The following is a 48,206-nucleotide window of genomic DNA, read 5'->3' on the forward strand; positions in this document are numbered from 1 at the left end:
ACAGGATCAGCAATTGAGATAGAAAAATTATCTAAAAGGTATTTTGATAACGTTGAATCCAATTCTTGGATTATTTCTAAAGTCATATCCTTAATCCTATAAAGGTGACAAACTGTCATCCTTGAATATTTTGAAGTCTAGCTTTCACGCTTGGCAGTTGTCAACTTTTTATTTATCAAGATTGACAGTTATAATTAAATTAGCGAGGAGAAATGCTATGAACTTTAGTTACGAACTAATTGAAAAATATAAAAATTTCATGGGTTACAGTCAGGATAAACAAGTCATTTCTGATTTTGAAGAATTTAACTCTGGTAATATGTCCCAAATTAAAAAGGGAACACGTCATCTAACAGCGAATCAGTGTATTTTTATGGCGAATACCATTGGTATGGATCAAAAAGAAGCATTGTTGAAACTTGCTATCGAAAAATCAAAATCTAAGGAAGAAGGTCAAATCTGGTCTGATATTGTAAAAAAGATTAGTGCAGCATGTGTAGCGCTAACACTAGTTGCAGGACTAGCGAATGCACCAACTGAGGACGCATTTGCGTAATAGCGACAACCCATAAATTACGGTACGTTAAATAAGCTAGTTTATAAGAAAGCGAGCGTGATTATACAAACCAGACCGCTTTTAGGAGAGTAATTAGGTGTTAATTTAGCTCAGAATCTACCCAAAATTTAGTGCCTTTTAATACTGCTTGAAGTGCAAGGCCATTTTCGGTTAAAGAATATACGGTAACTTGGTCGGCAATGGCTTCTGCAACCAGTGCTCCACCTTTATCTTCGTATTTTGCTGCTGCATCTGCGTTTCCGCCAAAGGCCCAACCGTGTTCAATAAATCTATTTACTGCCGCTTGGTTATGAAAAACCATAACAACGTTAAAATCTTTAACGCCTAAACCAAGCCCTAAACCGGCTTCACCCATATTCATGTAGGTTGATTTACCCGTTAAGTTATTTTTTACTACACCGTACCCGCCACCAAAACTAGCTAAAACGACATTTACGTTTGCGTTATCAAATACGGCGTAACCGGCAGAATTGGCAATTTGTTTTTTAACATCGGGTTTTTGTGCGTATAATTTGTCGAGGGTATTGTTTTTCATACTTTGTACTAAAGCGCGTTTTTCGCTAGGTGAAGCACTGCCTGTAGTAGCACAACCTGTTAGTAATACACTTACTGTCAGTAGGGCTAACACTATAAATTTTTTCATAAAACTTTCCTTAATAAGATTCATACCAATACACAACAATGTTTAAATAAATACACTTTCACTATGTCCAATACTAGACAGTATCGGACTTTAACGTTAAGCTGTAAGTCTATTATTTTATTGAATATTTATACATTATGCTTGTTGCTTTAGTTGATACGTTAAAACAATTAAGATACCAAATTGCTCATCTTGACGACGGTACTCTAAACTCAGAATACCCAGAACTTGCATCCTTTATACAGCAAGTTGGCTTGACTGTAACTGAATCAAAGGACGATCTTAAATTTTTATACCAATTTTTATATGTGTACGGCCGAAAATCTGAGGCAACATTTAATCGTTTTCGTAATGAGCTTGAGCGATTTTATTTGTGGTCTTGGCTAATTGCCGAAAAATCTGTATTTAGTTTAAAGCGCGAAGACATTGAAACGTATGTTGATTTTATGGCTGAGCCAGATAAAAAATGGGCATCAACTTCGGTACAATGGCGTTACAAAGATGAACAAGGCATTCGTCGATTAAATCAAAATTGGCGCCCTTTTATATTAAAAGAGTCAATTGCGAGCCAGCAAACATTAGCGGCTATGTTTACTGCGCTAAATGTATTTTATAAGTTTTCTATTTTAGAAGAAAAAACGTTTGCTAACTTTGTGCCTGTAGTGAAAAAAAATAGCCCCTATTTAGTAGTTCAATCTCAAATTCAGATCCCAGACACTTTAAGTGACATACAATGGGAATATGTATTTGGCGTAACACGCGATTTATGTGAAAAAAAACCAGAGCTTGAACGTAACCTATTTACGCTCGCGTGTTTAAAAGGGCTATATTTACGTATATCAGAATTATCAGAGCGCCCGCAGTGGTCGCCAGTTATGTCGCACTTTTGGCAAGATAATGACGGTTTTTGGTTTTTACGTATTATGGGTAAAGGTAATAAGTTGCGAGATGTTACGTTAAGTGATGATTTTGTTGAGTATTTAAAACGTTACCGATTATACAGAGGGTTACCCGCCCTACCTCGCGTTGATGAATCTGAGCCATTGGTGCATAAAATTAGGGGCCAAGGTGGGATGACCGTTAGGCAAATTAGGCGTTTAGTGCAGCAAAGTTTTGATTTAGCTCAGCAATCGTTACTTGATGACGGGTTTAAAGATGATGCAGAACAACTTGAAGCAGCCACTGCCCATTGGCTTCGTCACACGGGTGCAACACATGATGCGCAAACTCGACCGCTAAAACATTTATCGGAAGATTTAGGCCATTCTAAAATTGCGACAACTGATCAAATTTACATTCAAACAAATATTAAAGAGCGAGCAAAATCAGGCGTTAAAAGGAAAATTTAATGGAATACTTAGTAATAGCATTTATTGGTTTTTTATTTTTAGTTTATTCAATTTCAATAAGGCAGTTAGAGCGCACAGAAATAACAGGCCCTATGTTTTTTGTTATTGGCGGCATGTTTTTGGCGTTTTTACTTCCTGATGAAGGCGAAAAACTTAAAACAGGAATAGATTATTTATTACCACTGATAGAGCTAACACTAAGTATATTTTTATTTTCTGATGCGGCTAAATCTAAGTTAGGTGTATTGAGGCATAGTTTTCAATACCCTAGCCTATTACTATTCGTTGCCCTACCCTTAACTTTATTGTGCGGTATTGGTGTTAGCTTATTTTTATTTGCAGAGTTGTCGTTAATTCAATCGGCACTGCTGGCAATTATACTTACACCAACCGATGCCGCTTTGAGTAAAGGGTTATTGCAAAGTACACAAGTGCCCGAAAAAATTAGGGAAGGTATAAATACCGAGAGCGGATTAAACGATGGCTTATGTGTACCCGTATTTTTAATTTTTATTTTATTAGCTAAAAACCCTGACTCTGCTATTACTGCTTCACATACATTAGGTGTGTTTTCAAGAGAGCTTGGCTTAGCATTATTGATTGCTGGTTTTTCTATAGCGATATTTATTCCGGCATTAAATTTTGCAATGCAGCGCCATTACTTTGCAAAAAGCACCAGCCCATTTTTACTTTTAGGTTTTGCGATGGCGGTGTTTTCTATCACTCAATATTTTCATGGCAGCGGTTTTATAGCGGTGTTTATTGCGGGTTTGTTATTTGATAAATTTTCTAAAACTGATATTCGCGCTGAGCTAATAGAGGATTCAGAGCACATTGCTGATTTTACTTCGTTAATGATTTGGTGTTTATTTGGATTTGTTTGTGCGTATTTAGTAATACCCAAATTAAATACAAATATAATTGTGTATGCCTTATTAAGCACTACATTAATTAGAATAATTCCGGTTATGTTATCGTTACAATTTACAGCACTTAATTGGAAGGAACGTTTTACTTTTGCATGGTTTGGGCCACGCGGTTTGGCGTCTATTGTTTTTACTTTAATGGTAATAGACACGCAAATAGAAAATAAATACGATATTGCCACTATTGCAATGACCACTATTTTATTTAGTGTGTTTATACATGGTATAAGTACAAAGCCAATTGCAGATAGCTTCGTTAAAAAATCTAAATAGCGTTTATAAAAATTAGCGAATCTATTGCTTTGGTATAAACACGTTTTTTAGCTTTAAAATAAATCACTTGATGAAGCGAATTGGTATTAATAAAAAAGGCGTAACTTATTTTTAAGTTACGCCTTTTTTATTTTTAACTTTTACTAGCTAAGTACCTGAGCGAGCAACTCTATTGGGTGCTTTGGTTTAAATTGCTCAAAACGTTTTACTTGGCTGCGACACGAAAAACCGGTAGATAAAAGTTGCTCTGGATTATTTTTATCTACTATTGGTTTCCAACTCATTTCGTACAGTGCACGGGAATTTTCTTGGTTTTGTGCTTCATGGCCATAAGTACCGGCCATGCCACAACACCCGGTATTGGTTGTATTTAGGGTTAAACCAATATCAGTAAAAATTGTTTTCCATACACTTGCCGCTTTTGGTAAAGCGGTTGTTTCTGTACAGTGGCTCAGTAATGTAAATTCAGTATCAGTTTTTTGTTTAGCCGATAGAGATTTAAACGATTGAGTTTGTAACCATTCATGGGCAAGTTGTACATGAAATTCGCCGCGATTATTTTCTAAAATGGTTTTGTATTCATCGCGATAACACATAACTAACGATGCATCTAAACCAACCAAAGGCGAATTAATATCAGCGAGTTTATTTAAAAATTCTGCGCCATTTTTTGCGGTTACTTTAAACTCATGCAAAAACCCTTTTACGTGTTGGGCTTTACCATTAGGTTTAAACGGTAATAGCATCGGCTTTTTGCCCAGCGCGGTGATAAGTGTTATAAAACTTTGCACTAACTCGGCTTCGTAAAAGCTGGTAAACGGATCTTGCACTATTAGCACATAGTCATTTTGTTCATCACTTGAAAGTGAATTTAATAATTCAAAATTAAATTTATGTGCTTTTGCTACGCGTTTTTCGAGTGAAGGCACACTTAATTGGGGTGTATCTACATACCCTACTGTTTTTTTAATTAAACTACTTACTAAGTTTGTTTTAACAATTGGGTTGATCACGCGTGCAAATTTAGACATTACAGGCGCCGAACTTTCAATGTTAGCGACTAAATAATCTTTAAGTGGGCGTGCGTAATAACTGTGATAATAATTTAAAAAGCGTGCTCTAAAAGTAGGTACATCGACTTTAATTGGGCAAGATGTTGTACACGCTTTACACGCTAAACATTCATCCATAGACTCTTTTACTTCATGAGAAAAATCGTAAACACCTTTGTTTTTTTCACGGCTATGAACAAAACGCTCCCACCAGGTAATAACTTCGCCTTTGTTAAGCTCTTTTTCTACTTCGAGCAAATCTACATTTTTAGACTCTTGAAGTCGTAACCATTCTCGCATTAATGTTGCGCGGCCTTTTGGAGAATGCCTGCGATCGCCGGTTACTTTATATGAAGGACACATGGGAGAATTTTCGTCGTAGTTAAAACAAATGCCGTTACCATTACAGGTCATTGCATTGTTAAAACTTGTTTTTACATCGATAGAAATTTGCTTATCGAAGTACGAACGTTTTTGCCCATCTACACTAACTAGTGAGTCCTCACTTTCTATAGGAGTACATATTTTTCCGGGGTTTATTCTGTTATTAGGGTCGAACGCTGTTTTTATTTTACGTAGTTGTTTAAATAAATGCTCGCCAAAAAACTCAGGGCCGTATTCACTTCGGTAACCTTTACCATGTTCGCCCCACATTAAGCCGCCGTATTTAGCGGTGAGTTTTACAACTTCGTCTGAAATTTTACGAAGCAGTTTTTCTTGTTCTGGGTCGCACATATCTAGCGCCGGGCGTACATGTAAAACACCCGCATCAACATGGCCGAACATACCGTATTGTAAATTATGGCTATCGAGTAATGCTCTAAATTCTACAATGTAGTCGGCTAAGTTTTCTGGAGGTACGGCGGTATCTTCAGCAAAGGCCAATGGCTTTTGGCTGCCTTTAACATTACCGAGTAATCCGACAGATTTTTTACGCATTGCATAAATTTTTAAAATGTCACTTTTACTGCTGGTTAATTGATAGCCAATAACACCATTGGTTTGATTTGCTACGCACTCATCTAATAATGTGCAAAGTGTGTTTACTTTGTCTTTTATATCTTCAGGTGATACTGCATTAAACTCAACCATGTTGAGTCCTTGCATATCTTTATTTGGTACATCGGTTATTAAGTCCGATACTGAATGCCAAATAATATCTTCGCGAGCCAGATTTAATACTTTGCTATCGACTGTTTCTACCGATGTTGCACGCGCATCAACTAAAAAGGGAGAGTGGCGAAGTGCCGAATCAAAACTGTCGTATTTAATATTTATCAGTGTTTTAAATTCGGCTATGGGAGTTAAGTTTAATTTAGCTTCAGTAACTATACCAAGCGAGCCTTCTGATCCGGTAATTAGCCTACTCATATCAAAAGTTTGTAAGTCATCACTTAGCACATGCTCTAGGTCGTAGCCTGTTAAAAAGCGATTTAAGCGTGGAAATTTTTCTAAAATAGCTTGGCGCTCATTTAAAGAAATTTCCAATACTGTTTTGTAAAGGCTACCGATTAATGATTCTTGCTCGGCTATTACTTTAGCTTTTTCTATGTCTATTGGTGATGTCACCATTGGGCTGCCATCGACTAAATAGGTAGTAAGTCCTAAAACATGGTCGCTAGTTTTACCGTACACTAATGAACCTTGACCTGATGCATCAGTACTGATCATTCCGCCAATAGTTGCTCGGTTACTGGTTGATAAGTCGGGTGAGAAGAAAAAGCCGTACGGTTTTAAAAAGTCGTTTAATTGATCTTTAATTACACCTGTTTGTACTCTAACCCAACCTTCTTCAACGTTAATTTCGAGTATTTCCCGCATGTAGCGAGACAAATCAACCACTATTCCTGGTGTGAGTGATTGCCCATTAGTACCTGTACCACCACCACGTGGGCCAAAAGTAAGCGACAAAAATGGGTCGCGAGATGCTGTTTGCAATGCCAGTTGAATGTCTTTTTCGGTTTTAGGAAAAATAACACCTTGTGGGATTTGCTGATAAATACTGTTATCAGTAGAGGCGGTTAAACGCGTTGCATAGCTTGCATCGGTGTCTCCACTAAATCCCTGATTTTTAAGTGTACTTAAGTAGTTTGCGACAAGCTCTGTCGCTGCATCTTGCTGTGTAATTGTTGCTATCATGACGGCGATAATTTAAGGCATTTGTGTAATTATATCATGGTGATGGCTAATAGAAATTGAAGATTTTACAGTTTGTAACACTCTTTTTATCGTATTTTGAGGTTCTGTATTTATAATCAAGTTAAACCAATGTGCAGAGTTTTATATGAAAAAATTACTATTACAGATCATAGGTGTGTTCTTTATTTTGCTGGGGCTATTTTTTGCTGTAGTAGCTAGGGCGTGTTGACTTTTGGTTGTTGAATTTGCAGCAGTATGTTTGGTTTTTAGGCAAGGCAGAGCCTATGTAGTGTTACTCCCCATAAATAGGCGATAACGCAGCATAAATACCAAACATGCGCTGCCCTATGGGTTCTTTCTAGGGACGATTAACTCTTTGTTACTCGATTTTTACTTAGCCCACTAGGTTACAAACCTCGCGCCGCGATTTAATCGCCCCTAGATTGAACAAATTTCAATCCACAAAGATAAACACGCCCTTAGCCCCTCCCTGATATTTTTTATGGCGGGGTTACTGTGCTTTTCTTTTTACTACCCAAAAGCGAGGCATTATTTAAAGCTTTGCCAAAAAGCCTTAACTAAATCGTGTAATTATTTAGATAAAAAATTAGCACGGTAATTTAGCCCACATACAAAAATGCCAGCATAATTGCTGGCATTTTTATTTTTTACGGGTACTGATGTTTATTTAGCAAGTTTGTCTGCTAGGTATAACCATGTTTCTAGTACTGTATCTGGATTTAGTGAAACAGAATCAATGCCCTGCTCTACTAACCATGCTGCAAAGTCTTCATGATCTGAAGGACCTTGACCACAAATACCTACATATTTGCCCTTTTCTTTAGCTGTTTTAATTGCCATAGAAAGTAGCTTTTTAATCGCAGGATTACGCTCATCAAATAAATGTGCGATTAGGCCTGAGTCACGGTCAAGACCAAGTGTTAGCTGAGTTAAATCGTTAGAGCCGATAGAAAAACCATCGAACATCTCTAAAAATTCATCGGCAAGTAATGCATTTGAAGGAAGCTCACACATCATGATTACTTTTAGACCATTTTCACCACGTTTAAGGCCATGCTCTTCTAGTAATTCGATAACACGTTTACCTTCTTCAAGGGTACGTACGAATGGGATCATGATTTCAATGTTGGTCATACCCATGGTGTTTCTTACGCGTTTAATTGCTTCACACTCAAGGGCAAAACAATCACGGAAGTCTTCAGAGATATAACGTGCAGCACCACGAAAACCAATCATTGGGTTTTCTTCTTCAGGTTCGTACTGCTCACCACCTACTAAGTTTGCATATTCGTTTGATTTAAAATCAGACATACGCACAATTACACGCTCTGGTGCAAAGGCACAGCCTAGCGTTGAAATACCTTCTACTAATTTAGAGATATAAAACTCTACCGGTGATTCGTATCCGGCAATAATGTCGGTAATTTCAGCTTGTAACGCAGGTGATTGTGCATCAAAATTTAATAGCGCTTTAGGGTGAACACCAATCATGCGGTTTATTACAAATTCAACACGTGCAAGGCCAACACCTGCATGTGGTAAACGTGCAAAGTCAAACGCGCGGTCTGGATTACCTACGTTCATCATCACTTTCATTGGTAGTTCTGGCATTTTATCAACGCGCGACGATAGTATTTCAAAATCTAAAATACCTTCGTAGATGTAACCTGTATCGCCTTCAGCACATGATACCGTTACTTCTTGGCCTGCTTTAATTAAATCGGTTGCGTTACCACAGCCAACTACCGCAGGAATACCAAGTTCACGGGCAATAATTGCTGCGTGACACGTACGCCCACCACGGTTTGTAACAATAGCCGCGGCGCGCTTCATGATAGGTTCCCAATCTGGGTCGGTCATGTCGGTAACTAAAATGTCGCCTTCTTGTACTTGGTCCATTTCTTTAATTGAATCAAGTACACGAACAACACCACTACCAATTTTATGACCAATTGCGCGGCCTTCAGCAATTACATTGCTTGTGCCATTTAATTGAAAACGCTCCATAATATTGGCATCTTCGTTTGAGCGAACGGTTTCTGGGCGCGCTTGTACTATGTACAATTTGCCATCGTTTCCGTCTTTTGCCCATTCGATGTCCATAGGACGACCGTAGTGTTTTTCGATTATTACAGCTTGTTTTGCAAGTTCTTGCACTTCTTCATCTGTAATTGAAAATTTGTTTGAAAGGCTTGGCTCTACGTCAACAATTTCTACTTGTTTGCCGTGTGCCTCATCTGTTGAGTAAATCATCTGAATGGCTTTTGAGCCAATATTACGACGTACTACTGATGGCAACCCTTTTTGTAATGTTGGTTTATGAACATAAAATTCATCAGGGTTTACTGCGCCCTGTACAACCATTTCACCTAAACCGTAGCTTGAAGTAACAAATACAACGTCTTCAAAACCAGACTCTGTATCAATACTAAACATAACGCCTGATGCTGATTTATCTGAACGTACCATACGCTGAATACCAGCAGATAATGCAACACCACGATGATCGTAACCTTGGTGAACACGGTACGATATGGCGCGGTCGTTAAATAAAGAAGCAAATACGTGTTTAATAGCGACCATTACTGAGTCGATACCACGTACGTTAAGGAAGGTTTCTTGTTGGCCTGCGAATGATGCATCTGGCATATCTTCAGCGGTGGCTGATGAGCGTACTGCAAATGATACATCAGCTGATGTATCGCCATGAAGTTGGCTGTATGCGTCGCGAATGGCTTGGTCTAGGTTAGGTTGGAATGGGGTATCGATAATCCATTGGCGGATATCGGCACCGACTTTAGTGAGTGTATTTACATCATCAACATCAAGCGTATCTAAAATGTCGTGAATTTTTGCATTGAGTCCAGATTGCTCTAAAAACTCATTGAAAGCGTCGGCTGTAGTGGCAAAACCACCCGGAACCTGTACACCTGCGTTAGCGAGGTTTGAAATCATTTCACCCAGTGAGGCATTTTTGCCGCCAACACGAGGAACATCTTGCATACCAAGCTCTTGATACCAGAGAACGTATTCTTGCACGGGTCTTTCTCCAAAAAACAAATTGTAGTTGTAACTGTGAGAGTTAAGAAAGAAAACCTTTTATAAAGGTCACCTTCATTCTACACTGGCATTAGACCTCACGTAAACCGTGAGTAAGTCATTTTAGGGATTAAACGTAATAAAAAGGTTAACTATGAGAACTGCTTTTTATATATCAGACGGCACTGCTATTACCTCCGAAGTGTTTGGTCACGCGACTTTGTCGTTGTTTCCGGTTGAATTTAATCATAAAACTATTCCTTTTGTAGAAACAGAAGAAAAAGCAAATGAAATTAAAGCGTTGATAAACGCAACTGCTGCAAAAGAAGGTGAGAAGCCATTTGTATTCTTTACCTTCGTAAATCACAACTTAAGTGAAATTATTAAATCGGCCGATGCAATCGCGTATGATTTTTTGTCTACTTACAGTGAAAAAATAGAAAAAGAGCTTAATGTTGCGCCAGTGCCAAAAATGCATCGTACCCACTCTATTCATGAAAAAAGTTATGACTTTAGAATAGATGCGGTTAACTATGCCCTTATGAATGATGATGGCGGAAATATTAAAAACTTTTCTGAAGCCGATATTATTTTAGTAGGTGTTAGCAGAAGCGGTAAAACACCAACAAGCTTGTACTTAGCCCTACAGTACGGCATTAAGGCTGCAAATTACCCAATAACTGAAGACGACTTAGAGAGTGAGGGACTACCTAAATGTTTACTCCCTTACAAACATAAGTTATTTGGGTTAACTATTGACCCTGAGCGTTTGGCTGCAATTAGGCATCGCCGTATGGCAAATTCTAAATACGCATCAATAAGACAATGCCGAATTGAAGTGCGTGAAGTTGAAATGCTTTATAAGCGACATAAAATTGCATACTTTAATTCTACCCATCATTCTGTAGAGGAAATATCTGCAAAAATCTTAATAGACAGTAACCTTGAGCGACGTAAGTACTAACCAACTGATTTACTGTTTTGCTAAAAAAAGCCGCATAATGCGGCTTTAGTTTATATTTATTACTTACGAGCGTCTTTTAGTAAGTCAGCTACTAAAAAGCCTACTTCTAATACTTGGTCTGCATTTAGACGCGGGTCACATTGTGTTTTGTAACGTTGCGCTAGGTCATCATCAGATAAACCGTATGCACCACCGGTACACTCTGTAACGTGCTGGCCAGTCATTTCTAAGTGGATACCACCTGCGTATGAACCTTCAGCTTTGTGTACAGCAAAAAACTGGCTAATTTCGCGCATGATATTATCAAAGCTACGCGTTTTATAGCCTGATGTCGCTTTTTCAGTGTTACCGTGCATTGGATCCGAGCTCCAAATAACTTTACGGCCTTCTTGCTGAACGCGTCTTACAAGTGCTGGAAGTTTTTCCGGCAGTACGTCGGCACCCATTCGTGTAATTAGCGTTAAACGGCCCGGAATGTTATCTGGGTTTACAGCATCAATTAAACGAATTAGGTCATCTGGGTCCATTCCTGGGCCAACTTTAACACCAATAGGGTTTTTAATACCTTTGAAAAACTCAATGTGTGCATGATCTAATTGACGCGTACGCTCACCAATCCACACAAAGTGCGCAGAACAGTCGTACCAGTCACCTGAAAGGTGATCGCGACGAGTTAGTGCTTCTTCATAGCCTAGCAATAACGCTTCGTGAGACGTGTATAAGTCGGTTTCTTTAAGGCTTGGCGCAATAGTAGAATTAATGCCACATACTTCCATAAATTCAAGTGCGTCTTGAATTTTGTCAGCAAGCTGTTGGAATCGCTCTTTTTGCGGATTAGCGGCTACAAAGCCCATGTTCCAGCGATTCACTTGGTGTAAATCTGCTAAGCCACCTTGTGCAAATGCACGGAGTAAGTTTAATGTAGCTGCACTGTTGTGGTATGCCTTCATTAAACGTTGTGGATCGGGAATACGTGCTTCTTCTGTAAACTCAAAGCTATTTACAATATCACCACGGTAAGATGGTAAAGATACACCGTCAATAGTTTCTAAATCTGCAGAGCGTGGTTTAGCGTATTGGCCTGCCATACGTGCAATTTTAACAACTGGGCATTTACCGCCGTATGTTAAAACAACTGCCATTTGTAAAATGGTTTTAAATGTATCGCGAATATTAGCGGCATTAAAGTCGCTAAATGATTCGGCACAGTCGCCACCTTGAAGTAAAAATGCACGACCTTCACATACATCTTCTAATTGTTTAAAGAGGCTTCTTGTTTCTTCTGCAAAAACAAGTGGCGGAGCACTCTTTAACTGGCTTTCTACTGTTTTCAGTTCTTCTTGATCTGGGTACTGTGGCTGCTGCAGTATTGGCAGTTCTCTCCAGCTATTTGGGTTCCACGATTGCATGTTCTTTCCTCATTCCTACTTTACCTGATATAAAGAAATTAACGTATGCATGGCCCTAAGTTCAAGGACTATATTCACTATTTACCAACTAATTTGTTATGAGTTAAATATATATAAGGTTATTTGTGATTTTAAGGCTGTTCATGCTTAGTTTTAAGCGTGTTTTAATTTTACTATTTTTATTTAAATACAATAAGTTAAATATATGAAGGCGTTTTTTTAACCATCCCAAACCAAATTGAATTCAAAGCCTTAAAGTTAACAGTTTCTTTAGGAACACATCATACTTAAAGTCGGTTAAATGTAATCTTAGCTTTACAGTGCTAATTTAATTAAATCAACCAAGTGGCTAGAATTTATTTTGAGTGTGTGATACGTGATTCAGGGTTATGTAAGGCTATAGTAATAAGTCCACTTTATTGTGTACAGCTGTGATCAGGTTATTAGACGATGCCAGTACTCTAATTAGGGCTACTAAAAACAGTCTGTATGAACCACTACTTTAAATATTAAGTTGTAGTAGAGTTTATTTTCACAGAGCAGCCACCCCCCTTACAGGTGCCTAGCGCTGTATTACAAGTATCACTTATAAGCAATTATATAATGAGTGCCCAACACTATCCAAAGTGGCGAACCAAAAAATTGATTGCTGGCCTTAAACTAAAGGCTCAATAACTATTTTACACAGAGCGATAATATATAAAAGTATACATCGCCCTGGTAATTACCTGTGTTACAACAATTTCCCCCATCTAGATAAATACGCATAAGTGTATTGATCACGCCTGGGTTCACTAATTCTTTCTGTTATATGCAAATATTCACACACCGAATCCCACAAGCATAAGCAAACAGCTCTAAAGAACACATCATACATAACTTAAATTAAGTGTAATCTTAACTTAAGTAAAATAAATAAACTTTAAAAAAACAGAGGAAAAGGTTAAACTTAATAATTAAATAAGTAAGATGTGTTCTCAGGGTGGTTATGGTTTCTAAAGTACAAATAAGAAGTCAGTTTGATTTAATGAATGAATTAACATCGTTATTGATTGATGAATTACGTGTCTGTGAATATTCAAAGGCTGAGTATTATCAGCTACCAGATATAAATAGTGTTGATGAAAATATTATTCCCGAGTCAATTCCTGTAAAAAAATTAACCGGCGAAATTGCTCATAGGGCAATTTTAAACTCATTTACTGATATTTATAAAAAAGAAAGTTTAAGTAGTAGAGTACTAAAGCGTCATCCTGGGCTTTTGGTTTTAAAAAATGCAGATGTCCTAGCATTAACTAGCCGAATACAACAAGTTAATAAAGCTAAGGCTGCTTTTAAGGAGTGTGTTTTGGCTATCGATAATAACGATGCTCGATTTGAAGCTGTTCATAACGCGGTTCCAAATTTAATCACTCTTGCAGCCTATCGAAAAATTTATTTTCAAAGTGAGTCCCCTTTTTCAGTGAGATTTACTTGGATGCATAAGCATGCAACTAAAACTCTAACTAAAAAAATGGCACTTGAAATGCTCGATAAATCCGCTGGTTATAGAAATCCAAGAATGATAGACCAACAAAAATGGCAGTCCCTTGTTGCACAAGAGCAAATGCGAGTAGCTAGTTTAGGTGAAAAAGAAAAGTTAAGAATTCGCCGCCCTACCCGAGTAAGTCCCCAAGTTAATGTTAGGTACACCGCAGAAAATAGGTATCACGTAAGTGCTGCATTGCCGTTTATTTTAATTAACCCACAGCCCGATGTTAAGTTAGGTACTTTGCCAGATTATCAAAAACCAGAGTCTCACCCGAGAAAAAAAGAGTATGACTTTTTAGTGGATAGACTTTATTTAGAACAAGTAGATAAATAATTATGTTAAAAAGGCCACATAGTGTGGCCTTTTTGGTAAGTAGTCTAGTATTTTAACCGTTGTTATTTTTCGACTATTTCTTCTATTTTATCTTCATCAATTAAAACTGCGTTTTCGACAATTCGTTTACCACCTTGAATCTCAATACGCTTATTGTGCTTGTTGAGCGTGAGTATCTCATCACAAAACTGATCAGAAGGATGCATTTCATAGGTGTAATCAATAATATTACCGGTTTTATCATCTTTTACATTAGTAATGCTGTATTCCGAAATAGCCCCTTTTTCAATCAAATCTTTCATTGTTGTGGTCATATCACGGCGTAATGCTTTTAGTTTGTTTTCTGTGATATCGTCGGTTGAATAAATTGAGCCGTATTTTTCCATAATAGATAGCAATCTAAAATGATACGTTTTACCAGGCGCGGCATAACGCCAAAGGTGGTATAAACGCAGCATCATCCAACGCGATAAACCACGTTTTAACTCTTGCGCACTGTTAAAGTAATACCCTTTGTATTCAAGGTTATCAATCATGTTATGAACAAATGCATTTAAACATGCAACACATTTTACGTTGCCACCTTGGCCTTTTTTACCACTAAAATGAAGAGATGATAAAAAGTTCATATTTGACTCATAAAAAGAATCATCAATATCTGTATTTTTAGTATCAGTAGCCGAGTATTTAAATGAAAGTTTAGAACCTTGAAGTGCTTCCAATGATTCTTTAATTTGTGGGTATGGCATTGATTGGCCAACCGCTTTAAGTTCTTGGGCTAATTCGTTCATCGAAAAAACCACGGCATATTGAATACCGGACTTAAAATTGATTTTTACGATTTTACCTTTCGATGCAAGGCGAATTAACGCGCGCTCAACTTTTTCTTCTCTATCCGATGGCCACACTAAATATTCTACGTCTTCGCCATCTTTACGCGTGCTTACAACGGCCGGTGTAATTTTTATTTCGCCGTCATATAAAATACCATCCACTTTTTCGGATATTTTACGCGTAATAATTGTTTTTTTAGGTGCTTCTTCCAATGGCAATTTTTTATGCCCAGAACGTACAAAACGCCCCCATAAATCATAGTGGTTAAACGTGTTTGAATAAGCACGTAACCCATGAGCGGCATTTTCGATAGAAATTCGCACATCTTTGTTATCTGTAAATAGTGCTAAACTTTCGTTATCTATTGCACTTTCCACCCCGTGTATTTGGCCCCTAAGTGTATCGGGCAAGTTATCTACCGAGATGTTGACCTTTCGGCTCATTGTTCTGATTTCCATTTTTTATTGCGACAGCTAATAACAACACATTAAGCAACAAAAGTTAAATGTTTAAGTTAGTATAAAACTGATCCGAGTATAAATAAACGTAACGGATCATTATTATACTAAGTAGTGAGTGATAAGCTTAATTTCAGATCACTATTTTACTAAGATAAGCTTCTCAAGCTAAATTTTTACTAACTCAATTTATTTTTTGTCCATTAAAAGCGCTATTTTTAAACTTTTTACACGACAAACGTTAGTAAAATAAATACCTGCTGTGGATAACAGCACTTCGAGTTAGCATAGATCTGATCTGTACTTACTACAGATCAGATCTATACCAATTAAACGCCCTGTTCTTCGTAGGCTTAAGTGTATAACTTTATAATTTACTTAGTAAAAAACTGATCTCAGACAGTCATTTTGTAAATAACTTATTGAGTAAGTTGTGCATAACTCTAATATTTAAATAAGGCTTAGTAAAAAGCTGATCTGCATGTAGATAAAGATCTGATCTTAACGAAGTATAAAGGTGATCTGCTTTTTTTAACATTATTTATAAATATCATATAGTTATATAGCTATTATACACCCTTAACCTTTATTACCTTATATATTTAACCACCTTTAAACTTCTTTATTTATACTAAGCAACCTTAAAGGTGTAAAAATATTTTTAAATGTCTTGTTATTAAAATGCATGTCGCCTTAAATAGTTGTTTACAGCTATTTGAATGGACATTATACTAACTGCCTAACTTTGAGGAAGAAAGTATGTCTATCAATAATAACGCGCTAAGTACTTACCGGCTTTTAAAAGCAACAGCCGAAGTTGCTGAAAAATCTTTAAAAGGACGCATACAACACTATCGCGCTCATCTTAAATCAGAAGAAAAAGAATTAAGAACTTACACCCAAAAAGCGGCAGCAGATTTATTAGGGTGTAATAATCGTACCTTAAAACGTCGTCATGACAATGGTGACTTTGATGATTTAAATATTAAGCGTGGTGCAAATGGGCACTATGCGTACACGTTAGTTAATATTTTTGCGATGGCCGATATCATGGATATTCAGCCAGATCACCGCACTGCTAACGATAAACTCCAAGTTATTGTTATTAATTCACTTAAAGGTGGTTGTGGTAAAACAACCAGTATGGTTAATATTGCTGCTGCATTGGCGACGACTAATATCAAACGTTATCGTATTGGTATTATTGATTTAGATCCTCAAGGTTCGTCTTCTAGCTTTTTCCCTTCTAACGATCACGACCCTGTTACGGTAGGCGACTTAATGCGTGATTGTATTGATTTAGACGAAGGCGAAACCTGGCCAGAGTTTGTTTCTAGCGCTTTTGTGACTACGCATATTCCTAATATTCGTGTTTTACCCTCAGGTATGGATGACTTTTACTTTGAACACGAGACCGCAACACTTTTAAAAGACACCTCTAATTACGAACAAACACGTCATTATCATAAGCTTTTAGAAAAGGTTATTGAGCCGGTTAAAGACGAATTCGATATTATTTTAATCGATACCGCTCCTACTCTTAACTTTATGTTTTATAATGCTTTAATGGCCTCTACGGCGATGCTTATTCCGGTTCATCCAGAAGCTGTAGATTTTGATGCTAATAATAAATATTTAAAGCGTTTAGGTGAGATTTACCACACAGTAGCGGCACTTGGTCATGAAGGTTGGGACTTTATGCAGTTTTTAGTGACCAATTACGTTAAGGGTAATCATTCACAGCGCGATATTGTTAAAGATGTACGTAGTGCGTTTGGCCGCCAAGTAATGAGCTACCCAATTAATCACAGCTCGGCAATTACGGCTAGTTCATCGTCTTTTAATACCATATTTGATCAAAAAGCATCGGATAGTTTAGCAAGTCGCGAGTCTTTATTACGCGCGCAAGAAAATATTAAAGATGTTGTGGACGAATTAGAAATGCTTATTCGTTCTAATTGGGAGTCAACCCAATCGTCACTTAACAACACTAAGTAAGGATGTTATATAAAAATGGCTACAAAACGTAAAAACGACACCCGCTTAGATCCATTTGCAACTGCCGTAGGCAATAGCAGCCTCGATGCATTACTTGAGCAAGCAAGCGCTGGTGATGTAATAAGAATGCCTGCGCCAAGCGACCCTACACGCGAAATAACCTTAGTGTGTAAAGTTATTGCTCATGCAGATATTGAATCTAGCACCACGGTTTACGGTAAAAACCGCCGTGTACAAGCGCTATTAAACGAAAAATCGGTTTCTGATATTTTACCTGCAATCAGTGAAGATGGACGTAATCAACACCCTGCTTTACTTTGGGATCAGGGAAATACTAACTTAGTACTTGCCGGTTCACGTCGTCGAAAGGCATGTATTTTAGGTAATGCCGATTATTTAGTTTTAAGCTCTCCTGATTTTACCGATCAAGACGCTAAAATTTTAGCTGTATCTTCAGATCAGTACATAGCCCCAAGCCTTTGGGAGCTAGGGCAAGCTTATCAACAAACTAAAAACGATCTTATTGAGCAAGGTAAAAAAGGCTCTTATCGCGAAATTGCCGCTATTGAAGGTGTATCGCACACCGCAATTGCAGATGCCATTAAAGCGTACGAGCAAATACCCGCTGATGTAATTTCACTTTACCCAACGGCTAATCACGTAGGCAGAGAAGTCGCTAAAAAGCTTGTTAGTGCAAAGGAGCGCGACGAGCAGGCGTTTAACGCCCTAGTTAGCGAATTGCATACAGACGATGAGATTAACGCCATTACAAGCGACGACAAGCGCGCTATGGCAATTACTAAACGTTTAACTACCGAGCCTAGCGTGGTTGCTAAACGTGAAGCTGTATTTGAAAACAACTTTATAAACGTACAACGTAATTTAAAAAGTGGTGACGTATCTATTAAAATAGATAATAAAGTGTTGACTGACAAACGCTTAGAACAACTTACTAAGCTGTTAAGCGCGTTTAATTAGCCCCTTATTACTTAGTAAAATAGTGATCTTAAAAGCCTGTTAGGTTAGTTAAATTCTGATCTGATGGGCTTTTTACTTAGTAAAATCTTGATCTTTTTTGCTATTTATAACCTATAAATCCCTCATTTTTGCTCTAAAGATCACATTTTTACCAACTGAATTTAGTTTTTACGACTATTTGATGCTGGATCTTAATTTGTTAGTAAAAAACTGATCTGTAAAGCCCCTGTGTTGTTAATAAATTGTTTGTAACATGTGTGTTTGCTGTTTACCTATTCTCATTTGGGCAGATAAAGTGCCATAAAGTACGTATAAACCGATTTTTTACTAACCTAGCAGCTCCAACCAGTTTATATAACGTTAATATTGCTTTTGCTGTGCGCAGTTAAAGAATATACTGGCAGAATTATTTTAAAAATTTAATACTTAGAGTGACATGTCTGCTAACTTATCAAAAAATGATTTACTGGCTATTTTTGAAGAAATAAAAAATGAGCAGGCAACCTTGTTCCCTCTTTCCGAGCGCTTTATAAAAAAGCTGTTTAGGCCCAACGTGCTCGATAAAGGCAAAGAGTATTATAAAAACGGCCAAATTAGTTGGTTAGAGCACAGCAGTGATTTTGCTGTTATTGATTCAACGGTACAAGGCGACACCGGATCAGCATTTAACCAACGCATTGAGATCAGTAAAGTACCTACTGGTTACTCTGTTGATACGCATTGTACCTGTAATGCTAAAACCAAATGTAGGCACTTAGCCGCTGTATTATTTAAACTTAAAATAGAGCACTCAGGTGAATACGGAGAAGACTACTTTATTAACGATTGGTTTAGTGAGCTGACAGCACTTAAAAGTGTTGATGCTAAACCCCTTTCGCAAGTTCTTTTATTTGTATTAGACATTGAAAACAATAAAGTATTTTTAACGCCAAAAATTGCCAATTACAACAAAAATAATAATTACACGCTTGGGCGCAATTTAACTGAGCAACAATTAAATAGCTTTGTAACGCCAAACGATTTGCTCGAAAGTGACTTTAGACTCTTTAGTTGGATTCGCTCACAAAATGCAGTAGGTAATTTAGAGCTAAAAGGTCAATGGGGCTTTAGCGCTCTACAACAATTAATTGCCACCGATCGTTTATTTTTACAACGCTCTCGTGTTGCTATTAAAGCGCAAACTGGGCAATCGCTTAACTTTAATTGGCAGCAGCAAAACGAGTTATCGCAATTAATTATTGAGCTTGAACACAGTAAAAATTGGGCATTGATAAAAACCACGCCGCCCGCTTATTTAGACCTCGATCACTTTAAAGTAGGCCGGATCAGAACACAGCTTAGCGCCGACGAAATCGCTCATTTACAATCTATTCCCGCACTGCACGATGCTAATTTTGATCGCATTTATAAACAACTTGCCGACAATTTTGGCGCCGGTGTTATTCCGCATCCGAATAACGAACAAGTCAATGTTAAGCAACTTGGTAATGCTGTTTTAAAAGCCACTATGGATGAGCAAGGGCTTAAAGTTTCGCTATTATTTAAATATAAAAATAAAAATTATTTAGCGGGAACAGCACCCGCGAGTTTAATAAATAGTGCATTTGAAAACACAGTAACAAATGAGTTAGTAAATTTAGGTTTTGAGTTTTGTAAAGGGGGTTTACAAAGTGAGTTTATATTTAATAAACAATCACCTATACATTTACATTGGCTTGTTTACGAAGTATTCCCTGGCTTTAAAAAGCGTGACTGGCAGGTAACTCAAACTAAAGTAAATGTAGCCGACCCCCAAGGGCACGTTACACTCGATGTAAACCGTGCTGCAGGTCACCAAATGCATTGTAAAGTACAATTAAGCGATGCCAAAGCCGCTGTACTTTTTAATACCGATGATGCCACGTATCAATCGTTAAATCGTCAAAGTGAGCTGTTTTATTACTACCCTGTAGGGCGTCAATTTGGTGTTATTAGTAAAGCCGCCATTAATTTACTGACCGAATTTAAACAACGCTTTGAATTTGTAAAAACACGCGATGAATTTAATATCCCGCTTTCTTATTTACCTGAGCTGGTAAAGCATACCGCAGTTACTATAGACCTTCATGATGACTCTCTTGAGCGTTATCTTGATGAGTTAAGCAACACCGAGCAGGCAATGCCAGTGGTGCCCTTACACGGTTTAAATGACTCGGTAACACTACGTGAATACCAGCAACAAGGCGTTGATTGGCTTAGCTTTTTAAAGCGCCACCAATTAGGCGGCATACTTGCTGATGACATGGGGCTTGGCAAAACGCTACAAGTTATCGCCTTTTTAGCCAGCAGTTTTAATCGCCCGCAAGCGGGCCCTACTCTTATAGTGTGCCCTACAAGTTTGGTAAGTAATTGGCAAAACGAAATAACCAAATTTGCTAAAAGTCTTAAAGTAACCACTATTTTTGGCTCGCAACGTAATGAGCCTTTACAACATTTAGCGCAAGCGCAGTGTATTTTAACTACTTACCCATTATTAAAGCGTGATATTGCTTATTACTCGCCACTTTATTTTGAAAATATTATTTTAGATGAAGCGCAATATATTAAAAACGATACTGCACAAGTCTCGCGCTTAGTTAAGCGTTTAAATGCCGACTTTAAGTTATGTTTAAGCGGCACGCCAATCGAAAATAATTTGTTTGAGCTTAAATCGTTACTCGACTTTGCAATGCCTTCATTACTTGGCTCGCAAGCGCACTTTAAACAGCACTTTCAAACACCTATTGAGCGCGAAGCCGATTCAGAGCGAGCTGAGCAACTAAAAGCGCTTATTATGCCGTTTATATTACGCCGCACAAAAGCGCAGGTAGCTCAAGAGCTGCCACAAAAAACAGAGCTGTTAAAAGAGTTTGAGTTTGAACCTAAGCAAAAAGATATGTACCAAGGTATTACGCGCGCCCTAGAAGAAAAGCTCATCGACTTATTTGCTGAGCAAGGCGCACAAAAAAGTAAGCTCGCATTTTTAGAAGCGCTACTAAAGCTAAGGCAAATTTGTTGTCATCCAAAATTAATTGAGCCAGAAACACAAGCAGGTTCAGCAAAATTAGAATGGCTAACTACGCATTTACCGTTAATGCTAAGCCTTGGTCGTAAAGTGATTATTTTTAGTCAATTTACCTCTGCGCTCGATTTAATTGCAGAGCGTTTAAACGATATAAATATCAAATTTAGTATGCTAACTGGGCAAACGCGTCATCGCGACAAAGTTATTGACGAATTTACCAGTGGCAAAACCTCGGTGTTTTTAATCAGTTTAAAAGCAGGCGGTACTGGGCTTAACTTAACTCAAGCCGATACCGTTATTCACTTTGATCCATGGTGGAACCCTGCTGTTGAAAAACAAGCCACCGATCGTGCTTATCGTATTGGCCAAACAAATCCAGTGTTTGTTTATAAATTAATTATGAGCAATTCAATTGAGCAAAAGGTATTTAAAATGCAGCAAGATAAGCAAGCGCTAGTTGATGCATTATTTACCGATAAATCAATGAGCTTTACTTCGTTTGATGAGCAGCAAATGTTATCACTTATAAAAAGCTAATTTTTTTACTTAGCATGTGAACTAATTTAACCAAACGGCGTCTATTATATTGCTTGTTGAATAATTGCAGTTATCACAAGCTTCATGTTGATTTCCCTGTTTGGTTACTAAATTTAGTAATGATTGAGCCAGCCTTTTTAGCTGGCTTTTTTTATGACTGTAATTAGCACCTTAAATTGCATTTTTTATAAATTGTTTGAACTAAATTTAAAAACACGCGTCTACTATTATGCTTGTTGAATAATTGCAGTTATCACAAGCTTCATGTTGATTTCCCTGTTTGGTTACTAAATTTAGTAATGATTGAGCCAGCCTTTTTAGCTGGCTTTTTTTATGACTGTAATTAACACCTTAAATTGCATTTTTTATAAATTGTTTGAACTAAATTTAAAAACACGCGTCTACTATTATGCTTGTTGAATAATTACAGTTATCACAAGCTTCATGTTGATTTCCCTGATTGGTTACTAAATTTAGTAATGATTGAGCCAGCCCTTTTAGCTGGCTTTTTTTATGCCTGTAATTAACTCCTTAAATTGCATTTTTTATAAATAGTTTGAACTAAATTTAAAAACACGCGTCTACTATTATGCTTGTTGAATAATTGCAGTTATCACAAGCTTCATGTTGATTTCCCTAATTGGTTACTAAATTTAGTAATGATTGAGCCAGCCCTTTTAGCTGGCTTTTTTTATGCCTGTAATTAACACCTTAAATTACATTTTTTATAAATTGTTTGAACTAAATTTAAAAGGGCGCGTCTACTATTATGCTTGTTGAATAATTGCAGTTATCACAAGCTTCATGTTGATTTCCCTGATTGGTTACTAAATTTAGTAATGATTGAGCCAGCTCCTTTTAAGCTGGCTTTTTTATGCCCACATTTTAGTTTTTAAATTATTTATATTTTTATGTGAACTTAATGTAGTGTGCAGCGTCTACTATTATGCTTGTTGATTAATTGCAGTTAACACAAGCTTCATGTTGATTTACCCCGTTTAATTACTAATTTTAGTAATGATTGAGCCAGCCCTTTTAGCTGGCTTTTTTTATGCCTTTAGTAAATGTTACGCCCTACCCCCCACTACCTTTATTCGTTATGATGGCATGTCTCTAAATTTTATAAGTTTATTTTATGTTTACTCAGTTATTAACGCATATAGATTGGTTAAGTGCCAGTGCAGGGCTTGCAACAGGGCTAGTACTATATGGCCTAGTGTCGCTCCCTTCTCGTAATAAATTAAAACAACACATTAGCGAGCAACAGCAACAGTTATCGTTATTACAAAACCAGTACGACAATAAACAGCTGCAATACACCGCCTTATTTGATGAGCACGAGCTGCTCGAGCAATCACATCAAGAGCAACGCGATGAAGCGCAGCATTTTAAAACTCGCTTTAGCGAGCAAGAAAAACAAAGTGTTCAATATAACCATTTTTGGCGTAAAGCCGAAGGCGAACTTAGTGCCTTGCGAGAGCAATATAACCAGCGCGATATTGAGCTTAATAATATGCGAACTACGCTTGAGCAAAAGCAGCAAAACTTTACCGAGCAGCTTGCACAAATAGAGCAAAGCAAAAATGTGCTTAAAAAAGAGTTTGAAAACCTAGCTAATAAAATTTTAGAAGAAAAATCGCAAAGCTTTAAAACCCTAAACCAAGAAAGCATTGAGCAACTATTAAAGCCAGTCCAAGGGGAGCTAAAAGGCTTTAGAGATAAAATGGAATCGATTCACGTTGAAGACTTAAAACAACGTGCTGCCCTTAAAACTGAGCTACTGCACTTGCAAGCTAAAAGCCAAGCTATTACCGAGCAAGCCGATAAACTTAGTAATGCCTTACAAGGGCAAAAAAAGACCCAAGGTAATTGGGGCGAACTAATGCTCGAAAACGTACTCGACAGCGCAGGCCTGCGCGCGGGTACCGACTACAAACGCGAAGTATCGTTTAATACCGAAGACGGTCGACTGCGCCCCGACGTAGTGGTGTATTTACCTCAGGGCCGCCACTTAGTGATTGACGCTAAAACATCGCTAAATGCTTATACCCGCTACGTTAATGCCGAAAACGAGCTAGAGGCTAGCCAAGCAATTAAAGAGCATGTAAATGCTGTTACCGCGCGTATTAACGAGCTTGCCAGTAAATCGTACGATCGTCTCCCTGGTATAAATTCGCCTGAAGTAGTTATTATGTTTGTGCCTATAGAATCTGCATTTGTAGAGGCGCTTAAATATCAAAGCGATATTTACCAACAAGCTATCGAAAAAAACATTTTAGTTGCTACACCAACGACTCTGCTTACAAGCCTTAATATTGTTAAACAGCTGTGGCGCTTCGAAGAGCAAACCAAATACTCTAAAGAGCTGGCGAATCGTGCAGAGCGCTTTTACAACAAGCTCAATGGCTTTTTAACGAGTATGGAAGGTGTTGGCAAACAACTAGACCGCGCCAAAGAAAGCTACGATAAAGCCTTTTCACAGCTTTACCGTGGTAAAGGTAACTTAATTAAACAAGCTTCAGAATTTAAAGAGCTAGGTGTATCGGTTCAAAAAGAGTTACCAAACGAAAGCGTAGAAAAAGCCCAATTAGAGCTGGATTAAGTTCGATTTTTGATTACGGGGTTTACGTTTCAGGACTAGTATAAGGAACGTATCTCTGCTTATAATGAAACAGGCTTTTTTGTGCTACTTCTGTAGTTTATCGATAGTATTTTTTATTATTCAATTTCTAATTTATATTTATTTGGATTTTTAAGGGACAAAACGAGTGAAATTTTACTCAATTATTGATGGTATAAAGTTATCTGGTTTTCGCTTGTTTAGAGATACTCAAACAGAACTGACACCTTTAACTGTATTTGTAGGGAAAAATGGGTCAGGTAAATCGTCGTTACTTAAAGCTTTATTGACAATTCCCCTTGCCGCCGACGAATCTATGAAAAAAGCGATAGATAGAATTGGTGGTGGTTCAGGAATTTTTCATAAAGAAGCTAGGCGCATTTCTATAAAATTAAATGTAAGCACTTATGATTCTGAAAAAGAGCTTTTTGGCAGTATCGAGCACACGGTGAAGTTAGATAAAAGTAATAAATCTCCACTTGGTTTTAAAGTTTCTAAAGAGCTTTTAGAGGTTTTTGATAGTGAAGATGAGCTTATTGCATTCGCCGAATCCATAAAAGTAGTTGGTACTGAAGTCTTGAAAGTTAAAGGCAAAGTATACCTTGAAGACAACCCTTTCCACGATGTAGATCCCAGTTTTATAAAATCACGAGATGATGATATCCCCTGCTTGAAGTGGCCGTCGGTAAAATATATGACATTCGTGAACCAAATATATGGTAACAATAGTAGGTTGTTTAAAGTTGATCCATCATCACCGAGCTATTTCAGAGAAGATGGCAGGATCAGAGGGTGGCAAGAGGCAGACGCTAGCGACCTGTGGTCCTTTATTTACGACATGTGCAATAGTAGTAAAAAATCATTGGAGGCATCAAAGAAAAACTGGATTCGGAACCTTAAACAATTTATGCCCTGGATAGAAGATGTTAAAGCTGAAAAGGATTTAACCGGTTCGATAAGGCTTGTGGTGCAAGAGGTCGGTGATAGTAAATTTCATCCATGGGATTTAAGTGATGGGACTTTGATGCTTATGGGTAGATTGGCAATATTAGAGACAAAAGGGAAGCTGTTGGTTATTGATGAGCCTGAGGCTCACTTGCACCCTGATGCTATAACTTTACTAATGAAAATATATCGAGAGTACATCGATAACCCAGATAATAGTTTTTCTCAAATCATAATCTCGACACAGAGTCCATTTGTCATTAGGGCATGTAACCCTGAAGAGGTTAAAGTCGTTACCCGTGAAGGGAATCAATCTGAGATATATGAGTTTTCAGCTAACCCTGATGAGTATAAAGAAAGATTATATAATGCAGGGATGAGCTTAGACGAGGCATGGCTAGCAAATATTTAAGGACTGAATAATGACTAGAAAAAAGAAAGATAGATCCATGTTTAAGGCTAAAAATAAAGAGGCTGAGAATCTTAAAAAACCTAGGCTTCTTCTAGTTATAGAAGGAGATATGGAAGAAAAAGGTTTACCTGACTTTATTAAAAAGCTTGTAATTCAAGATGAACTTAAATTTCAAGTTTTAAAGAAAACAAAAAGAATACACAATGGCGACACAGTACCCGCAACTAAAATTGTTAAAGATTTAAATAAGATTTGTGAGGTTTCGATAGGTGTTGAAGCTGAATATATCGCGTTTGTTATTGATCTGGAAGGGAGAAATTGTGACTTCCGACAGTTTGAAAATGATATTAAGCCAAAAATAACCAATAATAATACAGTGTTAGGAATTGCTTGTAGGTCAATGGAGAATTGGATTCTTGGTGACATAGCGAACATGGAAAAGGCTATCAAACCATGTAAAAAACCTAATTATAACCACTTCAATACCCCTGATAACTTACCGCACCCAGCGGAGAGGTTAGTGAAAAGACATTGGTCAAAATATAAAAAAACTGACGATGGCGTAAAGTTTTTAAAAACAGTGTGTCCTGGTGCTATTCGGAAGAAATCAAATTCCTTTTCAAACTTTTGTAATTCACTTTATGCTCTTAATGAGAGCATTACTTAAAATAAGGCACAATAATGATTCCTGACACATTTAGAAATGAGTTAAAAGCTAAAAACTTGATTGAACAAAACGCGCCAGTGTAAGTTAGCTATTTAGGTGTGCTACTTAAATGCGCAAGTGTAAGCACACCTATTAATAACTAATATTTAATTAAGCCACACTTGAAAGCGTTGATTGATGGGCGTTAGCATATGCCCAGTTAACGCACTCTTGCGCTAAAATAGCAATGGTATCTAGGCAGGTGTCTGGCGAGTGTTTGGTTTGTTCATTTAACACAAGCGGTATTTCGGTACAGCCAAACAACACGCAGTCAGCACCTTGAGCAGGCATTAAGTCGTATGCCTTGCTTAACAAGTGGCGACCTTTATTTAAATCGCCCGCTTTTACGGCGGTTATGCCATCCATTATGGTTGCTTGTTGTTGAGTGTTTGGTTCAACAAAATCAATATTGTGCTGCTTAAACGCATTTTGGTAAATGCCCATATTAAGCGTAGCGGTAGTGGCTAAAATACCAACCTTTTGTTTGCCCGTGGCTTTTACTTGTTTTATAACGCTTTTTACAATGCTAATGGTGTGTACATCGGTATTTTTAGTGAGCGCGTCGTACCAGTAATGCGCGGTATTACACGGAATAACAATACAACTTACACCTAAGCTTGTTAGCTCTTTAAAGCCTTTTTTAAGCTCAAAAAATGGGTTTTCACCTTCAAGACCCATTAAAAATTTTGTTCTGTCAGGAATTTGCGGGATATTCCTTATAAACATAGGTATATGCTCTTGATCACTTTTAGCGGGCGATAGCGCAATTACCTGATTCATAAATGAGGCGGTAGCCAAAGGCCCCATTCCACCTAATACGCCAAGAGTTCTAAGCATGATTGCATTCCGGTTATTGAGTTTATAGGCTTAATTTATAGTGTTTTATTTAGTTTGAATAATGCTATTATTTTAACATCCATGCACAAATTGCATAACTAAGTGGTCGCTATGAATATTGAAAGTAAATGGTTAGAAGATTTTTTAACGCTCTCGCACACAAAAAGCTTTTCGCAAGCGGCAAAGCTTAGGCATATTACGCAACCTGCATTTAGTCGGCGTATAAAAGCCCTTGAAGACGCCCTTGGCGCAGCCCTAATCGACCGAGAAAACTTGCCTATAACCCTTACCCCAAGCGGTAAAATATTTCATATAACGGCGCGTAATTTAGTTAACCAAATGAATACCTCGGTTAGCATGCTTGAGGAGTTATCGGTGCAGCAAAATTATTCTGTAAAGGTTGCAGCCGCACATTCTTTAGCGAGTTTTTTAACCTTACAACTCGCTAACTTTCAAACGCAAGATGAGCGCGACATTGTACTTAATTTAGAGGCTATAGACGTAGATAAAGCCACCGAAGCGCTAGAGCAAGGTGAATGCGACTTACTTATTGCCTTTGATAACGAACGCCTTAAACTGCCGCCGTTTAGTCATCAAAAAATAGGTAATGCTAAGTTATTACCTGTTAGCGCCTGTGACGAGCAAGGTAAAGCCTTATATAACCTAGAAAGCGCAGCGCCTATACCGCATTTAGCCTACAGCCTCGACTCCTACATGGGGCGGCAGTTAGAGCCTATTATATCGGGCGCTAAGCTTAAAAAGGTGTTTGTTTCATCCATGACTGAGCTTTTAAAAGTGCACGCTGTAGCGGGCAATGGTATTGCCTGGCTGCCCGACTACGTTATATCGAACGAGCTTAAAAATAATACCTTGGTAGTTGTAGGGAATGAGCACCATTGCGTGCCAATAACTTACTATGCGTATAGGTATCATGCGGCTTTGCACCCCGGTGGCGAAAGTGCGTGGAATAAATTAACTGAGCTAAATATAACCTAACTGTAAACCCCCGTTACAGTTAATAAGGTATTATTAATTTAAAACGATAACAGCTATGTGCAATTGAATTTTAATTATTTACCTATTTTATTATGGAGTTTTATTTCCATAATAATTGGGTGTTTTGTCTCTTTTTTAATACTCTTGATAAGGCCAAAATAGCGTCATCAACACAGAGTATTAACTAGCTAACGAGGCAACTCCCATGAAAGCAATTGGATATCAAAAAAGTTTACCTATCGAAAACGAATTATCATTACAAGACATTGAACTTGAAACGCCAACAGCACACGGCCACGATATTTTAGTAGAAGTTAAAGCGGTATCGGTTAACCCGGTTGATTTTAAAATTCGCCAAGCAATGCCAGCAGCTGAGGGCGAGTATAAAGTAATTGGTTGGGATGCAACTGGGGTTGTTAAATCGGTTGGCGAAAACGTATCGCTTTTTAAGCCAGGCGACAAAGTATGGTACGCAGGCGACATTACGCGCTCAGGCAGTAACGCGCAGTTTCAGTTAGTTGACGAGCGTATTGTTGGCCATATGCCAAGTTCGCTTTCGTATGGCGAAGCCGCAGCATTGCCGCTTACCAGCATTACTGCGTGGGAATTATTGTTTGACCGTTTAAACGTAGCTAAAAACGATGATTCTAAAAGCATTTTAGTTATTGGTGCCGCCGGTGGTGTGGGCTCAATAATGGTGCAGCTATTAAAGCAGCGCACTAAATTAAATATTATTGCCAGTGCTTCTCGTGCTGAAACAATATCGTGGTTAGAAGATTTAGGTGCCGACACTATTGTTAATCACCGTAACCCGTTAAGTGAAGAATTTGCAGCTAAAAACTTAAGCGAAGTGGATTACGTTGTTAGCTTAAACAATACAGAGCAGCACTTACCTGAAATTGAAAAAGTAGTGAAGCCACAAGGTCAATTTGCCCTTATTGATGACCCTGAAACACTTAATATTGTGCCATTTAAAAACAAAAGCGTGTCGGTACATTGGGAGCTTATGTTTACTCGCTCGTTATTTAAAACCGACGACATGCAAGAGCAACACGTTATTTTAAATAACGTAGCCACTATGATTGACCAAGGGCAAATTAAAACTACGGTAGGTGAGCACTTAGGTAAAATTAATGCAGCCAATTTACGCAAAGCGCATCAGCACCTTGAATCGCAAACCGCTAAAGGTAAAGTGGTGTTAGAAGGCTTTTAAGGCCTTTAGCTAATATAGTTTTTTTGAGTATACCCAAGCCCTAACGGGGCTTTTTTGTGGCTATTATTTATATAACTTGTTGTAATTAGGAATATGTTTTACCCAAAATGCAGGGCTGCCAATATACTCTTGTACAGTTTTTATAAATTCGCTCACCAGTGGTGTTTGTTTACGGTGAGGATACAGCGCGTAAATACCGGCGCCCGATGCGCTAAGCTTATAATTAGTTAATAGCGGCACTAGCCCCATTTCGTCTATGGGTTTTTCTAGGTTAAATAAATCTAGCATCACATACCCTAAACCCGCTTTTGTGGCATCAAGCATGGCGCGTACATCGCTTACCTTATAGTTGCCTTTCATTTTATGAGTTTTGTATTCATCACCATGAGGTTGGGTGCTTAATTTTATTTGATCTAGGCTTACATCGCCATTGCCATAAACCACCGCAGGTAAGGCGATAAGTTCTTCAGGTGTGCTTGGCATACCATGGCGTGCAATAAAGTCATTAGAGGCAACCAAAGCAAAGTGCATATCAGATATTTTTTTTGCCATTAGATTGGAGTCATTCAATTTGCCAATTCTAAATGCTAAATCGTAATGGTCGGCAATAATATCGTTGCGCTTATCATCAAGCATGAGGGTTATTTTTACCTCAGGGTACTTTTGCATAAATAAATTAATGGCCGGCTGCACATACTGCTGCCCAAAAAACATGCCCGAGGTAATACGCAAAATACCTTTAGGTTTTGCTTGGTAGGAGTCGGCAATGCTATGAATATCACTGAGCGTATCAATTAAAATATGCGCTTGCTGGAGTATTTCCTCTCCTGCGGAGGTAAGCGAAAACGAGCGCGTAGAGCGATTAAGTAACTGTATACCTAAACTGCTTTCTAGCTTTTTAATTTGCTTTGAAAGCGATGAGTTGTCCATATCGTGCAGGGCCGCGGCTTTTGCAAATGAGCCTTGCTGTACTACATCAACAAATAGCGCTAATTGGTTGGTGATTGACATCTCACTCTCCTAAATCCCAATAAGGTGTATCGGTGTAATAATTGCTCGCAAAATCAACAAACGCGCGCACTTTACTGGGTAAAAACTGCCTGTTTGCGTACACCATATAAAGCCCTATTGGCTCAGGCTCGTAGTCTTTTAATATACGTACTACTTTACCCTGTGCCAGCGCCTCACCAGCTATAAATGTTGGCTGCATGGCAATACCGCCACCTGCTATAGCGGCATTGAGTAGCAGGTCGCCATTGTTAGCAACTAGGTTACTTTCAAGCTTTAACTCGTTTTTAAGCTCGTTCGCTCCCCGTAGTTTTTTGGTGGGCTCGGTGTGTGCGTAGCGTAAATAGTTATGCGATTGCAGCTCTTCTAAGGTAGTAGGCGTGCCGTGCTGCGCTAAATAAGAAGGAGAGGCAAACACCGCTAACCTAATAGGCGCTATTTTTTTAGCAATAAGTGATGAGCTTTTTAAAACCCCAATGCGCAGCGCTATATCAATACCTTGCTCAACAATATCAACAAACTGGTCGGTAAGGTTTAGATCTAATTTTAAATTTGGATAGCGCTTTTGAAACTCAACCAATAGCGGTGCTAAGTGCTTAACCCCAAACGACATAGGGGCACTAATACTGAGCACACCAGAGACATTTTCGTTTAGGTTATCGAGCGAATTTTCCATGTCGTCTATATCGTCTAGCACCTGTAAGCAGCGGGTAAAATAGTGATCTCCCGCCTCGGTAGTGCTTACTTTGCGCGTGGTGCGGTGTAGTAATCGGGTAGCAAGCCCCTCTTCTAGCGCAGACACATACTTGCTCACAAGTTGCGGCGATATATCGAGCTTATCGGCAGCTTTAGAAAAAGACCCCTCTTGTACAACACTTACAAAAGTCTTCATGGTGGTTAGCTTATCCATTATTAGCAATGCCTTGTTTATAATTTTTAAATAAAGATCGTATTAATTATGTTTATAAAAACAGTTGAAGCCCACACATCGCATTTTTGCACAGTTAGTGAGTTTTTATAGCGTTATAAACACATTTTTTTGCGTAAATAACTATTTATTTACAACAAAATGGAGTTAATACGTGCTACTGCAGCAATCACGCTTCTTTTTATCCATTCTAACGCCAAGTCGGATTTATTAATAATGCAGTATCGCTGTACGTGAATAAGCACGCTTATATTTTTATTAATGACTAAGAGATAAAGCCATGAAAAGATTAAACAACAAAGTAGCCATCGTTACTGGTGCAGCACAAGGTATTGGCGCTGCTTATGCAAAAGGTTTAGCTCAACAAGGCGCTAAAGTTGTGCTTGCTGATTTAGCCGACCCAAGCGCAGCCGTAGCTGAAATTATTGCCGCTGGCGGCCAAGCAATAGGCTGCAAAGTAGATGTAACGAATAGTGAATCGTTAGATGCCATGGTAAAACAAACCGAAGCTGAATTTGGCCCGGTTGAAATATTAGTTAACAATGCCGCTATATTTGCTGCGCTTGAGCTTAAGCCATTTTGGGAAATATCTGAAGACGAATGGGATTTAGTTATGCGCGTAAATGCCCGCGGGCCTTTTCAGTGTACCAAAGCAGTGTTGCCTAGCATGCGTAAATTAGGTCGCGGTAAAATTATTAACATTGCATCGGGTACATTTTTACGCGGTGCACCTATGTTTTGCCATTATGTGGCATCTAAAGGCGCGGTTGTTGGGCAAACACGTGCGTTGGCCACTGAGCTTGCTAACGATAATATTTTAGTTAACTGCCTATAAGTTGGCTTAACCGAAAGCGAAGGCGTTAAAAATAACGCACAGTTTGATAAAGCTAAAAATAGCACACTAGGCTCACGAGTAATAAAACGTGCAATGGAGCCTGAAGACTTACTTGGCCCTATTTACTTTTTAGCCAGTGAAGACAGCGATTTTATGACCGGACAATGTATTAACGTTGATGGTGGCGCAATTAACTACTAACACGCCTTTATTGCTTATTTAGTGTTAATTTAAAAGCCGATGTTTACGCATCGGCTTTTTAACGAGGGGGTAAATAAAAATCAGTTTAACAATACTGTATTTATAATATCTCAATGGGCGCTTTATTTATTAACAAAATAAAAGCCAATAAAATAAGGGGATATTAATAAAACCCTTAGGTATTACCATGGCTCAACCTGCACTATTTATCTCTCACGGTTCACCTATTATGGCCGTACAGCAATCGCCAACGTCTGATTTTTTAAAAGCGCTTGGCAAGTCACTCAACACGCCACGCGCTATTGTTATTTTTTCGGCGCACTTTGATATGGCCTACGATGAAGTGGCTCATAATATTGTAATAACCGCAGGGCAAGCGCCTGAAACCATTCATGACTTTTACAATTTTCCTGCGCATATGTATAACATTAAATACCCAGCTCCAGGACATCCTGAGATTGCGGGCAATATTGCAACGCTATTTAAAAATAAAGGCATTACAGCAATACTTGATGAACGCCAAGGCTGGGATCATGGTGTATGGATACCACTGCGCTTAATGTACCCGCAGGCAAATATTCCTATTGTACAAGTGTCTATAAATACTCAATTAGGCGCAAAAGCCATGTATGAATATGGGCAGTTACTTGCCCCACTTCGTGACGATAATATATTAATTATTGGCTCTGGCGGCATTAGCCACAACCTACGAGAAGTGTTTAAAACCCCTGCTACACCTAACCGTGTACAAATGGTAAAAGCGTTTACCCAATGGGTTGAACACGCGCTTTTAGCGCAAGACACACCCGCACTTTTAAATTACTTAGCCGATGCACCCCATGTGTTATTTAACCACCCTACCCAAGAGCATTTTTTACCACTCTTTGCTGCTTTGGGCGCAGGCGGCAAGCAAGTTGAAAAACTCTTTAGTGATATTGAAATGGATATTTTAGCGCTTGATACCTATAAGTTTTATTAATTTTAATTAGTACAGTGCAAGCGCCTTTGGTTTTTTAATCAAAGTGTAATGGGGGTTTACAAAGCGTATGTTGGGTTAAGAGCAGCAAAGCCCAACATAAAGTTATAAAGTGGGCTTTAACGCAGCTTTTTAATGTAATTAGATGTGGCGCTATTTTTATGCGCGTCACCATAAATAATTGGTGACGGATAGTATTCTGCGTCTAACTGTATGGTGGAGGCAACATCTTCACCAAAGTAATCGGCAATAAAAGCAAGGCACATATCCATACCTGCTGACACACCCGCACAAGACCAAATATTGCCATCTTTTACAAAGCGTTCTTCAACTACGGTTACAGTGTTATCTTTTTTAAGGTGATCTAGAAAAGCCCAGTGGGTGGTTACTTTTTAATGCTTAAATAGCCCCGCTTTTTGCATTAAATACATACCAGTGCAAATAGATAAAACACTGTGGCAGTTTTCAGCTGTTTTTTTAAGATAATTAATAACGTCAAGGTCTTCCATTGCTATACGTGCACCACTACCGCCAGGTACAAATAATACATCGAGCTGCACTGGGTCAGTAAAAGGATAATCGGCACTAAAACGCATGCCGTGCTCACCTGAGGGAGTCATAGAATTTAGCGATATTAATTTGGGTTTTTCACATAGCCCCTTTTCTGCCAGCAGGCCTATTAGTTCCCAAGAACCAACTAAATCCAGCTCTTCAACTTTGTCGTAAATTAAAAAATATATTTTCATACTATGTTATTTAGTCCTTTAATTTGTATCGTTTTTAAATAATAGGCGCTGCAATCGTGTTGTAAACTTTATTAATTTGAGCAATCGTTCAAAGTAAGTTAAGCTCAAAACGACTAACTTACAAGTATCTTAAAATTATTGGGAGCAAACATGGCAACCACACTCGCATTTGACGTATACGGTGCGCTTATAAACACTCACGGCGTGCTGTCTTTACTTGAAGATATGATAGGCAATAACGCGCAAAACTTTTCAAATACATGGCGCGAAAAACAATTAGAGTATTCGTTTAGGCGTGGGTTGATGCAAAACTATATACCGTTTTCGTTATGTACCAAACATGCCCTCGATTACGCGTGTTTAGCGCATAAAACGCAGCTTAGTGACGATCAGAAGCAGCAATTGCTTGATCAGTATAAAATTTTACCGGCCTTTGACGATGTTAAAAAAGGCCTTGAGCAACTTAAAGCGCAAAATTACCGATTGTTTGCATTTTCTAATGGCGCTGCGGACGCGGTTAATAAATTGCTCGAAACTGCAGGTATTAGTGAGCTTTTTGAAGGTGTAGTAAGTGCCGACGATATGAAAACATTTAAGCCAAACCCAGGTGTTTACAGCCATTTCTTACGCGAGACCAATTCAACGGGCGCAAACACGTGGCTTATTTCGAGTAACCCGTTTGATATTACCGGCGCTATTTCACATGGTATGCGCGGAGCATGGATAAAACGCTCTGAGGATTCTATTTTTGATCCGTGGGAAATTCAGCCAACCACCGTAGCCACCGATCTAGTGGATTTAAAAAATAAGCTTGAAGATATCAATTAAGCTGCATTTTTACTTTTATATCTCTCTTTAGCACTTAAGGTTTAACCGAGTTGTAAAGGGGGCTTACTTCTTATAGTGGTACTGCCCACTTATAATACGTTAGCTTTTTACTACCCTCTCTCATCTCTTATATTTCAACCATCGTACTATTTTACAAACTGTCATTATTTAGCACGCATTTTGGCACCTTCTCTTAGCTCATTTTATACTTTGTTAGTTTTTAAAGTAATTCCTTATAACTAATCAGTCACTCCTAATTGCGAAAATAAACCTATATCTAACCCTTAATCATTATTGTAAATGCAAATTGTTACCATTAAGATCCTCAGCCCCAATATAAGTACAACCAAGGAGCGAATATGTCACAATTACAATCGGCGCAGCTTAGCCCTGTCGAAAATAAAGCATTATTTGAGCAAAACGGGTTACCTCCTCAATTTAATCTCGATCAGTTTATTAACTACCAAATAGCGTCGTTGCAGGGGCTTTCGGCTGTACAACAAGCTATGGCTAAAGCGCAAAAGCCGTTTTCTGGCGTGTCTGTTAATACACTTGCCGCCACTGTAAATGATGTAGATTTAGCCAACCCTCTTGCTGATTTTCCTGCCGTATTAAACGAGCTTAAAAGTGTGTATTTAGATCACGCTGTGTATTTTCATCATCCGCGTTATATGGCGCATTTAAATTGCCCCGTTACGTACCCTGCAGTTGTAGCAGAGCACATCATTGGCGCAATCAATACGTCGGTAGACACCTGGGATCAAAGCGCTGGCGCGACCCTTATTGAACAAAAATTAATAGATTGGAGCTGTGAAAAAGCAAAATTACCTAGCACTGCTGATGGTGTTTTTACCAGTGGTGGTACGCAATCGAACTTAATGGCCATGCTTGTTGCTCGCGAAGTCGCAGTGAGCCGCTATGCACCTAATCATGAAGTAAAACTGCAAGGCTTGCCTGAAGTAGCCTCTCGTTTTCGTATTTATTGCTCTGAGGTTGCGCATTTTAGTATTCAAAAGGCAGCGGCATTACTGGGCCTTGGCTATAACGCGGTAGTGCCCGTGGCTACAAACAATAAAATGCAAATGGATATGGACGCACTTAACCACGCAATTGCGGATTCTAAAGCCAAGGGCGATTTACCTATCGCTGTGGTAATTACCGCAGGTACAACCGATTTTGGCTCAATTGACCCTGTTGAAGACATAGCAAAACTTGCTAAAAAAGAGCAGCTTTGGTGCCATGTTGACGGCGCATACGGCGGTGGTTTATTGGTAAGCGAGCATCACCGAAGTGCCTTAAACGGTATAGAGCTCGTAGATTCAATTACTATTGATTACCATAAATCGTTTATGCAGCCGGTTAGCTGCAGTGCTTTTTTATTAAGTGACAAACGCTACTTTAGCCATATTACCCTTTACGCCGACTATCTAAACCCGCTTGCTGAGGCTGGCAATGGCACGCCAAATTTAGTTGATAAAAGCTTACAAACCACACGCCGTTTTGATGCCTTAAAACTGTGGTTAACACTTCGCACCATGGGCGAGGCGCCACTTGGGCGAGCGTTTGATAAAGTAATTGGCCTTGCTCGTCAAACCCACATTGTACTTAATGACCACCCTGATTTTGAAGTTATAAATTACCCAGAGCTCAGCGCGCTGGTATTTCGCTTTGCGCCAGAGGAGCTAAAACATAACCCCGATTTACTCGACACCCTAAACCTGCACGTACGCCAAACATTCTTAAATACTGGTGAAGCCATGATTGCGCGTACCAAAATTAACGGCCGTCATTACCTTAAATTTACGTTACTTAATGCCCAGTGCCAATTGAGCGATGTGCGCGCCGTGCTTGAACAAATTAGCACTATTGCGTGGAAAACGTACAAGGAGCAAAAATAATGAGTAACCAACCTTATGACTTTATAGCCATTGGCCTTGGCCCATTTAATTTGTCGTTAGCGTGTTTAAGTGAGCCACTGGAGGGCGTGAAAAGCTTATTTTTAGAGCAGCGTAGCCAATTTGATTGGCACCCCGGCATGATGCTAGAAGGTGTTACTTTACAAACGCCGTTTATGTCTGACTTGGTGACTCTTGCAGACCCTACCAGCAAGTACAGCTTTTTAAATTATGCCAAGCTTAATAACCGCTTATACCCATTTTATATTCGCGAGAGTTTTTTTTTACTGCGTAAAGAGTACAATCTCTATTGCCAGTGGGTGTGCTCGCAACTTAGTAACGTAAGCTTTGAGCAAAGTGTAACTAAGGTTGAGTTTTGCCAGCAAAGTGAGTGCTATACCGTTACCTGTAAAACCCCTAATGGGGAGCAACACTATGTTACACGCCACATAGTGCTTGGCACCGGCCCTGCCCCATATATTCCTGATTGCGCAGTGCAAAGTAATTCAAATAACGTACTGCACAGTAGCGATTTTTGCCACCGCCTTGATGAGCTAAAAGCGGCTAAACGCGTTACGGTTGTAGGAGCTGGGCAAAGTGCGGCTGAAATTTATCACACCTTATTACAACAAGCCGTGCCACAAGGTTTGCAGCTAGATTGGATTGCGCGATCGCCTCGTTATTTTCCGCTGGAATACACTAAACTCACCCTTGAGATGACCTCTCCTGAGTATGTTGATTACTTTTATAATTTAAAAACCGAGCAACGAGATTGGCTTAATCAAAATCAAAAAAACTTATTTAAAGGCATTAATGGCGATTTAATTAATGACATTTTTGACACCCTTTACGCGCAAAGCCTAGATGGACCCATATCTACCACATTTAAAACTAACAGCAAGCTTACTAATACACGTAAAAGTGCTGGTCGCTTAGTCACTGAGTTTTATCATCAAGAGCTAAATGAAGCCTTTGAAATACAAACCGATTACTTAATTTGTGCCACAGGCTTTAAATACAAGCGCCCTGCTTTTTTAAACCCCATTGCACAGCAACTCCCAGAAGATGAACAAGGCCGCTACTTAGTTAGCCGCGAGTATGCAATAGATAGCGAACAAAAACGTATATTTGTACAAAATGCAGAGCAGCACACCCATGGCTTTGTAACCCCCGATTTAGGCATGGCGTGTTATCGCAACAGTATAATTTTGCGCGAAATACTCGGTTATGCGCCGTATCAGGTTGAGCAAAAAATTGCTTTTCAGTGTTTTGATTTAAGCGATGTAGAAACCCATTCACAGCAAAAGAGTAACGCCGCATGAGTTTACGTTTAGCGCTTATTTTGCTTACGGTTATTTCGGTAGTGTGCGACACCTTATTACTGCCGTTTTATCCGCAATTTTTTGCCAGCGAATTTTCTGTAAGTAACCCCACACTTATTGGGGTATTCGTAGCTAACTGTTGTATTACCGTTATGCTCGCGCTGCCCCTGTGGGCAAAGGTTGCCAAAAAATACCACGAGCTGGCTCTTTGGCTTGTAACGCAAGTGATTGCCGCCTGCTTTGGTTTGCTTTGTTATTTTGCAACTAACGTGTGGGAATTTTGGTTTTATTATCAGCTTATGTTGGTGCTTAAAGCCAGTTACCTGCTTATTTACCCGTTTGCACTGCGTTTAGAGCAGCAAAGTAAGCATCTTTCTATTATTGGCTTGTTTTCGGTACTTATGCACTTTGGTGCTATTGGCGGCGCGTTAGTGGGCGGGTACTTTTTTAGTATAAATGCACCGCGTTATGCATTGTTATTAAGTGCTGCGGGCGATGTTATACAAGTGCTGCTGTGCGCCTATTTAATGGTGAGCTTAAAGTTAGGTATTTATCAGCAAGCGATTGAAAGCGAAAAACCACGTACTCGTACACCGTATTTTATTTGGCAATTTTGCTTTATAAGCGTGGTTGTTTACTTTAGTGCGTTTTTAATTAGGCCGTTTTTTACTACCCATTGGCAAGGAATGAGCGCACAAAGCAGTGCATTCCAAAGTGCGCTTGTGTACGCCATTCCTGCTTTTGCAGCCCTACTTATGCTGTTGTTTAACCACTTTAGGCAGCACTTACCTTTTCCTACGCTTAGCCGCACCAGTACATTGTTGTGTGCTCTTATTTTTGGCGCTATTGGGCTTTATTTACAGGCGCAAGAGTCGGTGTGGTTAGTTGTCAGCTCTCGCGTTTTATACGGTATAGCGCTATTTCAGGTCATGGTTTTATTAGAAGTGATGCTATTTGCTAAAAGCGAGCCTGCTCACTACGGCAGTGATTTTGCCAAAGTGCATGTTGCGCAAAATATTGGCGTTATTTTAGCGTCGTTATTAGTGGGTATGAGTGTGGAATATTTTAATACCACCGTGCCTTTTTACTTTGCTGCCATTGGCTTTGCAAGCCTTGGCGCTATTTTGCTATGGCGCGTTAAATTTGTTGGCCAAGCTGCACACACAGCCACTTAATAATTAAAAAGATTTAGGAGTTTTTATGTATTTTTCATCTTTTGTAACCACGTTACAACACACAGGTAATGTGACTATGCGGTTACTACAGCAAAGCGATATGCCCATAATTTGCCAGTGGCTTACACTACCTTACGCCCATTTTTGGGGTATGAGTAAACACACCCCCGAGCAAATGTGCAGCGCCTACCAAGATATAATTAACAACCCGCACCATCATGCCTATGTTATTGAGCAAAATAATGAGCTGCTTGCCTTAGTTGAGCTTTACAGCCCAAAGCACGACAAGCTACTCGCAGCTGCCTATGAGGTAATGCCAAACGATACCGGCATGCATATTTTACTTGCCCCAAATACACAGCCTAAACGCCATTTTAGTTTTGAAATAATGCAGTGCGTATTGCACAGTATTTTTACTCATAATGCCGATGCACGCGTAGTAGTAGAGCCCGATATTGCCAATAGTAAAATTCATAGCTTAAATAAGCGTTTAGGCTTTGTGCATACTAAGCAAATAACCCTTGGTGATAAAAACGCCTACCTTGGATTTTGTAATAAAGCTGCATTTGAAACGCACGTTAATTTACATCACAAAGCGCAAACGCCAATAAACACCGACTATGTAAAGTTTGACCACTGGCAGTGGGCTAACAGGCACTTACAAAGTAAAGCCATTAGCGAACTGGTACACGAGCGCTTATTGGTTGCAGAGCAAACCCCACAAGGTTTTAAAGTAAATATTGAAGGGGGTTATTTTATATTTAATGGCCGTGCTATGGCGCTTAATCACATAGATATAGACGAGCCAAGCTTATGCTTTTATAACCTTAACAACGAGCAAGCAGAGCTTGATGTACTGCACTTTTTTAGCGTGCAAGGCCCTGCGCTGGGTTTAACTGGCGAGCGTTTAGCCACCTACCTTGAAGAGCTTAACGCCACACTTGCCAGTGCCTGTTATAAACGCGAAAACAACACCCTTAGCGCAGCCGAACTTGCGCAATTAGGGCTGCAACAAATAGAGGCTGCAATGAGCGAAGGCCACCCTGCGTTTGTGGCTAATAATGGCCGAATTGGTTTTAGCAAAAGCGACTTTTTACGCTATGCGCCAGAGGTGGGTAAACCGTTTAAAGTGCTGTGGTTAGCGGCGCACAAAACAGTATGTGATTTTGCTTATAGTGAATACTTTAGTGATTACCCAAGCCATATTAGTGGCGAGCTTGATTTAACCACTCGTAATGCGTTTAACAAAGCGCTAAAAACGCAAAACCTAAACCCCGACGACTACCTATTTATGCCTGCCCACCCGTGGCAATACCAACATAAATTAAGTGTGGTGTTTGCCAACGAGTTTGCCAATAACCGTTTAGTGTATTTAGGTGAAGGCGACGATTTATATCAAGCGCAACAATCTATTCGCACGTTATATAACTGCTCACACCCGCATAAGCCGTATTTAAAAGTGGCGCTGTCTATTTTAAATATGGGTTTTATGCGCGGGCTTTCGCGCGCTTATATGGCGGTAACCCCGGCTATAAATGATTGGGTATTTAATAAAGTAAACTACGACCCCGCGCTCAGTGCGTGCAATTTTACTGCACTAAGAGAGTACGCCACCTTAGGGTATGCGCATCATACCTTTGAGCAAAGCGCATTGGGCGATACACCGTATCGTAAAATGTTTGCCTGTTTATGGCGCGAAAACCCAAACCATAACTTACAAAATAATGAGCAGCTCACCACCATGGCCGCACTACTGCACCTAGATAACGACGGTAAAAGTATGGCAGGTGCATTAATAGATCAAAGTGGTTTAAGCACACATGCTTGGCTGCAACACTATTTTAACGCCTATCTTATTCCGTTAGTGCATTGTTTTTATGCCCATAAATTAGTGTTTATGCCGCACGGCGAAAACCTTATTTTAAAACTTAAAAATTCAGTCCCTGTGGGCGCTTACATGAAAGACATAGGCGAAGAAGTCGCGCTGCTTAATAGCACTGAACCTTTACCTGATGAGGTTTCGCGTATTCATATTGCTATGCCAAAAGAGCTTGAATTACTGAGCATATTTACCGATGTATTTGACTGCTTTTTTAGATACCTAGTGGCTATTTTAGTAAGAGAAGAGCGCATTACCGAGCACGACTTTTGGCACGGCGTTGCGCAAAGTGTTAAAGCGTATCAACAGGCTAACCCTGCCTTAAATGCGCGTTTTAAAGAGTATGACTTTTTTAGTGATGAATTTGCACACTCTTGCTTAAACCGCTTGCAGCTTGGAAATAATAAACAAATGGTTGATTTAACCGACCCAGCAGGCAGTTTACAGTTTGCCGGAAGTTTAAATAACCCGGTATCGGCAAAGTTGTATGGCTAAGCCTGTAACCCTTGCGTACTTTTTATTTTGCCCAAATGAGCCAGCTACTGCGGCTCATCCAAGCTTAGATTTAGTGCGCACATTAGCGATTCATTGCAAGGCGCACTACCCACATGCGCCTGGGCAATTTATTAGTCGGCATTTATATTTGCAGCTTTGTTGGCAAACTATTTATGCCTATTGTTATTGGTATACGTGTAAACACAACGCGCATAGTCCCATGCAATTACAGCTTAAAATTAATGGCGCTTATAGCCGAGGGTTTAACCTCAGCGGTGCGCCTATATTAAGTAAAGCCGAGCAAAACACTGCACTTATTGAGTTTATTAGCTGTGTAGGTAAGTGGATCAATACAGATTATGCGCTGGGTGAAAAAGAGCAAGGGCGCTTATTAATCGACACCCTTAACAGTGCATTTGAGCGCGCACATAGCTTAAATTTAGCAAGCGCTGATCACACTACACATTGCCATCAACAGCTACACAATTTAATCAGCAATCACTTTAATTTAAACAGCCCATTTAAATTAACGGCCGATCGCTTAACGTGCTGTCGTTATTATTTAGCTGGTTACAGCAAATGCCAAACCTGCCCTAAAAAGGATATTAAAACCAATGAACACACGTCTTAAAACGATAGACCTTGCCCGAGGTGCGAGCGTTTTTATTATGATTTTGGTACACACCCTATGGATGTACTCGAGCACAACGCTTCAAAGTGAGAACCTATTTGGTGCTGTTATTCATATACTTGGCAAAGGCACAGCCTCGTTTTTGGTGGCAATGGGGCTGTCTATGGCGCTTTCGCGCAGGCAAACCCCCATGTTATTAATTAAGCGTGGTATACAGCTTTTACTCCTTGCGTATTTGATGAATGTGGCAAAGTTTTGGCTACCCATTGAGGTATTTAATACCATGCCCGAGGCATTTATAAATGCCTATGGCTGGCAAAGCCCGCTCAGTGCTGGGCAGTTACAATTTATGGTGTTAACCGGTGATATTTTACAACTTGCTGGGGTGAGCTTAGTGCTGTTTGGCGCGCTTAATATTGCCCGCTGGAAAACCCCATGGATTGCATGTTTAGCCATGGCTATTGCACTTGTAAGCCAGTTTGTTAGGGGGCAGCAGTTTGCGCTTTCGCCTTACATTAGCGATTTGTTTTTTGCTAATAACTACCAAGTTTATTTTCCGGTATTTCCGTGGGTAAGCGCTATATTAACGGGGTATGTGCTTGGGCGTGTATATATAAATAGCCAACATAATGCAGCGTATTTATTTAATGTGTGTGCAAAGTTAGGGGCCGCATTATTAGTGATTGGTTCAGTGTGGTTATTTATTGATTTTAAAGGCCAGTTTGGCAACTTTTTTCACTTAAATGGCGGCGGTATTATTTATTTAGTGGGTTTAAATTTATGTGCATTAGCCTTAATAGAATATGCCATTGCCAATAAATTTAATGGCCTTATTACACGCGCTCTTTTATATGCGAGCAAACATGTAACGGCCCTTTACATTATTCAATGGGTGCTAATTTGCTGGCTTATGGGCGTGTTTGGTTATCATACCCAGTCGTTTTGGCCAACGTTGTGCTTAATGGTACTTATGAGCTTATTAACCTTTGCAGTGCACAAAGTGTATTTGCAAGCTAAGCAAACCATATTCGCTATTAAGCAAAAGCCTAAGCGCACAGCATAAACTGTAAAGGGGCTTTACGGGCGCAGTTACACGCGCCCTAGCCGGCCTTTATTGCTTCAATTACTGTGTTCATGCGCTTTGCCATTGGCCTATTTCGGTGATGGCATACATAAATATTTTCACTAATCGGATTAGCTAAATGGTGCGTTTTAATAAGCGCAGGTTTATTAAATGCGCTAACAGCATGCGCAGGTAAAACCGTAAAACCTAGCCCTAAACTGACCGGCTCCAGTATTAAACTTATTTGGTTAGAAAACCCCGTGCGCTTAATTTGATCAACATGCTCAAACTCGCTGTAGTTTTCGCTAAGTAATAGCTGCGCGTGGTGTTTTGCATCGGGATGGCCAATAAAGCCAAGCTCACATAAAACCTCCCATGTTGGGTTTTTAATATGTGTGGGGGTTACTAATAATAAAGCTTCTTGGCCAATTTTGTGGCTGGTAACTTCGCTAAGCGTGGGGGCTTGGGTTAAAAAGCCTATGTCGGCACTGTGGTTTGCCACCGCTTGCTCTACACTGGTATTAGGTGCAAAGCGATAATCAATATTAAGCTCGGTATGCTCAGCCTGTAATGCTAATAATTGGCTATAAAATTGTAGCCCACAACTACCAGGCGATTGTATTTTTACTAGGCCGCTGTAAGGCGAGTCATCTTTTAATTGTTGTTCTAAAAATTGCCATTCTTTTAATAACAAACTGCCTTGCTGATACAAGTTTTGCCCATGCACGGTAAGGGTAAATTGTTTGCCGTGGCGCTCTAATAGCGCGCAGTTTACTTGCTGCTCTAGCTTTTTAATGTGCTGACTTACGCCCGATTGGGTCATAAAAAGACGCTCGGCGGTTTGGGTAAAATGATTTACCTCAACCAAAGTACAAAACGTATTTAACCATGTTGGATTTATCATTACAAAACGTACTCAAAACGATGATTAATGATAATTTTACTTAATGTTAGTCGATTCGTAAACTAACTCCATCAACTAGCCACAAGATAAGTCACAAGTTAAAGAGGGAGCATTATGAGTCATACATATCCACGTAGTTTTTCGCACATTGGTATTTCGGTTCCCGACGTTGAAAAAGCAGTCGAGTTTTACACTAAGGTGATGGGCTGGTACACCATAATGGAGCCTACCGTGATCACTGAAGATAACAGCCCCATTGGCGAAATGTGTACCGATGTATTTGGCCCAAATTGGGAAAAATTTAAAATAGCGCACCTTTCAACAGGCGACCGTATTGGTGTCGAAATTTTCGAATTTAAAAACCAAGAAAACCCTAAAGACAACTTTGAATACTGGAAAACCGGTATCTTTCATTTCTGTGTACAAGACCCAGATGTTGAAGGCTTAGCGGAGCGTATTGTAGAAGCTGGCGGTAAAAAACGTATGCCAGAGCCACGTTACTACTACCCTGGCGAAAAGCCGTACCGCATGATCTACATGGAAGACCCATTTGGTAACATCCTTGAGATTTACAGCCACAGCTACGAGCTTATTTACAGCGCAGGCGCTTATTAAACGTAGCTAATTTAAAAAAGTTTAGCTAAAAACAAAGGCCGCAGTATTTATTTACTGCGGCCTTTTTGTTTTAAATAGACTTGTAGATTATTAATTTGGCTAATATTGGGTGTATAAAAATCAATATCTTCATTTGATTGATTATAGGTACATACACTGATAGCTTACTAATTGCACAAAGTTGTTCTAAAGGAAAAACATGAATCTGTCACTAGAAGACATCACCGCCGATAACTATGAAGCCATATGCGAATTGGATGTTACTAAAACGCAAGAAGAATACGTAGCGTGTAATATGTGGTCGTTAGTTGAGGCGCACTACAATAGCGGGTATACCTGTAAAGCGATTTACTTAAATGCTCTGCCAGTTGGCTTTCTTATGTGGGTACAAGAAACCCCTGCAAAGGTTTCTATTTGGCGCTTTATGGTAGATCAAACTCATCAAAATAAAGGCATTGGGCGCAAAGCACTGGCTATGGCAATTGAAGAGATTAAAACGATTTCTAAGCTTGAACAAATCGAGATTTGTTATAACCCGCAAAATCCTGTTGCTAAAAACTTTTATTCAAGCTTCGGGTTTGAGGAAGTGGGCCTCGATGAGGATGACGACGATATGTTAGCGATTATTAAGCTATAATTTTAATTATTAAAAAGGGATTTTTATGAAGCATCTTATTACTGGTTTAGTTGTACTTTGCCTATCTTATTCGGCTCATGGTAATGAAAAAACAGCGCAAAATTTTATTACTGTTTTTAACGAGGGTTCTCAGAGTGAAGTTATTGAGTACCTCTCAAATAATATGTCTCAGAGTAGAATAGAGACCTACGGCCTTGATGCTTATGTTGGAGTGTTTTTAAACGAGAAAAATACTTATGGAAAACTAAAAGTATTAGAGTACCTACCAGAAAAAAATAATAATGATCGTATACGTGTTATTTCTCAAAATAATAACTTTGAGTATGAACTTGTTATAAATAAACAAAGTTCTCCTCCTCACAAAATTAACTACAGCAGTTTTAATGATGTTGAGTTAAAAAATATAAAAAATGCTTCACTCACCCCAAAAAGCTTTAGCCAAGAATTAGCGCAATTTATTGATAACTTAGATAATAACAACGCGTTTTCTGGTGCTGTATTAGTCGCTAAAGGCCAAAATGTTTTATTTCAAAAGGCGGTAGGTTATGCCAGCAAAGAGTGGCAGGTTAAAAATAATTTAGAGACTAAGTTTTCTTTAGGCTCTATGAATAAAATGTTTACCGCTATAGCGGCGTTGCAACTTATTGAAAAAGGCAAACTCAAGCTCGACGATAAGCTAGTTAACTTTGTAGATAAAAGCTGGCTTCCTGAAGGCGATACAGATTTAATTACTGTTAGGCACCTTTTAACGCACACATCAGGATTAGGTAACTTTTTTAATGAAGAATTTAATGCCAGCAACAAAGAGGCATATCGAGACCTTTCAGCTTATAAACCCCTAGTGGCAAGTACCCCTCTTCTTTTTAAACCTGGCACACGAAACCGATACAGTAATTCAGGAATGCTAATGCTTGGGCTTATAGTTGAAAGTGTAACTGAGGAGTCTTACTACAGTTATGTAGATAAGCATATTTATAAAAAAGCGGGTATGCAAAATTCGGGGAGCTTTGCACTAGATGATGTAAACAATAACCTAGCAACGGGTTATTTAAAGCGAATGCATAGTAGCGGCTGGGTGAATAGTATTTACACCAGAGCTATTAAAGGCAGCCCTGCCGGTGGAGGTTTTTCGACGGTTGGGGACTTACACCGTTTTTCTTTGGCGTTAACACAATTTAAATTATTAAATAAAGAGTTAACACAAGCAGCTTATAGTGAAAAAACACAGTATAATTCAGCGCCTTGGTATGGTTATGGTTTTTCAGTCGGTGGAACCGATACTAATCGAGTTATAGGGCATGGCGGTGCATATTTAGGTGTTGATGCGCGGTTAGATATACATTTAGACGATGACTTCATTGTTGTTATTTTAGCTAATCAGTCAGATGTAGTGTCACCGGTAAGAAGAAAAATCAATGAATTGATTTCTAGCTATAAGCCGTAACAAATTTCAAATTGGAGTAACAGCCATCATAAGGCCATTTGCAGAGAACGACTTTTTAGCCGTTCAAAATATTTATCAGCAAGGTATTGATACCGGCAACGCGACTTTTCAAACTAAAGCTAAAAATTGGGAGCAATGGAATAGTTCTATGCTCAACTGTTGTCGTCTTGTTGCAGTTGAGGATGAAAAGGTGCTTGGCTGGGCCGGGTTATCTGCGGTTTCTAGCCGTGAGGTTTACTCGGGCGTTGCCGAGGTAAGTGTATATGTTGCAAACCAAGCCCAAGGTAAAGGCTTGGGGCAGGCACTGCTTAAAGCACTCATTAATGAGTCAGAAAAAAGCGGTATATGGATGCTACAAGCCAGTATATTCCCTGAAAATACTAATAGTATTGCTTTACATGCTCGCAATGGTTTTAGGCCGGTTGGAAATCGAGAGAAACTAGGTAAATTAAATGGTGTGTGGCGCAATGTAGTTTTAATGGAAAGGCGAAGCGCCATAGTGGGTTTATAATCACACAAACAGCGCAATAAGTACGTATGTGCCTTTGATTAGTATTAAACCATATTAGTGGCCATTGTGGCCGCCGAAAAAACTAATCATTAAAGCAAAATATCTTGCCAATTATTATCAATATTTTAAGTTGTTGAGTGACTAAATAGTGCCCAGACTGTGTGAAAACTCTGATCACCTTTTGGTCTAAGTATGTTCTGCTTATGATCTATTAATCTATACATTTAGTTCACTTAATATACTGATGTTTATATAATTAGACTATTGATTCAGTTGAGGG

General features: G+C 39.0%; 36 protein-coding genes and 1 pseudogene. 26 read left to right on the forward strand and 11 right to left on the reverse strand.

All coding sequences use genetic code 11. From position 1 onward, the window contains the following. Positions 1 to 217 precede the first annotated feature (217 nt). Positions 218 to 556, forward strand: a complete 339-nt coding sequence (locus PSI06_RS13705; protein ID WP_169017723.1) for a DUF3693 domain-containing protein — start codon at positions 218 to 220, stop codon at positions 554 to 556. A gap of 100 nt (positions 557 to 656) precedes the next feature. Here PSI06_RS13705 and PSI06_RS13710 read toward each other — a convergent pair whose 3' ends face one another. Continuing rightward, the gene (locus tag PSI06_RS13710) at positions 657 to 1,220 is read right to left on the reverse strand and encodes a YSC84-related protein (RefSeq protein WP_273604427.1); all 564 of its coding nucleotides are present in this window, start codon (positions 1,218 to 1,220) and stop codon (positions 657 to 659) included. 137 nt (positions 1,221 to 1,357) lie between these two features. On the opposite strand from PSI06_RS13710, the gene PSI06_RS13715 reads away from it, so the two are divergent. Together PSI06_RS13715 and PSI06_RS13720 are read left to right on the forward strand one after the other, a co-directional pair. Next, entirely contained in the window at positions 1,358 to 2,569 is a 1,212-nt protein-coding gene (locus PSI06_RS13715) for a tyrosine-type recombinase/integrase (protein WP_273604428.1), read from the forward strand. Next, positions 2,569 to 3,768 carry a cation:proton antiporter gene (locus PSI06_RS13720; RefSeq protein ID WP_273604429.1) on the forward strand — a complete coding sequence of 400 codons (1,200 nt, stop codon included), beginning with the start codon at positions 2,569 to 2,571 and terminating at the stop codon, positions 3,766 to 3,768. The genes PSI06_RS13715 and PSI06_RS13720 overlap by 1 nt, the downstream gene beginning before the upstream one ends. 143 nt (positions 3,769 to 3,911) lie before the next feature. Here PSI06_RS13720 and ydiJ read toward each other — a convergent pair whose 3' ends face one another. Both ydiJ and ppsA read right to left on the reverse strand, forming a co-directional pair. Further along, a complete protein-coding gene (gene ydiJ / locus PSI06_RS13725; protein ID WP_273604430.1) occupies positions 3,912 to 6,959 on the reverse strand; it encodes a D-2-hydroxyglutarate dehydrogenase YdiJ in 3,048 nt (1,015 codons plus the stop codon). 684 nt (positions 6,960 to 7,643) lie between these two features. After that, a complete protein-coding gene (gene ppsA / locus PSI06_RS13730; protein ID WP_273604431.1) occupies positions 7,644 to 10,019 on the reverse strand; it encodes a phosphoenolpyruvate synthase in 2,376 nt (791 codons plus the stop codon). A gap of 154 nt (positions 10,020 to 10,173) precedes the next feature. Here ppsA and ppsR point away from each other — a divergent pair, with 154 nt between their 5' ends. Continuing rightward, on the forward strand, positions 10,174 to 10,983 hold the full coding sequence (ppsR, locus tag PSI06_RS13735; RefSeq protein ID WP_004586305.1) for a posphoenolpyruvate synthetase regulatory kinase/phosphorylase PpsR: 810 nt from the start codon (positions 10,174 to 10,176) through the stop codon (positions 10,981 to 10,983). A gap of 59 nt (positions 10,984 to 11,042) precedes the next feature. On the opposite strand, the gene PSI06_RS13740 is transcribed toward ppsR, so the two are convergent. Beyond that, entirely contained in the window at positions 11,043 to 12,392 is a 1,350-nt protein-coding gene (locus PSI06_RS13740) for a class II 3-deoxy-7-phosphoheptulonate synthase (protein ID WP_024032363.1), read from the reverse strand. Between the two features lie 988 nt (positions 12,393 to 13,380). Here PSI06_RS13740 and PSI06_RS13745 point away from each other — a divergent pair. Further along, entirely contained in the window at positions 13,381 to 14,256 is an 876-nt protein-coding gene (locus PSI06_RS13745) for a DNA replication terminus site-binding protein (protein WP_273604432.1), read from the forward strand. A gap of 62 nt (positions 14,257 to 14,318) precedes the next feature. On the opposite strand, the gene PSI06_RS13750 is transcribed toward PSI06_RS13745, so the two are convergent. Then, a complete protein-coding gene (locus PSI06_RS13750) occupies positions 14,319 to 15,533 on the reverse strand; it encodes a hypothetical protein (RefSeq protein WP_004586302.1) in 1,215 nt (404 codons plus the stop codon). Positions 15,534 to 16,307: 774 nt separating this feature from the next. Between PSI06_RS13750 and PSI06_RS13755 the strand changes: the two genes are divergently transcribed. The 6 genes from PSI06_RS13755 to PSI06_RS13780 all read left to right on the forward strand — a co-directional run bounded on the left by PSI06_RS13755 (position 16,308) and on the right by PSI06_RS13780 (position 26,748). Further along, entirely contained in the window at positions 16,308 to 17,546 is a 1,239-nt protein-coding gene (locus PSI06_RS13755) for an AAA family ATPase (protein WP_004586301.1), read from the forward strand. Between the two features lie 15 nt (positions 17,547 to 17,561). Further along, a complete protein-coding gene (locus PSI06_RS13760; protein WP_004586300.1) occupies positions 17,562 to 18,524 on the forward strand; it encodes a hypothetical protein in 963 nt (320 codons plus the stop codon). Between the two features lie 436 nt (positions 18,525 to 18,960). Further along, positions 18,961 to 22,104, forward strand: coding sequence for a DEAD/DEAH box helicase (locus PSI06_RS13765; protein ID WP_273604433.1), 3,144 nt, complete (start codon positions 18,961 to 18,963; stop codon positions 22,102 to 22,104). Positions 22,105 to 23,239: 1,135 nt separating this feature from the next. Then, on the forward strand, positions 23,240 to 24,706 hold the full coding sequence (gene rmuC, locus PSI06_RS13770; RefSeq protein WP_004586298.1) for a DNA recombination protein RmuC: 1,467 nt from the start codon (positions 23,240 to 23,242) through the stop codon (positions 24,704 to 24,706). Between the two features lie 166 nt (positions 24,707 to 24,872). Next, entirely contained in the window at positions 24,873 to 26,081 is a 1,209-nt protein-coding gene (locus tag PSI06_RS13775) for an AAA family ATPase (RefSeq protein ID WP_273604496.1), read from the forward strand. Between the two features lie 10 nt (positions 26,082 to 26,091). Further along, entirely contained in the window at positions 26,092 to 26,748 is a 657-nt protein-coding gene (locus tag PSI06_RS13780) for a DUF4276 family protein (protein ID WP_273604497.1), read from the forward strand. Between the two features lie 150 nt (positions 26,749 to 26,898). Here the strand turns inward: PSI06_RS13780 and PSI06_RS13785 are convergent, their stop codons facing one another. After that, positions 26,899 to 27,624, reverse strand: coding sequence for an aspartate/glutamate racemase family protein (locus PSI06_RS13785; protein WP_273605031.1), 726 nt, complete (start codon positions 27,622 to 27,624; stop codon positions 26,899 to 26,901). A 111-nt stretch (positions 27,625 to 27,735) separates the two neighbouring features. Between PSI06_RS13785 and PSI06_RS13790 the strand changes: the two genes are divergently transcribed. Together PSI06_RS13790 and PSI06_RS13795 are read left to right on the forward strand one after the other, a co-directional pair. Then, positions 27,736 to 28,620, forward strand: coding sequence for a LysR family transcriptional regulator (locus tag PSI06_RS13790; RefSeq protein WP_273604499.1), 885 nt, complete (start codon positions 27,736 to 27,738; stop codon positions 28,618 to 28,620). Positions 28,621 to 28,825: 205 nt separating this feature from the next. Next, complete coding sequence (locus PSI06_RS13795; protein WP_029771784.1) at positions 28,826 to 29,833, forward strand: zinc-binding alcohol dehydrogenase family protein; 1,008 nt, start codon at positions 28,826 to 28,828, stop codon at positions 29,831 to 29,833. A gap of 63 nt (positions 29,834 to 29,896) precedes the next feature. Here the strand turns inward: PSI06_RS13795 and PSI06_RS13800 are convergent, their stop codons facing one another. Together PSI06_RS13800 and PSI06_RS13805 are read right to left on the reverse strand one after the other, a co-directional pair. Next, positions 29,897 to 30,844 carry a LysR family transcriptional regulator gene (locus PSI06_RS13800; RefSeq protein WP_004586291.1) on the reverse strand — a complete coding sequence of 316 codons (948 nt, stop codon included), beginning with the start codon at positions 30,842 to 30,844 and terminating at the stop codon, positions 29,897 to 29,899. Position 30,845: 1 nt separating this feature from the next. After that, complete coding sequence (locus tag PSI06_RS13805) at positions 30,846 to 31,751, reverse strand: LysR family transcriptional regulator (RefSeq protein WP_248450141.1); 906 nt, start codon at positions 31,749 to 31,751, stop codon at positions 30,846 to 30,848. A gap of 298 nt (positions 31,752 to 32,049) precedes the next feature. Between PSI06_RS13805 and PSI06_RS13810 the strand changes: the two are divergent. Both PSI06_RS13810 and PSI06_RS13815 read left to right on the forward strand, forming a co-directional pair. Then, a pseudogene (locus tag PSI06_RS13810) lies at positions 32,050 to 32,805 on the forward strand (SDR family NAD(P)-dependent oxidoreductase). A gap of 187 nt (positions 32,806 to 32,992) precedes the next feature. Then, a complete protein-coding gene (locus tag PSI06_RS13815) occupies positions 32,993 to 33,784 on the forward strand; it encodes a DODA-type extradiol aromatic ring-opening family dioxygenase (protein WP_273604500.1) in 792 nt (263 codons plus the stop codon). 116 nt (positions 33,785 to 33,900) lie between these two features. On the opposite strand, the gene PSI06_RS13820 is transcribed toward PSI06_RS13815, so the two are convergent. Both PSI06_RS13820 and PSI06_RS13825 read right to left on the reverse strand, forming a co-directional pair. Further along, positions 33,901 to 34,047: a hypothetical protein gene (locus tag PSI06_RS13820; RefSeq protein ID WP_198288820.1), complete on the reverse strand. Its 147-nt coding sequence runs from the start codon at positions 34,045 to 34,047 to the stop codon at positions 33,901 to 33,903. Positions 34,048 to 34,173: 126 nt separating this feature from the next. Further along, positions 34,174 to 34,527 carry a DJ-1/PfpI family protein gene (locus PSI06_RS13825; protein ID WP_273604501.1) on the reverse strand — a complete coding sequence of 118 codons (354 nt, stop codon included), beginning with the start codon at positions 34,525 to 34,527 and terminating at the stop codon, positions 34,174 to 34,176. Positions 34,528 to 34,677: 150 nt separating this feature from the next. On the opposite strand from PSI06_RS13825, the gene PSI06_RS13830 reads away from it, so the two are divergent. The 7 genes from PSI06_RS13830 to PSI06_RS13860 all read left to right on the forward strand — a co-directional run bounded on the left by PSI06_RS13830 (position 34,678) and on the right by PSI06_RS13860 (position 43,815). After that, positions 34,678 to 35,355: a haloacid dehalogenase type II gene (locus PSI06_RS13830; protein WP_004586285.1), complete on the forward strand. Its 678-nt coding sequence runs from the start codon at positions 34,678 to 34,680 to the stop codon at positions 35,353 to 35,355. A 359-nt stretch (positions 35,356 to 35,714) separates the two neighbouring features. After that, positions 35,715 to 37,253 carry a pyridoxal phosphate-dependent decarboxylase family protein gene (locus PSI06_RS13835; RefSeq protein ID WP_273604502.1) on the forward strand — a complete coding sequence of 513 codons (1,539 nt, stop codon included), beginning with the start codon at positions 35,715 to 35,717 and terminating at the stop codon, positions 37,251 to 37,253. Next, positions 37,253 to 38,572: a lysine N(6)-hydroxylase/L-ornithine N(5)-oxygenase family protein gene (locus PSI06_RS13840; RefSeq protein WP_273604503.1), complete on the forward strand. Its 1,320-nt coding sequence runs from the start codon at positions 37,253 to 37,255 to the stop codon at positions 38,570 to 38,572. Before PSI06_RS13835 ends, PSI06_RS13840 begins: the two co-directional genes overlap by 1 nt. Next, complete coding sequence (locus PSI06_RS13845; RefSeq protein ID WP_273604504.1) at positions 38,569 to 39,747, forward strand: MFS transporter; 1,179 nt, start codon at positions 38,569 to 38,571, stop codon at positions 39,745 to 39,747. Before PSI06_RS13840 ends, PSI06_RS13845 begins: the two co-directional genes overlap by 4 nt. Before the next feature lie 25 nt (positions 39,748 to 39,772). Next, a complete protein-coding gene (locus PSI06_RS13850; protein ID WP_273604505.1) occupies positions 39,773 to 42,121 on the forward strand; it encodes a GNAT family N-acetyltransferase in 2,349 nt (782 codons plus the stop codon). Continuing rightward, positions 42,114 to 42,752 carry a hypothetical protein gene (locus tag PSI06_RS13855; protein ID WP_273604506.1) on the forward strand — a complete coding sequence of 213 codons (639 nt, stop codon included), beginning with the start codon at positions 42,114 to 42,116 and terminating at the stop codon, positions 42,750 to 42,752. Before PSI06_RS13850 ends, PSI06_RS13855 begins: the two co-directional genes overlap by 8 nt. Next, complete coding sequence (locus PSI06_RS13860) at positions 42,736 to 43,815, forward strand: heparan-alpha-glucosaminide N-acetyltransferase domain-containing protein (RefSeq protein ID WP_273604507.1); 1,080 nt, start codon at positions 42,736 to 42,738, stop codon at positions 43,813 to 43,815. The genes PSI06_RS13855 and PSI06_RS13860 overlap by 17 nt, the downstream gene beginning before the upstream one ends. A gap of 37 nt (positions 43,816 to 43,852) precedes the next feature. Here PSI06_RS13860 and PSI06_RS13865 read toward each other — a convergent pair whose 3' ends face one another. Further along, positions 43,853 to 44,719 carry a LysR family transcriptional regulator gene (locus PSI06_RS13865; protein ID WP_273604508.1) on the reverse strand — a complete coding sequence of 289 codons (867 nt, stop codon included), beginning with the start codon at positions 44,717 to 44,719 and terminating at the stop codon, positions 43,853 to 43,855. Positions 44,720 to 44,833: 114 nt separating this feature from the next. Between PSI06_RS13865 and PSI06_RS13870 the strand changes: the two genes are divergently transcribed. The 4 genes from PSI06_RS13870 (at position 44,834) to PSI06_RS13885 (ending at position 47,926) form a co-directional block, all read left to right on the forward strand. Further along, positions 44,834 to 45,334 (forward strand): lactoylglutathione lyase family protein, encoded by a 501-nt coding sequence (locus PSI06_RS13870; RefSeq protein WP_273604509.1) that lies wholly within the window; start codon positions 44,834 to 44,836, stop codon positions 45,332 to 45,334. A 199-nt stretch (positions 45,335 to 45,533) separates the two neighbouring features. Beyond that, positions 45,534 to 45,971: a GNAT family N-acetyltransferase gene (locus PSI06_RS13875; protein WP_004586276.1), complete on the forward strand. Its 438-nt coding sequence runs from the start codon at positions 45,534 to 45,536 to the stop codon at positions 45,969 to 45,971. Between the two features lie 25 nt (positions 45,972 to 45,996). Next, positions 45,997 to 47,415: a serine hydrolase domain-containing protein gene (locus tag PSI06_RS13880; RefSeq protein WP_004586275.1), complete on the forward strand. Its 1,419-nt coding sequence runs from the start codon at positions 45,997 to 45,999 to the stop codon at positions 47,413 to 47,415. Between the two features lie 28 nt (positions 47,416 to 47,443). Then, on the forward strand, positions 47,444 to 47,926 hold the full coding sequence (locus PSI06_RS13885; protein ID WP_029771869.1) for a GNAT family N-acetyltransferase: 483 nt from the start codon (positions 47,444 to 47,446) through the stop codon (positions 47,924 to 47,926). Positions 47,927 to 48,206: the final 280 nt, after the last annotated feature.

It is taken from the genome of Pseudoalteromonas sp. GABNS16E (genome assembly GCF_028598715.1).
Taxonomy (GTDB): Bacteria; Pseudomonadota; Gammaproteobacteria; order Enterobacterales; family Alteromonadaceae; genus Pseudoalteromonas; species Pseudoalteromonas atlantica.

What these genes read in the sequence shown, in the direction of transcription:
- PSI06_RS13705 (WP_169017723.1), top strand. Translation starts at nt 218, where the DNA reads ATGAACTTTAGTTACGAACTAATTGAAAAATATAAAAATTTCATGGGT.
- PSI06_RS13710 (WP_273604427.1), bottom strand. Translation starts at nt 1,220, where the DNA reads ATGAAAAAATTTATAGTGTTAGCCCTACTGACAGTAAGTGTATTACTA.
- PSI06_RS13715 (WP_273604428.1), top strand. Translation starts at nt 1,358, where the DNA reads ATGCTTGTTGCTTTAGTTGATACGTTAAAACAATTAAGATACCAAATT.
- PSI06_RS13720 (WP_273604429.1), top strand. Translation starts at nt 2,569, where the DNA reads ATGGAATACTTAGTAATAGCATTTATTGGTTTTTTATTTTTAGTTTAT.
- ydiJ (WP_273604430.1), bottom strand. Translation starts at nt 6,959, where the DNA reads ATGATAGCAACAATTACACAGCAAGATGCAGCGACAGAGCTTGTCGCA.
- ppsR (WP_004586305.1), top strand. Translation starts at nt 10,174, where the DNA reads ATGAGAACTGCTTTTTATATATCAGACGGCACTGCTATTACCTCCGAA.
- PSI06_RS13740 (WP_024032363.1), bottom strand. Translation starts at nt 12,392, where the DNA reads ATGCAATCGTGGAACCCAAATAGCTGGAGAGAACTGCCAATACTGCAG.
- PSI06_RS13745 (WP_273604432.1), top strand. Translation starts at nt 13,381, where the DNA reads ATGGTTTCTAAAGTACAAATAAGAAGTCAGTTTGATTTAATGAATGAA.
- PSI06_RS13750 (WP_004586302.1), bottom strand. Translation starts at nt 15,533, where the DNA reads ATGAGCCGAAAGGTCAACATCTCGGTAGATAACTTGCCCGATACACTT.
- PSI06_RS13755 (WP_004586301.1), top strand. Translation starts at nt 16,308, where the DNA reads ATGTCTATCAATAATAACGCGCTAAGTACTTACCGGCTTTTAAAAGCA.
- PSI06_RS13760 (WP_004586300.1), top strand. Translation starts at nt 17,562, where the DNA reads ATGGCTACAAAACGTAAAAACGACACCCGCTTAGATCCATTTGCAACT.
- PSI06_RS13765 (WP_273604433.1), top strand. Translation starts at nt 18,961, where the DNA reads ATGTCTGCTAACTTATCAAAAAATGATTTACTGGCTATTTTTGAAGAA.
- rmuC (WP_004586298.1), top strand. Translation starts at nt 23,240, where the DNA reads ATGTTTACTCAGTTATTAACGCATATAGATTGGTTAAGTGCCAGTGCA.
- PSI06_RS13780 (WP_273604497.1), top strand. Translation starts at nt 26,092, where the DNA reads ATGACTAGAAAAAAGAAAGATAGATCCATGTTTAAGGCTAAAAATAAA.
- PSI06_RS13785 (WP_273605031.1), bottom strand. Translation starts at nt 27,624, where the DNA reads ATGCTTAGAACTCTTGGCGTATTAGGTGGAATGGGGCCTTTGGCTACC.
- PSI06_RS13790 (WP_273604499.1), top strand. Translation starts at nt 27,736, where the DNA reads ATGAATATTGAAAGTAAATGGTTAGAAGATTTTTTAACGCTCTCGCAC.
- PSI06_RS13795 (WP_029771784.1), top strand. Translation starts at nt 28,826, where the DNA reads ATGAAAGCAATTGGATATCAAAAAAGTTTACCTATCGAAAACGAATTA.
- PSI06_RS13800 (WP_004586291.1), bottom strand. Translation starts at nt 30,844, where the DNA reads ATGTCAATCACCAACCAATTAGCGCTATTTGTTGATGTAGTACAGCAA.
- PSI06_RS13805 (WP_248450141.1), bottom strand. Translation starts at nt 31,751, where the DNA reads ATGGATAAGCTAACCACCATGAAGACTTTTGTAAGTGTTGTACAAGAG.
- PSI06_RS13815 (WP_273604500.1), top strand. Translation starts at nt 32,993, where the DNA reads ATGGCTCAACCTGCACTATTTATCTCTCACGGTTCACCTATTATGGCC.
- PSI06_RS13820 (WP_198288820.1), bottom strand. Translation starts at nt 34,047, where the DNA reads ATGTGCCTTGCTTTTATTGCCGATTACTTTGGTGAAGATGTTGCCTCC.
- PSI06_RS13825 (WP_273604501.1), bottom strand. Translation starts at nt 34,527, where the DNA reads ATGAAAATATATTTTTTAATTTACGACAAAGTTGAAGAGCTGGATTTA.
- PSI06_RS13830 (WP_004586285.1), top strand. Translation starts at nt 34,678, where the DNA reads ATGGCAACCACACTCGCATTTGACGTATACGGTGCGCTTATAAACACT.
- PSI06_RS13835 (WP_273604502.1), top strand. Translation starts at nt 35,715, where the DNA reads ATGTCACAATTACAATCGGCGCAGCTTAGCCCTGTCGAAAATAAAGCA.
- PSI06_RS13840 (WP_273604503.1), top strand. Translation starts at nt 37,253, where the DNA reads ATGAGTAACCAACCTTATGACTTTATAGCCATTGGCCTTGGCCCATTT.
- PSI06_RS13845 (WP_273604504.1), top strand. Translation starts at nt 38,569, where the DNA reads ATGAGTTTACGTTTAGCGCTTATTTTGCTTACGGTTATTTCGGTAGTG.
- PSI06_RS13850 (WP_273604505.1), top strand. Translation starts at nt 39,773, where the DNA reads ATGTATTTTTCATCTTTTGTAACCACGTTACAACACACAGGTAATGTG.
- PSI06_RS13855 (WP_273604506.1), top strand. Translation starts at nt 42,114, where the DNA reads ATGGCTAAGCCTGTAACCCTTGCGTACTTTTTATTTTGCCCAAATGAG.
- PSI06_RS13860 (WP_273604507.1), top strand. Translation starts at nt 42,736, where the DNA reads ATGAACACACGTCTTAAAACGATAGACCTTGCCCGAGGTGCGAGCGTT.
- PSI06_RS13865 (WP_273604508.1), bottom strand. Translation starts at nt 44,719, where the DNA reads ATGATAAATCCAACATGGTTAAATACGTTTTGTACTTTGGTTGAGGTA.
- PSI06_RS13870 (WP_273604509.1), top strand. Translation starts at nt 44,834, where the DNA reads ATGAGTCATACATATCCACGTAGTTTTTCGCACATTGGTATTTCGGTT.
- PSI06_RS13875 (WP_004586276.1), top strand. Translation starts at nt 45,534, where the DNA reads ATGAATCTGTCACTAGAAGACATCACCGCCGATAACTATGAAGCCATA.
- PSI06_RS13880 (WP_004586275.1), top strand. Translation starts at nt 45,997, where the DNA reads ATGAAGCATCTTATTACTGGTTTAGTTGTACTTTGCCTATCTTATTCG.